The 57,028-nt window shown below is 59.4% G+C and carries 49 protein-coding genes; 22 read left to right on the top strand and 27 right to left on the bottom strand.

What is annotated here, in order from left to right; genetic code table 11:
• Together AADA04_RS06680 and AADA04_RS06675 are read left to right on the top strand one after the other, a co-directional pair.
• On the top strand, positions 1-598 hold a 598-nt coding region (locus tag AADA04_RS06680), incomplete at its 5' end, for an IMP dehydrogenase (protein ID WP_340692473.1).
• Positions 599-1,030: 432 nt separating this feature from the next.
• Positions 1,031-1,339, top strand: a complete 309-nt coding sequence (locus AADA04_RS06675) for a hypothetical protein (protein WP_340692472.1) — start codon at positions 1,031-1,033, stop codon at positions 1,337-1,339.
• On the opposite strand, the gene AADA04_RS06670 is transcribed toward AADA04_RS06675, so the two are convergent.
• Both AADA04_RS06670 and AADA04_RS06665 read right to left on the bottom strand, forming a co-directional pair.
• Entirely contained in the window at positions 1,249-1,872 is a 624-nt protein-coding gene (locus AADA04_RS06670; protein WP_340692471.1) for a GNAT family N-acetyltransferase, read from the bottom strand. The two genes, AADA04_RS06675 and AADA04_RS06670, sit on opposite strands and share 91 nt — an antisense overlap.
• Positions 1,859-2,161 (bottom strand): DUF1330 domain-containing protein, encoded by a 303-nt coding sequence (locus AADA04_RS06665; RefSeq protein ID WP_340692470.1) that lies wholly within the window; start codon positions 2,159-2,161, stop codon positions 1,859-1,861. Before AADA04_RS06665 ends, AADA04_RS06670 begins: the two co-directional genes overlap by 14 nt.
• A 120-nt stretch (positions 2,162-2,281) precedes the next feature.
• Here AADA04_RS06665 and AADA04_RS06660 point away from each other — a divergent pair, with 120 nt between their 5' ends.
• Positions 2,282-3,586, top strand: a complete 1,305-nt coding sequence (locus AADA04_RS06660; RefSeq protein WP_340692469.1) for an RsmB/NOP family class I SAM-dependent RNA methyltransferase — start codon at positions 2,282-2,284, stop codon at positions 3,584-3,586.
• Here the strand turns inward: AADA04_RS06660 and AADA04_RS06655 are convergent.
• Complete coding sequence (locus AADA04_RS06655) at positions 3,583-4,647, bottom strand: aspartyl/asparaginyl beta-hydroxylase domain-containing protein (protein ID WP_340692468.1); 1,065 nt, start codon at positions 4,645-4,647, stop codon at positions 3,583-3,585. The two genes, AADA04_RS06660 and AADA04_RS06655, sit on opposite strands and share 4 nt — an antisense overlap.
• A 92-nt stretch (positions 4,648-4,739) precedes the next feature.
• Between AADA04_RS06655 and guaA the strand changes: the two genes are divergently transcribed.
• The 4 genes from guaA (at position 4,740) to AADA04_RS06635 (ending at position 9,249) form a co-directional block, all read left to right on the top strand.
• On the top strand, positions 4,740-6,302 hold the full coding sequence (gene guaA, locus AADA04_RS06650; protein WP_340692467.1) for a glutamine-hydrolyzing GMP synthase: 1,563 nt from the start codon (positions 4,740-4,742) through the stop codon (positions 6,300-6,302).
• Positions 6,303-6,307: 5 nt separating this feature from the next.
• Positions 6,308-7,102: a TIGR03084 family metal-binding protein gene (locus tag AADA04_RS06645; protein WP_340692466.1), complete on the top strand. Its 795-nt coding sequence runs from the start codon at positions 6,308-6,310 to the stop codon at positions 7,100-7,102.
• A gap of 102 nt (positions 7,103-7,204) precedes the next feature.
• Complete coding sequence (locus tag AADA04_RS06640; protein ID WP_340692465.1) at positions 7,205-8,371, top strand: acyltransferase; 1,167 nt, start codon at positions 7,205-7,207, stop codon at positions 8,369-8,371.
• An 80-nt stretch (positions 8,372-8,451) separates the two neighbouring features.
• On the top strand, positions 8,452-9,249 hold the full coding sequence (locus tag AADA04_RS06635) for a crotonase/enoyl-CoA hydratase family protein (protein WP_340692464.1): 798 nt from the start codon (positions 8,452-8,454) through the stop codon (positions 9,247-9,249).
• Here AADA04_RS06635 and mmsB read toward each other — a convergent pair.
• Genes mmsB through AADA04_RS06620 form a run of 3 tightly spaced genes read right to left on the bottom strand, consistent with a single transcriptional unit; the run spans position 9,246 to position 12,427 of the window.
• Positions 9,246-10,136 (bottom strand): 3-hydroxyisobutyrate dehydrogenase, encoded by an 891-nt coding sequence (gene mmsB, locus AADA04_RS06630; RefSeq protein ID WP_340692463.1) that lies wholly within the window; start codon positions 10,134-10,136, stop codon positions 9,246-9,248. The two genes, AADA04_RS06635 and mmsB, sit on opposite strands and share 4 nt — an antisense overlap.
• A 9-nt stretch (positions 10,137-10,145) precedes the next feature.
• Positions 10,146-10,922 carry an enoyl-CoA hydratase-related protein gene (locus AADA04_RS06625; protein WP_340692462.1) on the bottom strand — a complete coding sequence of 259 codons (777 nt, stop codon included), beginning with the start codon at positions 10,920-10,922 and terminating at the stop codon, positions 10,146-10,148.
• Positions 10,923-10,927: 5 nt separating this feature from the next.
• A complete protein-coding gene (locus AADA04_RS06620) occupies positions 10,928-12,427 on the bottom strand; it encodes a CoA-acylating methylmalonate-semialdehyde dehydrogenase (RefSeq protein WP_340692461.1) in 1,500 nt (499 codons plus the stop codon).
• 108 nt (positions 12,428-12,535) lie between these two features.
• Here AADA04_RS06620 and AADA04_RS06615 point away from each other — a divergent pair, with 108 nt between their 5' ends.
• Complete coding sequence (locus AADA04_RS06615; protein ID WP_340692460.1) at positions 12,536-13,414, top strand: LysR family transcriptional regulator; 879 nt, start codon at positions 12,536-12,538, stop codon at positions 13,412-13,414.
• Between the two features lie 24 nt (positions 13,415-13,438).
• On the opposite strand, the gene AADA04_RS06610 is transcribed toward AADA04_RS06615, so the two are convergent.
• From AADA04_RS06610 to AADA04_RS06575, 8 genes are all read right to left on the bottom strand, one after another.
• Positions 13,439-14,638, bottom strand: a complete 1,200-nt coding sequence (locus AADA04_RS06610; RefSeq protein ID WP_340692459.1) for a CaiB/BaiF CoA-transferase family protein — start codon at positions 14,636-14,638, stop codon at positions 13,439-13,441.
• A gap of 137 nt (positions 14,639-14,775) precedes the next feature.
• Positions 14,776-15,507, bottom strand: coding sequence for a proteasome-type protease (locus AADA04_RS06605; RefSeq protein WP_340692458.1), 732 nt, complete (start codon positions 15,505-15,507; stop codon positions 14,776-14,778).
• Between the two features lie 38 nt (positions 15,508-15,545).
• The gene (locus tag AADA04_RS06600; protein WP_340692457.1) at positions 15,546-16,343 is read right to left on the bottom strand and encodes a transglutaminase family protein; all 798 of its coding nucleotides are present in this window, start codon (positions 16,341-16,343) and stop codon (positions 15,546-15,548) included.
• 3 nt (positions 16,344-16,346) lie between these two features.
• Complete coding sequence (locus AADA04_RS06595; protein WP_340692456.1) at positions 16,347-17,288, bottom strand: alpha-E domain-containing protein; 942 nt, start codon at positions 17,286-17,288, stop codon at positions 16,347-16,349.
• A 4-nt stretch (positions 17,289-17,292) separates the two neighbouring features.
• A complete protein-coding gene (locus AADA04_RS06590; RefSeq protein ID WP_340692455.1) occupies positions 17,293-18,720 on the bottom strand; it encodes a circularly permuted type 2 ATP-grasp protein in 1,428 nt (475 codons plus the stop codon).
• 224 nt (positions 18,721-18,944) lie between these two features.
• On the bottom strand, positions 18,945-19,148 hold the full coding sequence (locus AADA04_RS06585) for a DUF2892 domain-containing protein (protein ID WP_340692454.1): 204 nt from the start codon (positions 19,146-19,148) through the stop codon (positions 18,945-18,947).
• Positions 19,149-19,181: 33 nt separating this feature from the next.
• Entirely contained in the window at positions 19,182-19,637 is a 456-nt protein-coding gene (locus tag AADA04_RS06580) for a thioredoxin family protein (protein WP_340692453.1), read from the bottom strand.
• A 12-nt stretch (positions 19,638-19,649) separates the two neighbouring features.
• The gene (locus AADA04_RS06575) at positions 19,650-20,924 is read right to left on the bottom strand and encodes an FAD/NAD(P)-binding oxidoreductase (RefSeq protein WP_340692452.1); all 1,275 of its coding nucleotides are present in this window, start codon (positions 20,922-20,924) and stop codon (positions 19,650-19,652) included.
• Between the two features lie 148 nt (positions 20,925-21,072).
• Here AADA04_RS06575 and AADA04_RS06570 point away from each other — a divergent pair, with 148 nt between their 5' ends.
• The 4 genes from AADA04_RS06570 to AADA04_RS06555 are packed head-to-tail and all read left to right on the top strand — an operon-like array spanning position 21,073 to position 26,010.
• On the top strand, positions 21,073-21,432 hold the full coding sequence (locus AADA04_RS06570) for a rhodanese-like domain-containing protein (protein ID WP_340692451.1): 360 nt from the start codon (positions 21,073-21,075) through the stop codon (positions 21,430-21,432).
• Complete coding sequence (locus AADA04_RS06565; RefSeq protein ID WP_340692450.1) at positions 21,419-22,411, top strand: efflux RND transporter periplasmic adaptor subunit; 993 nt, start codon at positions 21,419-21,421, stop codon at positions 22,409-22,411. Before AADA04_RS06570 ends, AADA04_RS06565 begins: the two co-directional genes overlap by 14 nt.
• Before the next feature lie 6 nt (positions 22,412-22,417).
• Positions 22,418-25,693, top strand: coding sequence for an efflux RND transporter permease subunit (locus AADA04_RS06560; RefSeq protein WP_340692449.1), 3,276 nt, complete (start codon positions 22,418-22,420; stop codon positions 25,691-25,693).
• Positions 25,690-26,010, top strand: a complete 321-nt coding sequence (locus AADA04_RS06555) for a metalloregulator ArsR/SmtB family transcription factor (RefSeq protein ID WP_340692448.1) — start codon at positions 25,690-25,692, stop codon at positions 26,008-26,010. Before AADA04_RS06560 ends, AADA04_RS06555 begins: the two co-directional genes overlap by 4 nt.
• 104 nt (positions 26,011-26,114) lie before the next feature.
• On the opposite strand, the gene AADA04_RS06550 is transcribed toward AADA04_RS06555, so the two are convergent.
• Entirely contained in the window at positions 26,115-31,166 is a 5,052-nt protein-coding gene (locus AADA04_RS06550; RefSeq protein ID WP_340692474.1) for a VWA domain-containing protein, read from the bottom strand.
• A gap of 6 nt (positions 31,167-31,172) precedes the next feature.
• The gene (locus tag AADA04_RS06545) at positions 31,173-33,506 is read right to left on the bottom strand and encodes a hypothetical protein (RefSeq protein ID WP_340692447.1); all 2,334 of its coding nucleotides are present in this window, start codon (positions 33,504-33,506) and stop codon (positions 31,173-31,175) included.
• A gap of 273 nt (positions 33,507-33,779) precedes the next feature.
• Here AADA04_RS06545 and AADA04_RS06540 point away from each other — a divergent pair, with 273 nt between their 5' ends.
• From AADA04_RS06540 to AADA04_RS06530, 3 genes are all read left to right on the top strand, one after another.
• Positions 33,780-36,515 (top strand): hypothetical protein, encoded by a 2,736-nt coding sequence (locus AADA04_RS06540; protein ID WP_340692446.1) that lies wholly within the window; start codon positions 33,780-33,782, stop codon positions 36,513-36,515.
• A complete protein-coding gene (locus tag AADA04_RS06535) occupies positions 36,506-37,009 on the top strand; it encodes a hypothetical protein (protein ID WP_340692445.1) in 504 nt (167 codons plus the stop codon). The genes AADA04_RS06540 and AADA04_RS06535 overlap by 10 nt, the downstream gene beginning before the upstream one ends.
• A 164-nt stretch (positions 37,010-37,173) precedes the next feature.
• Positions 37,174-37,626 (top strand): hypothetical protein, encoded by a 453-nt coding sequence (locus AADA04_RS06530; protein WP_340692444.1) that lies wholly within the window; start codon positions 37,174-37,176, stop codon positions 37,624-37,626.
• Between the two features lie 98 nt (positions 37,627-37,724).
• On the opposite strand, the gene AADA04_RS06525 is transcribed toward AADA04_RS06530, so the two are convergent.
• Entirely contained in the window at positions 37,725-40,217 is a 2,493-nt protein-coding gene (locus tag AADA04_RS06525; protein ID WP_340692443.1) for a serine/threonine-protein kinase, read from the bottom strand.
• A gap of 337 nt (positions 40,218-40,554) precedes the next feature.
• On the opposite strand from AADA04_RS06525, the gene AADA04_RS06520 reads away from it, so the two are divergent.
• On the top strand, positions 40,555-41,205 hold the full coding sequence (locus AADA04_RS06520; RefSeq protein ID WP_340692442.1) for a DUF4412 domain-containing protein: 651 nt from the start codon (positions 40,555-40,557) through the stop codon (positions 41,203-41,205).
• 20 nt (positions 41,206-41,225) lie between these two features.
• Here the strand turns inward: AADA04_RS06520 and AADA04_RS06515 are convergent, their stop codons facing one another.
• Positions 41,226-41,789 (bottom strand): ECF-type sigma factor, encoded by a 564-nt coding sequence (locus AADA04_RS06515; protein ID WP_340692441.1) that lies wholly within the window; start codon positions 41,787-41,789, stop codon positions 41,226-41,228.
• 93 nt (positions 41,790-41,882) lie between these two features.
• The gene (locus tag AADA04_RS06510; protein ID WP_340692440.1) at positions 41,883-42,347 is read right to left on the bottom strand and encodes a hypothetical protein; all 465 of its coding nucleotides are present in this window, start codon (positions 42,345-42,347) and stop codon (positions 41,883-41,885) included.
• Between the two features lie 220 nt (positions 42,348-42,567).
• Here AADA04_RS06510 and AADA04_RS06505 point away from each other — a divergent pair, with 220 nt between their 5' ends.
• Both AADA04_RS06505 and AADA04_RS06500 read left to right on the top strand, forming a co-directional pair.
• Positions 42,568-43,065 carry a hypothetical protein gene (locus AADA04_RS06505; RefSeq protein WP_340692439.1) on the top strand — a complete coding sequence of 166 codons (498 nt, stop codon included), beginning with the start codon at positions 42,568-42,570 and terminating at the stop codon, positions 43,063-43,065.
• 274 nt (positions 43,066-43,339) lie between these two features.
• Entirely contained in the window at positions 43,340-44,035 is a 696-nt protein-coding gene (locus AADA04_RS06500) for a site-specific integrase (RefSeq protein ID WP_340692438.1), read from the top strand.
• 19 nt (positions 44,036-44,054) lie between these two features.
• Here AADA04_RS06500 and AADA04_RS06495 read toward each other — a convergent pair whose 3' ends face one another.
• Complete coding sequence (locus AADA04_RS06495; RefSeq protein ID WP_340692437.1) at positions 44,055-44,840, bottom strand: enoyl-CoA hydratase/isomerase family protein; 786 nt, start codon at positions 44,838-44,840, stop codon at positions 44,055-44,057.
• Between the two features lie 574 nt (positions 44,841-45,414).
• Here AADA04_RS06495 and AADA04_RS06490 point away from each other — a divergent pair.
• From AADA04_RS06490 to AADA04_RS06475, 4 genes are all read left to right on the top strand, one after another.
• Positions 45,415-46,392, top strand: a complete 978-nt coding sequence (locus AADA04_RS06490) for a helix-turn-helix domain-containing protein (RefSeq protein ID WP_340692436.1) — start codon at positions 45,415-45,417, stop codon at positions 46,390-46,392.
• Positions 46,393-46,501: 109 nt separating this feature from the next.
• Positions 46,502-48,721: a TonB-dependent receptor gene (locus AADA04_RS06485; RefSeq protein ID WP_340692435.1), complete on the top strand. Its 2,220-nt coding sequence runs from the start codon at positions 46,502-46,504 to the stop codon at positions 48,719-48,721.
• Positions 48,721-50,430 carry a tannase/feruloyl esterase family alpha/beta hydrolase gene (locus tag AADA04_RS06480; protein ID WP_340692434.1) on the top strand — a complete coding sequence of 570 codons (1,710 nt, stop codon included), beginning with the start codon at positions 48,721-48,723 and terminating at the stop codon, positions 50,428-50,430. The genes AADA04_RS06485 and AADA04_RS06480 overlap by 1 nt, the downstream gene beginning before the upstream one ends.
• 78 nt (positions 50,431-50,508) lie before the next feature.
• Complete coding sequence (locus AADA04_RS06475) at positions 50,509-51,303, top strand: enoyl-CoA hydratase/isomerase family protein (RefSeq protein ID WP_340692433.1); 795 nt, start codon at positions 50,509-50,511, stop codon at positions 51,301-51,303.
• Between the two features lie 126 nt (positions 51,304-51,429).
• Here the strand turns inward: AADA04_RS06475 and AADA04_RS06470 are convergent, their stop codons facing one another.
• From AADA04_RS06470 to AADA04_RS06440, 7 genes are all read right to left on the bottom strand, one after another.
• Entirely contained in the window at positions 51,430-52,707 is a 1,278-nt protein-coding gene (locus AADA04_RS06470; protein ID WP_340692432.1) for an alpha/beta hydrolase, read from the bottom strand.
• Positions 52,704-52,916 carry a hypothetical protein gene (locus tag AADA04_RS06465; protein WP_340692431.1) on the bottom strand — a complete coding sequence of 71 codons (213 nt, stop codon included), beginning with the start codon at positions 52,914-52,916 and terminating at the stop codon, positions 52,704-52,706. The genes AADA04_RS06470 and AADA04_RS06465 overlap by 4 nt, the downstream gene beginning before the upstream one ends.
• A 185-nt stretch (positions 52,917-53,101) precedes the next feature.
• Positions 53,102-53,773, bottom strand: coding sequence for a DUF6796 family protein (locus AADA04_RS06460; protein ID WP_340692430.1), 672 nt, complete (start codon positions 53,771-53,773; stop codon positions 53,102-53,104).
• Entirely contained in the window at positions 53,770-55,425 is a 1,656-nt protein-coding gene (locus AADA04_RS06455; RefSeq protein WP_340692429.1) for a CRTAC1 family protein, read from the bottom strand. The genes AADA04_RS06460 and AADA04_RS06455 overlap by 4 nt, the downstream gene beginning before the upstream one ends.
• Entirely contained in the window at positions 55,422-55,955 is a 534-nt protein-coding gene (locus AADA04_RS06450) for a DoxX family protein (RefSeq protein ID WP_340692428.1), read from the bottom strand. Before AADA04_RS06450 ends, AADA04_RS06455 begins: the two co-directional genes overlap by 4 nt.
• Positions 55,921-56,736 (bottom strand): DNA-binding domain-containing protein, encoded by an 816-nt coding sequence (locus AADA04_RS06445; RefSeq protein WP_340692427.1) that lies wholly within the window; start codon positions 56,734-56,736, stop codon positions 55,921-55,923. Before AADA04_RS06445 ends, AADA04_RS06450 begins: the two co-directional genes overlap by 35 nt.
• Positions 56,726-57,028: DUF692 family multinuclear iron-containing protein (locus tag AADA04_RS06440; RefSeq protein ID WP_340692426.1), on the bottom strand; the 303-nt coding region annotated here is incomplete at its 5' end. The genes AADA04_RS06440 and AADA04_RS06445, both read right to left, overlap by 11 nt.

Here is a 57,028-nt window from a genome sequence, read left to right as displayed (position 1 = left end):
TGCGGACGCCGTGAAAGTCGGGATCGGGCCAGGCTCGATCTGTACGACGCGGATCGTGGCGGGCGTCGGCGTGCCGCAGCTGACGGCGATTGAGCAGTGCGCGAATGCGGCGCAGAAATCCGGCATCCCGATCATTGCCGATGGCGGCATCAAGTTCTCGGGCGACTTTGCCAAGGCGCTGGCCGCCGGCGCAGCCACCGCGATGATGGGCAGCATGTTTGCCGGCACCGAAGAAGCGCCCGGCGAAGTGTTCCTGTACCAGGGGCGCAGCTACAAGGCGTATCGCGGCATGGGCAGCCTCGGTGCGATGGCTCGTGGCTCGGCAGACCGCTATTTCCAGAAGGATGCAGCCGCCGACAAGCTGGTGCCGGAAGGCATTGAGGGCCAGGTGCCGTTCAAGGGGCCGGTCGGTCCGATCCTGCACCAGATGGTTGGCGGCCTGCGCGCTGCGATGGGCTATGTCGGCGCCAAGGATATCGACGAGCTGCACAAGAAGGCCGAGTTCGTGCAGATCACCGGTGCGGGCCTGCAGGAAAGCCATGTGCACGACGTGATGATGACGCGCGAGTCGCCGAACTATTCGGTGAGCCGGGGGTAGTTTTCACCAAACCGAAAGCGACTGCATTTGGTTTTGTGGACCGCGTTTCGTTTGGCAGGAAAACGCGGCAATTCTGATCCACGCGCACGGACCTCGTCCTTCGACTTCGCTCAGGATGAGCTCCTTGGAGAGCGTGCCCTGTTATCGCATCATCCTCGACCAGGCGCCGGTTTGAGCCTGTGCGGCGAGTGTGTTGGCGACCTGCATTCGGGCGCGGGTCCTGGGGGCTAGTTTTGGGCTCGGTTCCTGTTTTCGGTGACGCGTGTTCTCCATATGCGCGAATTGAGGGCTGTTTGCCGTTTTTAAATCCCCTCACAGATGAAACTTACGTAAAAATACGGGGTATGGCGTCGGACTTGCGGCGGTCTGGCACGGCGTTCCATCCCGGGAATTTGATGGGTGGGCGCGTCGCGACACAAAGGAGAATATCCGATGGGCTGCCGAAGACATGAAGCGCGTGCCGCATTTGGCTACAATGCCAAGGGCGAGTTGAAGAAAGTCGTCTGGATTGACGAGACGTTCGGCATGACCGAACGGCTGGCCAAGAGCGAATGCGCCATGGCCGGGCTGAGGACAGCCATCCTGGACGAGCAGGACGCACGTGCGCTGCTCAAAAAGTATCCGGACTGGACCTGGCGCAAACGGCGCGCTCAGCGCGGTGATCGCCACATCGCTTCAAGCGCCGGAGAGTTGTCGCCGACTTCGAACAATTTCATCCGCTCGAAACCGTGGCTCACATAGAAGCCGGTATTGGCGGGATTTGAGTTCTCGAGATAGGCGGGCAGGCGGGCCTCGTCGCAAGCGGCGAGCATGGGCCGGATCAGCGCCTTGCCGACGCCCTGGCCGCGCGCCGATTTGCGTGTGCCAATCGTAAACAGATACATGTGCGGCTCATCCGGATGATTGGCGTCCATTGCCTCGCCCGCCGTGATCGCGCGTTTGACCGCGCCCTTCGTCCCCCAGCGGGCAACGCCGGCCGCCAGCGCGAGCATGGACAGGGTCGGCAGGTTGCGATTGGTCTCCGATGTGCACCACATGGCCGCGCCGCCATCGCCAGCCAGATAGCATTGCCCGCGTTTAGAATAGACGTCCCGCGCCAGTACGGTGAAAGCGGACTGGATGGCGCGCGACCTGCCGAAAATCCATTCGTTGACCGGATCTTCGAAGAAGGCTTCGGCAGTGATATCGCCGAGTTGTCGCCAGTCGGCCGGGGTTGCAGCGCGGACGCCGGTTGGCAGGTCCAGTTCCATCAGATGCCTTTCAGCGGGGGGCACCGGGGAATCCCTCGAGCAGGGCAACCTTGCTGGTCGCCCCTTTGTGACGATGGGAGGCAAGGGCCTGGTATTCGGTGCAGTGGTACCATTCCAGCGCGATCTCCTTGCTGGGAAATTCGGCGAGGACGGTACGGGTGCAGCTCCAGTCGCCTTCCAGGACATGCGCGTTTTCGTCGACGGACAGGAGGCGACCGTCATAGCGGTTGAAGACGTCCATGAAGCCCTGCTCGTATTTTCCGTAGGTTTCCCTGTCCGAAATCGTGATCTGGGCGACGATGTAGACGGCCACGACGGCTCCTCTATGCGGTAAGACCTCAGTGTAAGATTACACAATATGCAGTGTCTATTTGTTTCCTTGTTAGTGAAGCGCGCGTAAAGCGTCCAGCAGACGATGAAAAAAGGGTGACACATGCGGAATGGCGGTCGGATCAGCGCAGCAATCGAGGTTTTGACGGACGTGCTGGAGCGGCACCAGCCGGTCAAGACAGCCATGCGCGACTGGGGCAAGAGCGCGCGCTATGCGGGCAGCAAGGACCGGGCGATGGTGTCCGGCCTGGTGCTGGACGCGCTGCGCAAACGCAATTCAGTTGCCTATCGCATGGATGACACAAGCCCTCGCGCGCTGGTGCTGGGCACGCTGGGCTTTGCCTGGGGCTGGGATCTGGACCAGATCGACGCGGCAGTAGCCGATGAGCACGGCCCCGAGGCGCTGACGCCGGACGAGCGCGCGCGCCTGACTGGCGAGGCAGACCCGGCTGCGCCCCTGCATGTCCAGGGCGATTTCCCCGAATGGATGACGCCGATGATGGCGCGCGTCTTTGGCGATGATGTGGCTGCCGAGACGCAGGCCATGGCGGTGCGGGCCGATGTCGACCTGCGCGTCAATACGCTGAAAGTGGACGCCGAGAAGGCGGCCTTTCCGCTGAAGAGCGCCGATGCGGAACCGTCGCGCCTGCTGCACAATGCCTTCCATATTCCGGCGAAGGACCCGAGCGAGCGCGAAGCGAGCCTTGAGAGCATTCCGGCCTATTCCAAGGGCTGGGTGGAAGTCCAGGATGCGGGCAGCCAGATCGCGGCAGCGGCGGCGAACGCCCAGCCGGGCGAACAGGTGCTGGACTATTGTTCCGGTGGCGGCGGCAAGACGATTGCGCTGGCCTCCCAGATGAAGGGCAAGGGGCAGATCTTTGCCTATGACATTGACGGCAAGCGCCTCAGCGCGCTGATCCCGCGCCTGAAACGGTCGGGCGCGACCAATGTGCAACTGGTGCACCCGAGCGAGCCGGTGCAGCTGGAGACGCTGACCGGGCTGATGGATTGCGTGTTCGTCGACGCCCCTTGCACGGGGACCGGCACATGGCGGCGCCGGCCGGATTCGAAATGGCGGATCAAGCTGGGCCAGATGCAAAAGCGTATGGCCGAGCAGACGGATATCCTTGCCAGCGCGGCCGCCTTTGTGAAGCCGGGCGGACGGATGGTCTACGCGACCTGTTCCTTCCTGATGGAAGAGGACGAGGACCGGGTGGCGGAATTCCTGGAAGCCCATCCGGAGTTTACTGAAGAGGACGCAGCCGACGCGGCGATTGCCTCGGGCCTGCTGACGGATGAGGGCGCGAACGTGGTTCAGCGCTTCCGCATGCCGACAGGCAGCGTGCGCCTGACACCGCACCGTGCCAGCACGGACGGGTTCTTCTTTGCGGTGCTGCGCCGGGCCTAGTTGCCGCTGATGACGGCCTCTCCGGAATATTGCGCGATGGCACCGAGGAGTTTGGTGACTTCCGCGCGTTCCTGAAGCGAGAGTTCCGGACGCCAGATGTCGAAAAGGAGGACGACCCGCGTCTGGTCGGCTTCGTTCTTTGCCTCGTGTTCGATGCTGTCGTCAAAGATGACGATTTCACCTTCGGTCCAGTGATGCGTCTGGTTGCCGACACGGAGCCAGGCCGGGCCGGGCACCAGAAGGGGCAGGTGGCAGATCAGGCGTGTGTTGATGAGGCCGTGATGCGGCGGGATGGCTGCGCCGGGTTTCAGCAGCGAGAACAGTACCGACGGTGCCTGTCCGGGCAGGTAATCCAGTGGCAGGTTTTCGAACGCCGCCGCCGTCACCGGGCAGCGGGCGCAATTTTCCTCGACGCGGGCGCCGTCTTTCCAGAGGTAGAAGGCGCTCCAATCGTCATTGCCGACAAGGTCGTGGCTTTTGACGTGGGGCTTGCGTTCGTCGCGTTCGAGATAGGGCCGGAAGGCAGCATGGTCGGCGAGCACGGCACGCAATTCCTGCTGGATGGCGGGCGTTTGCGCTTCGAGGGCCGGGGCCCAGTCGAAATCGGTCCGGTCATAAAACTGGATCTGCGGGAGTTCGGGGAAATAGTATTTTGTTGGCTGCTGGAGATGAATCTGCGCCTTGCCGAGCAGGATATCGACCGACTGGTCGAACCGCGGCGAGCGGGATGCAGGCGGAATCTGCGCGGCGATGAAGGCTTCGTACCCGGCCGCATATTCGCCGAGGCGTGCGGCGGCGCGCTGGAGGCCGGGCTTGAAGGCGTCCGGTATGGGACCGCCCTGCATCTGCGCGACCTGCATGGCACCGCCATAGGCCCGGCTGGCGTCCTGTGTCTTGCCGGCGGTGTGCTGGACGTCGCCGAGGAGGAGGAGGGCGCCAAGGTCTCGCGGGGATTCCTGCAGGATGGATTGCAGCGCGGTTTCGGCTTCGACAAACTGGCCGTTGCGGGCGTGGTTGAAGGCAGCCTGCTTGCGGGCGTCGAGTGTGAGCGTGTTGGTCATGGGGCGACTTGGCCGGATGCGGGGCGCTGCGTCAATACGCAGGTGCGTACAGGGGATGTGGACGAATCCCTTCGGTTCGGCTAAGCGGCGCCATGACAGAGCAAAGACACGAACGCGCCCTTATCGTCGACTTCGGCAGCCAGGTGACGCAATTGATCGCCCGGCGCCTGCGCGAAAGCGGCGTCTATTGCGAAATCCACCCGTTCAACAAGGTCGATAAGGCCTTTCTTGAATCCTATGACCCGCAGGCGATAATCCTGTCAGGCGGACCCTCGAGTGTGTATTCGGACAATGCGCCCATGGCCGACATGGCCATCTTCGAAGCCGGTATCCCGGTGCTCGGCATCTGTTACGGCCAGCAGGTGATGATGCACCAGCTGGGCGGCAAGGTGGAGGGCGGTACCAGCCGAGAGTTTGGCCGGGCCTTCATCGAGAAGGTCGTGGACGATCCGTTCCTGGAAGGCCTGCTGGACAGCGGCGAGCATGAACAGGTCTGGATGAGCCATGGCGACCATGTCGCCGAGATGGCGCCCGGCTTTGGCGTGATCGCCAAGTCGCCGGGCGCGCCCTATGCGATCATCGCGGACCCGGAGCGAAATTTCTACGGCACGCAATTCCACCCGGAAGTCGTGCATACGACGCATGGCGCGCAGATATTGCGCAATTTCACGCATGGCGTGGCCGGCCTGAAGGGCGACTGGACAATGGCAGCTTACCGGGCCGAGGCGGTCGAGAAGATCCGGACGCAGGTCGGCAAGGGAAAGGTCATTTGCGGCCTGTCGGGCGGCGTGGATTCGTCAGTCGCGGCCGTGCTGATCCATGAGGCGATCGGCGAGCAACTGACATGCGTCTATGTCGACCACGGCCTGATGCGCGCCAATGAGAGCGAAGAGGTCGTGAGCCTGTTCCGCGAGCATTACAATATCCCGCTGGTGCATGTGGATGCGTCGGATCTTTTCCTTGGCAAGCTGGCTGGCGTGTCGGACCCTGAGCGCAAGCGCAAGATCATTGGCGGCCTGTTCATCGACGTGTTCGAGGCCGAGGCGAAGAAGATCGGCGGGGCGGATTTCCTGGCGCAGGGCACGCTGTATCCGGACGTGATCGAGAGCGTCTCGGCGCTTGGCGGACCAAGCGTGACGATCAAGAGCCACCACAATGTCGGCGGCCTGCCGGAACGCATGAACATGCAGCTGGTCGAACCGCTACGCGAATTGTTCAAGGACGAAGTGCGGGCGCTGGGCCGCGAGCTGGGGCTGCCGGAAGCCTTTGTCGGACGCCATCCGTTCCCGGGGCCGGGCCTTGCGATCCGCATTCCCGGCGAGATCACGCGCGAGAAGGCCGATACGCTGCGCAAGGCGGACCTGATCTATATCGACGAGATCAAGAAGGCCGGCCTGTACGATGAAATCTGGCAGGCGTTCAGCGTGTTGCTGCCGGTGAATACGGTTGGCGTGATGGGCGACGTGCGCACCTATGAGGCCGTGCTGGCCCTGCGTGCGGTGACGTCTACGGACGGCATGACGGCGGATTACTATCCGTTCGAACATGCTTTCCTCGGCCGGGTCGCGACGCGGATCATCAATGAGGTGAAGGGCGTCAACCGGGTCGTCTATGATGTGACCAGCAAGCCGCCCGGCACGATTGAGTGGGAGTGACCGCGATGAGCATGCCGCAGGCACAGGATTTCCTGGATGAGAGCAAGGCGCTGCACGCGCTGCTGGCACCGCTGGACGATTCCGCCTTCGGGCAGGCGACCGCGTTCAAGGCGTGGACCTTCAATGACGTGCTGCGCCACCTCCATTACTGGAACTGGATGGCGTGGCTGCAGCTGAATGACGAGTCGGTCCTGGTCGCCCAGATGGATGCGATTGCGCGCGCGGGCGGCATGCGGCCGGTCGAGGCGGCGCATGTGGACAATGCGGTCGGGCAGGCGCTGCTGGCGCTGTGGATTGCCCAAGCCGAAGCGACAGCGAAAGCCTACGAGTCGGCGGACCCCAAGGCGCGCCTGAAATGGGTCGGGCCCGACATGAGTGCGCGTTCGTCGATCACGGCGCGGCTGATGGAGACGTGGGCGCACGGGCAGGAAATCTATGACCAGCTCGGCGTCGTGCGTCAGAATGCGGACCGCATTCGCAATATCGTCGTGCTCGGGATCAATACGTTTGGCTGGACGTTCAAGAACCGCAAGCTCGACATACCGGAGCCCATGCCGCACGTTGTGCTGACGGCGCCCTCCGGCGAGGTGTGGGCCTATGGCGAAGCGGGCGGGACCAACCGCATTGAAGGCTCCGCGGAAGAGTTCTGCCAGGTCGTGACCCAGACGCGGAATGTGGCCGATACGCGCCTCGTTGTGACGGGCCCGATTGCCACGCAGTGGATGGGTTTCGCGCAATGTTTCGCCGGCAAGCCCGAGACGCCGCCTGCGCCTGGCATGCGCAAGACGCTGGATCTATAATCGGCGCGAAACAAGGCGTGAATTATCCCCCGGTGCGTGAAGAATTCGCATAATACATGCAAGTGTTGGCGCGTTCTTGAAGATTGCTGTTAAGTCATCGTCATGGATGCAGAGCGTACAGGCAAGAAACCGGTATGGGCGCGACTTGTTGCGCCTTTCAGGGATCAGACGCAGACCGTTGCCGTAACGGCGCGGGACGGTGCGCGTATTGATCAACTGACGGGCCTGCGGTTCTTTGCGGCCCTGCTCGTGTTCATGAGCCATTTCAAATGGGAAAATTCCTGGAACATCGTCGGCAAGATGGCGCAACAGGGATCAATTGGCGTCAGCTTCTTTTTCGTGCTGTCGGGATTTGTGATCAGCTATTCGTATGGCTGGCGGCTGCGGAGCGGTGACATATCAAGGGCCAAGTACTTTGCGCTGCGCTTCGCCCGGCTGTGGCCTTTGCACTTCCTGACCGGACTTCCGTTTGCCGCGTTCCTGATCTGGAAAGGCTGGCTGAACCTGCCGAATTATGGCGTGAACCTCCTGTTCCTGCAGAGCTGGGTGCCATCGACGGACTGGCACTATGCCTATAACGGCCCGTCCTGGTCGCTGTCGAACGAGATGTTCTTCTATACAGCCTTTATCGGATTGGTGATGCTCGGTTCGCGGCAGAAGCTGTGGCTGTATGGCGGGCTGGTCGCGCTGGTCGCGTCGGCGATGGTGCTTGTCTACACCTATATTCCGACCCTGAACGTTGGCGGCAACCTGCCGCTGGCGGAATGGATGTTCTACATCTTCCCGCTGTTCCGGCTCGACGAATTCCTGCTGGGCATGATCATCTTCGATCTCTGGCGTACGGGGAAGTTCCGGGCGTCAGCGCTGTCATATGTCACAATCCCGCTATTGCTGGCGGCGATGTATTTCGGCGCCCGGTACGTGGCGGAACCGCTATTGTACCATTTCTACTACACGCCTTTTGTTGCCCTGCTTCTCGTGTCGTTTCTTGACGGGTCGTCTCTTCCGATCCGATTCTTCTCGTCACGTATTGCCGTGCTGTTGGGCGAGGCATCGTTCGCATTTTACCTGATCCACAAGCCGCTGGTCGATATTGGCGAACGGGCCCGCCTCAAATTCGGGCTGTTTCCATCCGACCTGGTCTTTGTGATCGTGATGCTGGTGCTTTGTATCGCCGTGGGACTGGCGACCCATTTGCTGATCGAGAAGCCGGTCGGACGCTTCCTGCGCCAGCGTATCAACCGCATGAAATTCCTGAACAGGGCCTGATGCCCCTGAGGGAGCGGTGGACAAATCGCCTTCTGCCTGCCAGCACAGCGGGTAAAGCAACACAGTCAGGGACAAAAGACATGTCGATCCTCCTTCTCGAAAAGCGCGGCCCCATAGCGATCATGACGCTGAACCGGCCGGACATGATGAATGCGCTGGGGCAGGCAGGCGACGGGCCGGCCGTGGCGGCAGTTTGCGCCGAAGTCGTGGCTGACAAATCAATCCGATGTGCCGTGCTGACAGGGGCGGGGCGCGCCTTCTCTGCGGGCGGAGACGTCAAGGCGATGAAAGAGCGTTCCGGCGCGTTCGGCGGCAAACCGTACGACGTGCGCGGCGGATACCGCGACAATATCCACGTGATCGTGCGGTCGCTGTATAATATGGAAGTGCCGCTGATTTCGGCCATCAATGGCCCGGCCATCGGCCTTGGCTGTGATGTGGCCTGCATGGCGGACATAAGGCTGGCGGCGGACCATGCCAAACTGGGTGTGACCTTCCTGAAGCTGGGCCTGATCCCCGGCGATGGTGGCGCGTGGCTGTTGCCACGCCTGATCGGTGCGTCACGGGCAGCGCAATTGCTGTTCACCGGCGACGTGATCGATGCGGCGACGGCGAAGGAATGGGGCCTTGTGTCCGAGATCTATCCGGCGGACGAGCTGATGGGCGAAGCGATGAATCTGGCCGAACGCATCGCCGGCCAACCGCCACAGGCGCTGCGCCTCGCCAAGACGCTGATGCGTCAGGCCAATACCGCGTCCTATGACACGATCATGGAAATGTCGGCCGCTGCGCAGGCGCTGATGCACGAGACCGAGGACCATATCGAGGGCGTCAACGCGATCCTCGAGAAGCGCAAGCCCGAGTTCAAGGGCCGCTAGATTTCGCCGCGCACGTCCTTGATGACGCCGGAAAAGTCGAGGCCGCCAAAGCCTTTTTCGTCCAGCTTGGCATAGATCGCCTCGGCCATTTCGCCGAGGCGAATGTCGGCGCCTGACGCCTTGGCCGCTTCGGCGGCGAGGTGGAGGTCCTTCAGCATCATCGCAACAGCAAAGCCGGGCTGGTAGTCGCGGTTGGCAGGCGATGTGGGAACAGGGCCGGGCGCTGGGCAGTAAGAGGTCATGGACCAGCACTGGCCGGAGGCTGTCGATGCGATGTCGAAGAATGTCTGCGCGTCGAGGCCGAGTTTGTCGGCGAGGTTGAAGGCCTCGGCGGTGCCGATCATCGAGATGCCCAGCAACATGTTGTTGGCGATCTTGGCGACCTGACCGTTTCCGCTGCCACCGGCGTGGAAGACGTTCTTGCCCATTTTTTCGAGCAATGGCCTGGCGCGGGCAAAGCCGTCATCTGGCCCGCCGCACATGAAGGTGAGCGTGCCGGCCTCGGCACCTGCTGTGCCGCCGGACACGGGCGCGTCGACCATGGTGAAGCCAGCGGCCTCCGCTTGGCGTGATGCCTCACGTGCGTCTTCGACGGCGATGGTGGAGCAGTCGAGGAAAAGCGTGCCCTTGGGCGCATGCGCGGCAACGCCATCGGTGCCGAAATAGACGCTGAGGACGTGTTTGCCGGCGGGGAGCATGGAGACGACGACTTCGGCATCGCTGACCGCTTCGGCGACGCTGGCAGCGCCTTTGGCGCCGGATGCTTCCGCTTTGGCAACGGCCTCCTTGTTGAGGTCAAAGGCGCAGACCTGATGGCCTGCTTTTGCGAGATTGGCGCACATGCCGGCGCCCATGTTGCCGAGGCCAATGAAAGCGATGCGTGTCATGATGTTTTCCTAGCGGTCCTTGAAGTCTGGCGGGCGTTTCTCGGTGAAGGCAGCCATGCCTTCCTTCTGGTCTGCTGTGCCGAACAGGCCCTGAAACAGGCGGCGTTCGAAGCGGACGCCTTCTGTCGTTGGCAGTTCGAGGGCGCGTCCGACCATCTCCTTGGCGGCCATAAGCGACGGCAGGGAATAAGACGCGATTTCCTTCGCGGCTTTCATGGCTTCTTCCATCAGCGTGTCGTGCGGGACGACGCGGGAGACGAGGCCGATGCGATCCGCTTCAGTGCCATCGATCATGCGGCCAGTGAGGACCATGTCCATGGCCTTGGCCTTGCCGACGGCCTTGGTGAGGCGGATTGAGCCACCCATGCCGGGCGTGACGCCGAGCTTGATCTCGGGTTGGCCGAATTTGGCCTTGTCGGACGCGATGATCAGGTCGCACATCAGCGCGAGCTCGCAACCGCCGCCGAGGGCGAAGCCGTTGACCGCCGCGATGACCGGCTTGCGACTGGCAGCGAACCGGTCCCAGCCGGCGAAATAGTCTTCCATATACATGTCGGAGAAACCCTGCGGCTGCATCTCCTTGATGTCGGCGCCAGCGGCGAAGGCACGGCCTTCACCGGTGAGGACGGTGACAGCGATCTCCGGGTTGCGGTCGATTTCAGCAAACAGGGCGGCGATCTCGGCCATCGTCTCGGCATTGAGCGCGTTGAGGCTTTCAGGCCGGTTCAGGGTCACGAGCGCGACGCGATTTCCATGCTCGAAAGTGATCGTGTTGTAGTTCGCCATATTGCTTAACCCATGGTTGGAATGATGAAGGCCTGGTCGCCGATGTCGTCGCCTTCGGGCCAGCGCTGGGTGACCGTTTTGATCTTCGTCCAGAATCGCACGCCTTCGGGGCCGTGCTGGTTGGTATCGCCAAATGCCGACCGCTTCCAGCCGCCGAACGTGTGGTAGGAGACCGGCACCGGGATCGGCACGTTGACGCCGACCATGCCGACATTGACCTGAGCGGCGAACTCGCGCGCGGCCCGGCCGTTTGAGGTGAAGATGGCGCAGCCATTGCCATATTGGTGGTCGGATGCGAGTCCGGCGGCTTCTTCCAGCGTTTCGGCCCGCACGACCTGCAACACGGGACCGAAGATCTCTTCCTTGTAGGACTGCATGTGTGGTTTCACATTGTCGAACAGGCTTGGGCCGACAAAGAAGCCGTTCTCGTGTCCCTGCAGCGTGTGGCCGCGGCCATCCATCAACAGGTCAGCGCCTTCGTCGATACCCATCTGGATGTAGGACTCAATCTTGGCCTTGTGGGCGGCGGAGACGACGGGGCCGTAATGGGCGTCCGTGCCTGTCGAGATTCCAACTGTGAGACCGCGTGCGGCTTCCAGCATGCGCTCAACGAATTCGTCGCCGGTCTTCTTGCCGACTGTGACGGCCACCGGCAGGGCCATGCAGCGCTCACCAGCTGAGCCATAGGCCGCGCCGACAATGTCTTTCACGGCCTGTTCCATGTTGCAGTCCGGCATGATGATGCCGTGGTTCTTGGCGCCGCCCATGGCCTGGACGCGCTTGCCGTGGGCCGTGCCGGTTGAATAGACGTATTGGGCGATATCGGAGGAACCAACGAAGCTGACAGCCTTGATATCGGGATGCGTGAGGATGGCGTCGACCGAGACCTTGTCGCCATGGACGCAGTTGAGGACGCCTGCCGGGGCGCCGGCCTCGAGGAACAGCTCGGCGAGGCGCAGCGGGACCGACGGGTCTTTCTCGGACGGCTTGAGGATGAAGGTGTTGCCGCAGGCGATGGCGACAGCCGACATCCAGCAGGGGATCATGGCGGGAAAGTTGAATGGCGTGATGCCGGCGACGACGCCGAGCGGCTGGCGCATGGAATAGACGTCGATGCCGGGACCGGCGCCTTCGGTATACTCGCCCTTCTGCAGGTGGGGGATACCGCAGGCAAACTCGACGACGTCGATGCCGCGCTGAACGTCGCCCTTGGAGTCGGCGACGACCTTGCCATGCTCGGAGGAGAGCAGCTCGGCGAGATCGTTGATATTGGCTTCAAGCAGGCGCTTGAACTCGAACATGACGCGGGCGCGGCGCTGGGGGTTCATCATCGACCAGGCCGGGAAGGCGGCCTTGGCGCTGGCGACGGCGGCGCCGAGTTCGGCCTCGGTCGCAAGCTGGACCCGCGCCTGCACTTCGCCAGTGTTGGGATTGTAGATGTCGCCGAAGCGGCCGGACTTGCCGACGACCTGTTTGCCATCGATGAAATGATGAACGTCACGCATGGGCAGGGATCCCTTTGATTGCCATTTTCCACCAGTTTAAGACCAGTGTTTCTTCTGGTAAATGAAGATAAATGCAGCTTATACCTGTGTTTTTGCAGGTAACGTAAAATGAATTGGGACGACCTGAAGCTATTCCTCGTGGTGAGCCGCCAGCAGAAGCTCGATCTGGCGGGCGCTGTGCTGCATCAGGATCCGACCACGCTCAGCCGGCGTCTGCGGCGGCTGGAATCCGATGTCGGCCAGACATTGTTCGAGCGGACGCGGCGCGGGCATGTCCTGACGCCGGAAGGCGAAGCGCTGGCCCAACGGGCCGAAGCCATTGAGGCGATCACGCTGGGCATTGGTGACACCGGAGACGGCGAACGATCTCTGGTGGGGAAGGTGCGGCTGGGCGTGACGGAAGGATTCGGCACGGCCTTCATCGCGCCGGCGCTGTCGGAATTCGTCAATGAGTGGCCGGGGATCGAGATTGACCTGATCTCGCTGTCGGGCCTGGTGAGCGTGCCGAAGCGCGAGGCCGATATGTCGGTGCTGCTGACGCGCCCGAAAGCCGGCCGTATGAAGGTGCGCAAGCTGACCGACTATGCGCTGCAGCTTTATGCGAGCAAGGACTATCTCGCGGCGCGCGGACCGATTGCAACAGTTGACGCGCTGAGTGATCACAAGCTGATTGGCTATGTCGACGACCTCATCTATTCGCCGCAGTTGCGCTATTTCGATGATGTGCTGCCGGGCCTGCATCCCGGATTGTCGAGCCCGAGCATCATCGCGCAGATGGAAATGACCCGGGCAGGATCGGGGCTGTGCATCCTGCCGAAGTTCATTGCGAACCGTCACGCCGATCTCGTCCCGATCCTGCAGGCCGAGATCGATGTGAAGCGGTCGTTCTGGCTGGCGATCCATGAGGACGTCGCCGGACTGGCGCGTATCAAGGTGCTTTCAGACTATCTCGCAAGGCTCGTCAAAATGCGGCAGGCCGAGTTTTGATGAGCCGTTTGATGCGAAACGAGATCAGGCAACAACCGAAGCGTCGTACATGGCCTTGATCTCCGCCTCGGAGATTCCGAGTGATGCGAGTACCTCTTTCGTGTGTTCGCCCATTTTTGGCGACGGTCCCTTGGGGCCATCGTCGGCGCCGGGGAACCTGACGGGTGAGGCCGGGGCAGGGTAGGTTGATCCGTCGCCCTTGGCGCTCGGTGTCTGGACGATCGCACCGGAGGCGAATGCCTGCGGATCCTGCGCCACGTCGGCCAGTGTCTGGACCGGAGCCCAGGCAATCGCATTGGCATCGAGGCGTGCGGAAATTTCCTCGCGCGTATATTTGGCAAAGCCTTCGTCGATGAGCGCGACGACGTCTTCCATATGCTGGCGACGCCCTTTTGCTGTGACGTAGCGCGGATCTTCGGCGAGGTCCTCGCGATCGATCACCTTGCACATGGGAACCCAGTCGACATCGCCCTGACGGGCCACGATGCAGATCCAGTGATCGTCGCTTGTCTTGTAGAAATTCGAAATCGGGACAATCTGTTCGGTCCGTCCCTTGGTCGACGCGATGCGTCCGAAGAAGAGCTGGATCGCGAAATCGGAGCCCATCGCATAGAGGCCGGTGCGAAACAGGGAGGCTTCGACGAGGCGGCCCTTGCCGGTGCGCTGGGCTTCGACGAGCGCAGCGCAGATGCCAGCCGCTGCCGACATGGATGTCGTGTGGTCACCAAACGCCGTGCGAAGCGCGAAAGGGTCCTGGCCTTTGGGAATGGTCAGCCGGGCGACGCCTGTACGGCTCCAGAAACTGGCAATGTCGAAACCGGGGCGGTCAGCATCCGGGCCTTCGAGGCCATAGCCGGTCAGCGAACAATAGACGAGTTTCGGGTTGAGGCTGCGTAGGCTCTCATGGTCCATGCCGGACCGGGTGAGGCCACCGGGGCGGACATTGGTGAGGAAGACGTCGGCGTCGGCTGCAAGCTTGCGGACGATTTCCTGGCCTTCCGGCGTGGTCGTGTCGACGACTATGGATTTCTTGCCGCGATTGTCGAAGTCAAAGACCGGATTGTCCTGGTAGTCCGTGCCGATGGTGCGGAAGAAGTTGCGGATCGGATCGCCGCCCGGGGGTTCGATCTTGATCACATCAGCGCCCCAGTCAGAGAGGATGCACCCGGCACCCGGCGCTGCCATATAGGTGGCGTATTCAATGACTTTCAGACCTTCGAGCATTCCTGGACCTCTGACCTTGTTCCTAATATTCTTGGACGAGGTTTGGACGCTGGACGCTCAAAAGGGAAGGGGAGGGGCGATCGCACGGCCCTGTTGACCTCGCGACAAGCGCCGGAATTCCATCCGGGTCAATGCATTCAGAAGGTGAAGTCGGGCAATTTGTCGATGGCCTGTTTGAGCGCATTGCCCCAGTCCGATGAGATCGCGTGAAAGTAGGGATCGTCGGACGGTATCCGGCGCTGGATGCCGGTCTCGAAGGTGTCGATCCTGTAGGCGTGCAGGTCGAGCGGCATGCCGACAGCCAGATTGGCCTTCAGGGTCGAGTCGAACGAGACGTAGAGCAGCTTGATTGCGTCCTCGAAGCTCATGGCCGTATCGAAGGCGCGCAGGATGATGGGGCGACCGTACTTGGTTTCTCCGGCCTGGAAGAAGGGAGTCTCGTCGCTGGCCTCGATGAAATTGCCTTCGGGATAGACCAGGAAGAGGCGGGGCTCCATGCCCCGGATCTGGCCCCCGACGATCATTGTCGCGCCGAACGTGCTTTCGGCGGTCTGGCCTTCTTCGGCCTGGGTGTGGATTACTTCCTTCAGCGTATCCCCCACGAGCCGGGCGACCTGGAACATGGTCGGCGCCGCCAGCAGGGTCTGCTTGCGGTCGGCTGGAATGACGGAGCGTTCATTGAGCAAGCTGACCACGGCCTGTGTCGTGGCGAGATTGCCGGCCGTCATGATGGTGATGACCCGGTCACCCTCGACCGACCATGTGAACATCTTCCGGAATGTCGATATATTGTCGACGCCGGCATTTGTCCGGGTATCCGACATGAAGAGAAGGCCCTGATCGAGGCGAAGCGCGACGCAGTAGGTCATGCAAATCTTGTCCTGGTTTTCGGCGATTTCATCCAGCGTTACTGCTGGACCTGCAAGGAGACAAGCAGCGATTCAGCGGCGCCACCAAACACGATTCCGGAAATCGGCGCGGCTTCGTCATAGTCTAGCCCCGTGGCAACCCGGACATAGCGTTCATCGGGCGAAATGACGTTCGACACATCAAAGCCGATCCAGCCGACATCTGCCACATAGGCTTCGGCCCAGGCATGGCTTGCCTCCTGCTGAATGCGGTCGTCCATCATCAGGTATCCGCTGACATAGCGCGCCGGGATGTCGAGCAGCCGTGCGGCGCTGACAAAGGTGTGGGCATGGTCCTGGCAGACGCCATGGCCAACCTTGAGGGCCTCTTCGGCCGTCGTTCCGGAATCCGTGCGGTCGGTTTCATAGGCGATGGCTTCACGGATGGTGGCCGACAGGTCGTGCAGGCGCCGTATCTGGTCCGGGTTATCGGGCATATCGGCCGCGAGCTTGCGGATCAGCTTGCCCGGCTGAGTAAGCGGCGTATGGCGCTTGTAGTACCAGAGGGGCGCGAAACCCGAATGCGGTCCGACAACGCCGTTCGTGGGTAACGTGTCGACGGTGCCGGAACAGGTGATGGATATTTCCTGCTGGCCGGCATCGAGCCCGATTAGTTGCACCCGGTTTCCGTGCTGGTCGTCAAAGGCGCATTCTTCGCGACCACCTTCGATTTCGATTGTCCAGCTTTCGATCGATTGCATGGCACAGGATTTCGGAGTCAGCCGGATCTGCTGCAGTCCGTAAGGCACGGGCTGGTCATAGGAATAGTGCGTCTTGTGGCTGATAAGCAGTCGCATGGATTATTCGTAAAACCTGTAATCTGTTTCGATCTGGGAGGCGAGCGCCGCATTGTCCCGCAAGAACTCGCGAATGAATTCGTGGAGGCCGGATTCAATGATGTCGTCGATCGATCGCCCGGTGAGGCCTGCTTCAAGCGCGGATGCCAGGTCGTGGCTGGGACGGCGGTCGCCATAGTCGTTTTCGAGGTTGGCGAGGCAGGCAATCAGCTCATCATAGCAGAACGCCAGCGAGCGGGGCATGCGGGCGTCGAGGATGAGGAATTCCGCGATCGTTTTCGGGTTTGCGTTGCCGGGGTTGAGCCAGTGGAACGAACGGTCGGCGGAGGCTGACCGGAGGATCATTTCCCATTGGACATTGTCGAGTGAGGAGCCCACCGGCGCGCCGGTCGGGAGGAGGACATAGTATTTTACGTCGAGGATGCGCGCTGTATTGTCAGCCCGTTCGATCAACGCCCCGATCCGGGAGAAACTGAAAATGTCATTACGAAGCATCGTACCCTGCAGTGCGCCGCGCACGAGCGCGCTTTGCTGGCGGATGCTGGACAGCACAGCTGGAAGTTCGCTTTGGGACACTGGCCGCTTCAGCATGTCCTGCGACAGCATCCAGCCATCATTGACGGCTTCCCAGACTTCCCGCGTCAGCGCCGTGCGTGTGGCCCGGGCATTGTCGCGCGCCATCTGCATGACCGAGTAGACGCTCATCGGGTTGGTCTTGTCACGCAGCAGGTAATCGACCGCATTGTTCGGCGTGACGGTTTCGTGCCTGGCGAGATAGGCATCGCGGCACCCGACGGTGGTGAGGACCGACGCCCATTCGTCTTCGCCTGACGCCGCCCGCGTCAGCGCCATGCGAAAGCCCGCTTCGACGAGGCGCGCGGTGTTTTCGCTGCGCTCGAGAAAACGCGATAGCCAGAATAGTCCGCCTGCGGTCTTGCCTAGCATCGGGTCATTCCTCCAGCACCCAAGTGTCCTTGGTCCCGCCGCCCTGGCTGGAATTGACCACGAGCGAACCGGCCTTCATGGCGACGCGCGTCAGGCCGCCCGGCGTGATGTCGATACTGTCAGGCGAGACGAGCACGTATGGCCGGAGGTCGACGTGGCGCGGCGCAAGGCCCGCGCGGGTCAGGACGGGGACTGTCGAAAGAGCGAGTGTCGGTTGGGCAATATAATTGGACGGGTTCGCCTCAAGCTTGGCACGGAAGGCGGCCAATTCGCGCTTGCTCGCGGCAGGGCCCACCAGCATGCCATAGCCGCCGGAGCCGTGCACTTCCTTGACGACGAGTTCGTCGAGATGCTCGAGCACGTATTTGAGCGTGTCCGGTTCGGAGCAGCGATGTGTCGGGACGTTCTTCAGAATCGCCGCTTGGCCTGTGTAGAACTCGACGATTTCCGGCATGTAGGAATAGATCGCCTTGTCGTCGGCAATCCCTGTGCCGGGCGCGTTGGCGAGGGTGATGCCGCCTGATCGGTAGACATCCATGATGCCGGGTACGCCGAGCAGGGAGTCGCGATTGAAATTCAGCGGATCGATATAGTCGTCATCGATGCGGCGGTAGAGCACGTCGACTGGCTGGTAGCCTTGCGTCGTCCGCATCGAAACGCGGCCATCGACAACGCGCAGATCGTGACCTTCGACGAGTTCCGCGCCCATCTGGTCTGCCAGGAAAGCGTGTTCGAAATAGGCTGAATTGTGCAGCCCGGGTGTGAGTACCGCGACCGTTGGGCGACCGGAACACTTGGTCGGTGCGCACTTGCTGAGCGAGCGGCGAAGCTGTGTCGGATAGTTTCCGACCGGCTGGACCTTGATGCGCGAGAAGAGTTCCGGGAACATCTTCAGCATGGTCTCGCGATTTTCGAGCATGTACGACACGCCGGACGGCGTTCGGGCATTGTCTTCGAGGACGAAAAAATCGTCTGCGCCTGTACGCACCAGATCGGTGCCGACGATGTGGGTGTAGACGCCTCCGGGAGGCGTGACACCGATCATCTGGGGCAGGAAGGCGGCGTTTTGCGAAATCAGGTGTTCAGGGATGCGTCCAGCCTTGAGGATTTCCTGACGGTGATAGATGTCATGGAGAAAGGCGTTGATCGCTTTCACGCGCTGTTCGATGCCGCGCGCCAGAAGGCGCCATTCCTTGCCATCTATGATGCGGGGGACAAGGTCGAACGGGATGAGCCGTTCGTCGGCTTCCTTGCCGCCATAGACGTTGAAAGTGATGCCCGTTCGCCGAAAAAACTTCTCGGCTTCGCGGGACTTCTTGTGGAGGTCGCTGGTTTTAACCGAGTTCAGCCACTCGCAGTATTGAGCATAGGGTTGACGTGCGGATCCGTCCGGATGACGCATTTCGTCAAAGAAATCAGGTTTTTCGCCCATGAATACAGAACGCACCACTTTGTGAGCACTTGCAAGGGTCGCCATGCTGTTGCGGACGACGTGGCAACCGTTGAATGCGTTTTCAGCAAACTCCGAAATGCCTGCTCACAAAGCGACCAATTTGCTTGGTCAGGGCGTCAAAACGGCGCTCGACGCGCCAAGCCTGCGGCGCGTCGCAATCAGCCTGACTGCGCTTTGGCCGCCCCGAGAGGGCTGCCTTCAGCTTACTTGAAGGCGCATCCGGACTTCAGTCCAACCGCCTTGAAGACGAGAGCCGCCGGGCAAAATCCCGTGAATGATGCCTGGAACAAGTTGAGGCCTGCGAAAGCGACCAGCAGGAACCACCATGGCGAAACCCAATAGCCAAGACCGAGTCCGGCGAGGATGACGATGCCGGCGAAGGCAAAAACAGCGCGATCAATATTCATAAGAACTATCCTTCTTGATTACTTGAATTGTGTTTAGGCGGTCGACAGGGCGGCCTCGATCCAGCGGGTGAGACCAGGTCCTGTTTGCGCGCCGGATTGATGAGCAGCCTGACGGCCGTCATGATAGGCGATCAACGTCGGCACGCCGCGTATCCCAAGGCTTGCGGCGGCGGGCTGATTGTCGTCCGAGTTCAGCTTGAACAGGCGGACGCGGTCAGCAAAGGCGCTCGCCGCCTGATCATAAGCAGGTGCCATCATTTTGCAGGGCCCGCACCAAGGCGCCCAGACATCGACAATGAAGGCGCCCGTGTCATGGGCTTGCAGGCGCGCGAGCCTTGCACCATCAATTTCAACCGGGTGAGGCGTTGCGAGCGATGCTGCGCATCTTCCGCATTTTCCAGCGGATAGTGGCCGTCCACGCGGCGCGCGGTTCAGGGTGCCGCACTGGTGGCAGACAAGGGTCGTGGACGGATCAAGGGAGGTTGTCATCGTACCAGGCTTTCAGTGTTTGATCTTGTGGGTCTTCAACAGGCTGAGCGCCACGTTTTCATAGAATGTTTCGGCGTGTCCCGTGCGAACCTTGCGCAGGAAATACTTCTCGAACGCGACCTTGGCGGTGTGGACCCAGCCGCCCGACGCAGACCAGTTGACGTTGCGCGGCGGAATCTGCGGTTGGGCAATGAAGGCCACGCCGCCATCGCCGAAATCAGCAATACATATGGCGTTCCACGTCGCTTCATGGGTTGGCTCCTTGCCTTTGCGCAGGGCCCCAAGGTTTTCCGCAACAGCGTTCACCATCGACTCAATCATGAACCCGGTCTTCGGCACACCGACGGGTACAGCTGTCTTCCCGACGGGCGGTATGGCAATGCAGACACCTATGCCGAAAATTTCCGGGTATTTCGGGTTACGCTGGTGTTTGTCGGTGATGATGAAGCCCTTGGGGTTCACGAGGCCTTCAATGTCTCTTACGGCCGCAACGCCGCGAAAGGCCGGAAGCATCATCGAGAATTTCATCGGCAGGTCGTGCTCGGTCTTCACGCTACCGTCTTCATTGAGCTCTTCAACCAGCATGCGGGTGGCTTCAATTTTCTTGACCCGCGCATTGGTGATCCACTTGATGTGGCGGTCACGCATCTCGCTTTCGAGCAGGCCTTTCGTGTCGCCGACACCGTCGAGACCCAAGTGACCGATATAGGGTTCGGACGTCACGAACGTCATCGGCACCCGGTCGCGAATCTTGCGCTTACGCAGTTCGGTTTCGATGATCATCGCCGTTTCATAGGCCGGCCCGAAGCACGACGCGCCCTGCACGGCACCGACGATCACTGGGCCAGGTTCATCACAAAGCGCCTCAAACGCGGCGTGACCGGACTGGGCGTGGTCAATATGGCAGACGGACTGGGTGAAGCCGACCCCGGGGCCAAAGCCCTCAATATCGTCGAATGCCAGTTCAGGGCCGGTGGCGATGACGAGATAGTCGTAGGGGACGCTGGACCCATCTGACATCAGAACCGCCCTAGCTTCCGGATCGACCTTTTTTGCTTCACCAACAATAAGCTGGACGTGGCGCTTCTTCATCGGCTTCGCCAAGTCGACCAGAATGTCTTCGCGCTCCCGCCAGCCGACGAGGACCCAAGGATTGGACGGAACGAACTGGTAGAAGCTGTTCTCGTTAATAACGATGACTTCGTCCTGCTTGGGGACTTCCTTGCGGATATTGTAGGCGGCGATGACGCCACCCAGACCCGCGCCGAGAACAACCACTCTTGCCATTGACGTCTCCTTTATCTTGCAGCAAAGGTCTCTTAGTTTAGAAGATCATAAAATACGCAATAATACGGATAGGGGCCAGATAACGATGACACTATCCTTCCCAATGTTGCGCAGCTTGCGCGAAATCATGTCAGGAAAAGGGGCAAACATGAGTGACGCAAAAGATCTTGCGCCAAACGCCATATGCGACGGCCTGAAGGCGGGTCGCATCCTTTTGGTGGACGTCCGTGAGCCGGCGGAATTTGCGAACCAGCGAATCCATGGTGCCTTACTGATGCCACTGTCCACATTCGAGCCGAAGGGGCTGCCGACAGATGGCGCGCGCCAGGTCGTGTTCCAGTGCGGGTCGGGCATACGTTCGCGCAAAGCGCTGGACGCGTTCGTGGCTGCGACTGGCGCGGAGGCTGCCCACATGGCGGGTGGAATCGCAGCATGGAAACAGCTGGGACTGCCGTGTACCCAGATAGACCCGGCAACAGGGCAAGTGGTCGATCATGGTCATTACTAGCATGTTCTACCTTCTGCGTGTGACGGTCGCGAGTATCGCATTCTCGGTTCAGGCCTCGGCCCAGGTCATGACGGTGGAAGAGTCCGTGATCGTAGATTACCGGCCCGTCGTCGCCCGCGTCGAAGCCGGTGACACGGCGACCGCCCGCTCGCGCCTGCAAGGCGTTGTCAGCAAGCTGCTGATCGACGAGGGGAGTGTGGTGAAGGCAGGGGATTTGGTGGCTCTTGTCACTGATGCCACGCTGGATCCTCAATTGGCGGCGCTGGATTCGGGGATTGCCGGTATGAAATCCCAGGTAAAGCAGAGCGAAGATGATATCGCCCGGGCAGAAGCCCTGGCAAAACAGGGTTTCTACCCGAAAGCGCGTCTTGAGAGCGAGCAGACCGCACTGGATGTGCTGAGGCGCAGCCTTGCGTCGTCCCAAGCCCAGCGCCGGGCGCTTGCTGCCCAGAAAGCCGAAGGACGCATTCTTGCGCCGGTCGATGCGAAAGTCACTTCGGTGAAGGTCGTGGTCGGGTCGGTCGTTTCGACAGGTGACGTCATTGCGAGTTTCGCGACACTTGAAGGCGTTGTCCGCCTCTCGCTGCCTGAGCGCCACGTGGCTGAAATGGCGGAAGGCGAGACTGTTGCACTTCGCCTGCCGACGCGCGGCGGCGAAGTACGAACCGCGACGATCATCAAGGTCTATCCCGAACTTCGCGATGGCGCCGTGATTGCCGATGCGACAGTGCAGGGCGGACTGGAGGCTTTGGTCGGCGAACGCGTGGACGTGCTTGCCCCGGTGGGCGAGCGCCGGGCCATGCTGGTGCCTGCAGATTTCGTATCGACACGCTACGGCGTGGATTTCATCCGCGTGAAAGTCGGCGACCGGTTTGTCGATGCGCCTGTGGCCCTGTCAGCGCCGTTGCCCAATGATGCCGGCCAATATGAAGTCCTGTCCGGATTGAAAAGTGGCGACCAGATCGAAAAGCCGGAGTAGGCGCCCATGAGACCCGACCTTTCCGGCTCGATTACGCGCGCAACGATCCGCTCGCCGCTGACGCCGCTGTTCTTGCTGACAGCCCTGGCCGTGGGCCTGATCGCGCTGATGACCATTCCACGCGAAGAAGAACCTCAGATATCAGTGCCTATGGTCGACATGATCATTTCCGCCCCAGGGCTGCGCGCACCCGATGTGGTCGAACAGGTGACCGAGCCGCTTGAGGAAATAATCAAGGCGATTCCGGACGTCGAACACGTCTATTCGCAGAGCCGGGATGACGGAGCCTTGGTCACCGCGCGGTTTATTGTCGGCACCGATGCCGACGACGCCATCCTGCGTGTGCACGAGAAGATCAGGGCGAACCTGGACCGGATTCCGACCGGCGTGCCAATGCCGCACGTCGTCGGGCGCGGAATCAATGATGTGCCGATCGTCACGCTGACGCTGTCGCCTGAGCCGTGGACAGGAGATGTGTGGAACGACACATCCTTGCGGATGCTGGCAGAAGAGCTGCAGAAGGAATTGATCAAGGTCGATGATGTCGGATTGACGAGCGTTGTTGGCGGACGGGCGCTGGAGATGCGGGTTGAGCCGGACATCCATGCGCTGGCAGCCTATGGCGTCCCGTTGCAGACATTGGTCGAGACGGTTAGTCAGGCATCCAATGTCAGTCCCGTCGGTATTGCGCGCCGGGACGGGGAATCCTTGCTTGTCCAGGCTGGAGACCGGGTCAACGCCTTGAGCGAACTGGAACGGCTGGAGCTGCGCGGCGCTGATGGGCGCACAGTCTATCTGTCGGATGTTGCGACCATTCGGGTGACAGGTGCCGAAACGGAATCGCGCGTCTGGACGCTGGACCGAAACGAAGACGGCGACGGCTTCCGCGCGGCACCTGCGGTGACCGTGGCGCTGGCCAAACGGCCCGGCGCGAATGCAGTGAAGGTCGCCGAAGCGATCCTCGCACGGGCGGAACATCTCGAAGGCGATCTGATCCCGGAAGGCGTACGCCTCGAGGTGACGCGCGATTATGGCGAGACGGCCAACCACAAGGCTAATGAACTGCTCTATCATCTCGGCTTGGCCACCGTGTCGATTGTGATCCTGATCGCATTCGCAATTGGCTGGCGCGAGGCACTGGTGACCCTGATCGTCATCCCGACGACGATATTGCTGACGCTATTTGCGTCAATGATGATGGGGTACACGATCAACCGGGTCAGCCTGTTTGCCCTGATATTCTCGATTGGTATCCTCGTCGATGATGCCATCGTCATGATCGAGAACATAGCCCGACACTGGGCGATGAATGATGGACGCACCAAGGTCGAGGCCGCGATCAATGCGGTGTCGGAAGTGGGCAACCCGACTGTGATTGCGACACTGACGGTGATCGCCGCGCTGCTGGCGATGATGTTCGTATCGGGCCTGATGGGTCCGTATATGGCGCCCATTCCAGCGAACGCGTCCGCAGCCATGCTGTTTTCGTTCTTTGTCGCCGTTGGCATCGCCCCCTGGTTGCTGATGCGTATTGCAGGCGGCGTGAAGGTTGCGGCTCATGCTGGCGGGCATGACGGTGCGGACAACCGGATCGGGCGATTTTACCGGCGCGTGGCCGGCCCGATTGTTGCGTCGCGGCGTAATTCCTGGATTTTCCTCATCACCGTCGGCGTGGCAACGCTCCTGTCGGTCAGCTTGTTCGCGACCAAGGCGGTTTCGGTGAAACTGCTGCCGTTCGACAACAAGTCCGAAATCCAGGTCGTTCTGGACCTGCCGGAGGGGGCATCGGTCGAAGATACGGAGCGGGCACTGTTTGCGATGGCGGACCTCATCCGCGATGTCCCGGAGGTCGAAACGATACAGGCCTATGCGGGCACCGCCGCACCGTTCAATTTCAACGGGCTTGTGCGGCACTACTTCTTGCGCAACGCGCCCGAACTCGGTGACCTGCAAGTAAACCTTTCGGAAAAATCGGAGCGCAAGCGCGCGAGCCATGAGATTGCGCTCGATATGCGTGATCGGCTGGGCGCCTTGGCGTTGCCACCGGGCGGAAGCGCAAAGGTGGTCGAAGTGCCGCCCGGGCCGCCGGTGATTGCGACATTGATGGCTGAGATCTATGGCCCGACGCCTGAAGTCCGCCGCCAGACGGCTGGCGTCGTACGGAAACTGTTCGAAGAGACTGACTTCATTGTCGACGTCGATGATTCCATCGGCGATCCGCAGCCACGCCTGACAATCGCGATCGATGAGCCGCAGGCAGCCGACTATGGTGTGATGCAGCAGGATATTCTCGATACGATTGCGCTGGCCTTTGCCGGCCAGACTGTGGGCGTTAGCCCGCGCAGCGAGGGGCGCAACCCGCTCGACATCCGGATCCGCCTGCCGAAATCCGAACGCATCTGGTCACAGGAAACGGCGTCCATTCCCGTCCCGCGCCGACTGGCAGATGCCGGTGCCCTGCCGGTGGAACTCGGCGCACTTGTCAATGTGTCGGAAGAGGAAGGCTCGCCTGTTGTGTTCCGGCGCGACGGCCATTTCACGGACATGGTGATGGGCGAACTTGCCGGGCGGTACGAAGCGCCGATCTATGGCATGTTCGAGATTCAGGACCGTATCAAAGCCTTTGATTGGGCGGGTGCCGGTCTTATCGAACCCGCCATCCGCATGTATGGCCAACCCGAGGATGAGACGCGCCCGACGTTGCTGTGGGACGGCGAATGGGAAATCACCTATGTCACGTTCCGCGACATGGGGCTGGCCTTTGGCGTGGCCCTGATCGGCATTTATATTCTGGTCGTCGCGCAATTCGGCACGTTCCGTGTCCCGCTGATCATCCTGACACCGGTGCCGCTGACGCTGATTGGCATCATGATCGGCCACTGGATATTCGGCGCCGCCTTTACCGCGACGTCGATGATTGGGTTCATTGCACTCGCGGGCATCATCGTGCGCAATTCGATCCTGCTGGTCGATTTTGTCCGGCACAGGACGGATGCCGACACGCCGCTGAAGGATGTCTTGCTCGATGCGGGCGCGATCCGGTTCAAACCCATCCTGTTGACGGCGCTCGCTGCGATGATCGGCGCCTCCGTCATCCTGTCGGATCCGATCTTCCAGGGGCTCGCGATTTCACTGCTGTTCGGTCTGGCATCATCTACGGCGCTGACTGTTCTGGTCATACCCGCGATCTATATCGCACTGCGCGGACCTGATTGGACACCACCGATGCCAAATCCCTCCAGCACATCCGATATAACGCCCCTGACGGAAGCTGTGACATGATGGCAAAGCCGAAGCCCGCCAGTCCTGAAGCCTTCCTGCTCGTGTCAGAACGCGTTGCTGAAGCTGCCGATGTGTTGAAGGCGATGGCCAGCGATACGCGCCTGAAGATCCTTTGCGCGCTGAATGAGAACGAGATGTCGGTTACGCGGTTGGCGGAACTGACTAATCAATCGTCATCGGCCGTGTCTCAGCATCTTTCCAAACTGCGCGCCGCTGGACTGGTCGAGTCGCGGCGCGACGCCCAGACGATCTATTACCGCTGCAGCGGCGGCATCGGCAGCGCCGTGGTCAACACGCTTTGCGATTTCTACAAGTAAATCCCGGGATTTGATCGCGACGCGTCGAGCTTTGCATTGGTCGCAAAGTTTTCACCACCACCAAGGCGGCGTACCGCCTTGGCAAACGGGACATCCCCACTGATTCAGTTTCTGACTATCCGGGTTGTTTTTGAAGGCGTGATGGAAAATCTCTGACTCTCGAGGCCTTCGAATTGCAGATCATAAGTGCCTGCTTCGAGTTCAATTGCGCTTTCTCCGGACGTGCCCGTTGCAACAATTTCGTCGTTTTTGAAGACGCTGAAACGCGCTCGCGACGTCTTCACAAGAGCAGCCTGAAGATCTTCGCCGGTCGCCGCATCGACATAGATTCCGCCACCAGCCTTCGCCCAGGATTCAAATGGGCTCCTGTCGATTTCCGGTTCGAGCGCGTAGCTGACAACGTCGATGCGTGCACCGATTCCGAGATTCCGGAGGTGCTGGATCGCAAGGGCGGGGTTGCCCCCACACGTTTCTTCTCCGTCGGTGATCAGGAGGATGGAAGCTGAAGACGACGTTTTCTCGAAATCTTTCGCGGCCGCAAGCAAGGCGGCTCCGATCGGGGTCTTCGCGTTATTCTGAGGGCGAACGGAACTGACTGCGGACATCAGTGCGGCGTTGTTGAATGCAGACACCGGTTGGACAAGGTCCGTGTCACACGAATTTGGCTTGCCGCCAAAAATACGCAATCCGGTTTCCAGCTTTTCCCCTGCCTGGCTGCGCGCGAATTGCGAACTGAGATAGTCGTTCAGCGCTGCCTTGGCGATGTCGATTCGGCGTTTGTCACCCAGCCGTTTCAGCATGCTGCCAGACGCGTCCAGAATGATGAGTTGGCTGTCGACCGTCTCCCCGGGGAGTTGGCTGGTCCCAGCATCGACCTGAAGGAAGCCGGGTTCCAGAACGACCGCCTCAGCCTGAGCGCTCACGGAATAGGGCTTGGGACCGAGTAGTCGCGCGGCGACCCGTGCATAGGCGACTGATATATCCTCGCTTTGCAGCACGAGTGATACTTCGCCGCCAGTTTGGCCTGCCCAGAGCAGTGCGAGTGGCTGTGAAACGGATGGATCCTGAAAAGTGGAATTCGAAGGTGCCTTGATGACAAAGACCCTGGCCCGGGCCTCATGTAGCGCTTCGACAAGACCCTGCTTCGTATCGACATCGCCATCGGTAATAACCACGATTGCGCGCGCCCCGTCCCGATCCGTCAGGAGTTTGGCTGCATCGAACAGGGACGATTCGGCGGCACTATTGCTCCCGCCCTTATAGTTCGCCAATAGCGGTCGCAGCGCTTCGGGATCGGTGATCCAGTCATCGCGCGCCCAGTCGCCTCCGAACGACTTGAATTGGACGGCGTCGCGCCCGACCACCATGTCATCGGCGAAATCGACAATTGCGCGTCGAATTTGAGGGATTTGACTCGCTATGGACGCGCTTTGATCGATCAGGAACACCACGGAACGCTGGGGTTCGGATACTTCGACATCAAGATAACTGCCCGGGTCGACATCAAAGGTATAGGTGACTTCGGGGCGCAGTTGCGAGCGGATGATTTCGACAGGCTCTAACTTGTCTCCCGAAGCGTTGCGCGCGGAGATTGCCGGATCAAAGCCGGCACTGCCGCGTGTTGTGATCTTGAGCCTGTTTGTCTGGCCTTCCGCCGGTACGCGCCAAGTTTCGGTACGTACGCCAAATTCGACAGAGCCTGGCGAGAAGGGCGAACCTGGAATTAGCGCGCTATGGACTGGTTCACCGCCTAATGCGGACGCCGTACTCTTACGCTCGATGCCGAAGAAAGCACCAACAAAGGAATCCAGCCATTCGCGGACAGAGACGAGTGCGTGCTTCATCGCAGCGAAATCGAGTGGGTCTTGCTTGGCCGCGCCTTTGGCTGTCGCGAATTCGCCCCATGTACCAAGAACGGACCGGTAGGTATCATCCTCAGGCCGTTCAATGAGCTTCATGATCATCGGAGCGAGGAAGTAGCCGCCTTCAGGGTGCTCGTATTCAATTTTCACGGCGCGCGCAGAAGACCATTCAGGTAGGTCGTACCGGACGGTCTGGTTGGGCTGTGGTTGCGCCGGCAAGTCAAATCGTCCGATTTCATGAAATGGGCCTATGGGACCATAGGCCGACGCATAGACAATGGCCGCACTTGCAAATGGCCACCTATTGTCGGGGAAGCTCGACGGATATACCGCCTCTACGGCTTCGATGTCGGCTTCCAACTGGTTGCGGAACGTGATCGCATTGTTGAAGTCTGTGGGGCTTTCCACCCGACCCGGGAATCTCGTGACGTTGGCTTCGGACGCGTCAATCTGGAGATGCCGGTTGGCTTGCATGTTGCGGTTGCCTGATACAACCGCGCCGAGGTCCTTGTCGGCAATATTCAGGTTCTTGAGACCGGAATAGCCTGGCTGAGCGATCACCTCTAACCCACTGAGCGACACCCGGCTGCTGTCTCCACCACGCCGATTGGTGGCGCGCAATCTGATCTTCAGGGCGTCAATTGGGCCACCCGGGAACTCATAATATGCTGTCTGGCCCCATTCCTCGTGGGTGCCGACCAAGACCTCGCGCCATTTCTTTCCGTCGCTTGAGACATCTATTGCAAACCCCAGAATGCCTTGAGGCGCATCCAGACGTGTATTGATCCCGATTCCGGCAACCGGGATCGGCTTGTCGCCGGGCAGGTCGAGTATCGGGCTCAGGATGTGCTTGACGCCATTAGAGAGGAATCCCTCATGATCGGTTCCCTGAGTAATATATCCGTCGATCAAATTCGGAAGATTACGTGCGCCTGCGGGATTGTGGCGGGCGTAGTCGCCATCTTCACCAACGCCGATGCCGTCACTTTCCAGCCATTTCGCGCCCAGGCTCGTCCGCGCCACATTGATGCCGCCAGCCAGGTCCGGTGGAACCCGGCGCGCGGGCAATGCGCCGACCGGCGCCGTACGGGAGTCCACTTTCAGATGGTGGCCGGTGCTGGCGATGATCGCGCCCTTGTTCGTGCGGACAGCAACAAAAAAGGGAAGGTCGCCATCGTAGAGATCATCTGGAAGCAGGAAGCTGACAAATTTCGTGGTGGTTTCACCGGCAGCGAGCGACACGCTGTAGGGGATGACTTCGATACCGGAACGGGCGAACCAGAAGTCGAGCGTGCCGGAGACTGGTTCCTGAGACGTGTTGGTGATGTTCAGAACCGCAGTCGCCCGTTGCCTGAAGACGGAATAGGCGCTTACTTCGGCGACGCGGGTCACTGCCAGCTTCAGTGCAGACGAAGTGGTGACAGGGAAGGGGTTGGCATAGCGGGCCGACAGTTTGTATTCCGCGGGACTTCCCGTGCGTGGGCTGAATCTCAGTTCGTGTTCGCCAGCTGGAATTGAAACCGTCCTTTTCCAACCGCCAGGCGTGATGATTTGGCGATCGAGGCTGGTGGACGCGTCTTCCGACGCTACTGAAAACGTCGTGTAATATTCAGATCCGGGTGGCACATCAATCGACATTTCCACCAGTGCATTGCGTGGCAAATACATGGAGAAGCGATCATCATCGCCCTCTTGGGAATCGCCGATAATCGGTTGGCCGAGGGAAAGACGGCGGGGCACGTATTCATTCGGTTCGCGCTCGGAATCGGTTCGTGGGCGGCCCAGCGGCTTGGCAATGACCTTGTAGTCGCCCGCCGTGCCGTAGATGCTGATATAGACCGGCCCCGGTTCGAGATAGACGTCCGGCGTAACCAGGCGGCGTGAATTTCCGCCGTGCCTGCGGATATCGGCAATCTTTCCCCTGACATTGCTCAATTCAATTTGTCCGACAGATTCGCCGAGCACCATGATGCGCCAGAGTTGGCCGGTATCACCCGCATCAAACCCGATCGTATCGGTGTCGTCATTTGCGGAAAGAGTCCCTTGAATTCGGAACGGCCCATCAATCAGCGGAACGAATTGAGCCGAGGCGTTGGGTTCGAAAACTGTGTCCCGCGGGTCTGCCTGCAAGCGCTCAAGGCTTAAGTCGTAAAGTCCGCCGAAATCTGAATAATTCACGATGGTCAAGACAGTGTCTTTGCTTATTCGGAATGGCGAAAAACGAATATCCCTGCCGTCAAGGCATTCGATGACCTTGCTTGTCTCTCTCAAGCAGAGTCTCATTTTTACGGCGCTGATAACGTGTACGCTCGCCGCGCCAACCCCCGCGAGATTTGCTAGGCTGAATCTATCTTCGTCCCTGGCGTCAAGTGGCATTGTATAAGTCTGTCCGATCGACAGGCTTGGCTCGGTAGAATAATTGAGGTCTGAATTGGGTTCGATCGGCCCGTCGGCATACTGGCTGGGCTCTGCCACGAGACGCCAGCTGCCTGTTTCCTCACCGTCCCGAGATTTGACGCAAACGGCGCTGTCTTTCAGCCGAATGCCCGAGATCGCCAGAGAGCCTTTTCCGGATCGCGCCTCGGCGCGATTAGCCTTGGCCGCGTATACGAGCATTTCAACCGAACTTGTTGGTGAGCTGACAAGGGCCAGGTCGACAACTTTGTTGGCCGAGAGAAGGGCCGGCACCATACAATGCATCTCACCATTTGCTGGCCCGCTCACATCATTTCCGACGGGGAGGGCCTTGCCTGGGGCATTGGGAAGCGAAGCGGGAGATTGCACCGGTACAATCCGCTCGACCCTGAGCGTGACGTCCACGGGGTTGAGTGGCGCGAGCCCCAGATAGATGCGACCGGGCTGGAAGGTCGTGGCGGGCAATCTTGCCGTCCGGTCGCCAAACCCGCGCGCGGAATCACTCAGCAGTTGTGAGCGGGCGGTCGGCTGATTGCGCTCATTAAGCTCGATCGTGTTGGCTTCCAGAACGATGCTTACGGGCTCGGCGGCCTCAGCGGAAATCTTGTAGATGTCGTCGGTATCCATGACGTCAAAGCTATAGACTGTGCTCTCAACGAGCGTGAGTTTGGCTTCGGCCAGCCCGTCCACAAATTCGAGCGGCGTGCTCTTGAGGGCTGGAACTTCTGATGTTCCGCCGAGCTTGGACAGGTCGGGGAGCTGGCTCCATGCTACGCAGCAGGTGAAGACAAAAGACAAGGTCGCAATTACGAGCGTCGGAGCCACGTGCCGACTCGACCGCCCGGGTGTATGCGGCTTTCCGTTGTGGCTTTGCGACATGCCCACTTACTCCCACATACCTCTGCACACGGAGTCGATTCGTTTGCTCGTCATTCCGGAAATTGGAAGGGTGACAACCTCAAAGGTCAGTTGGAAAAATATGTAGCCCGCCGCCGCTTCCAAACCGGCAGCCACAGGTTTCACGAGGCCGGTAACCGGCGCCAATAACCCAGCCGAGCCTGCAGAAACCAGAGCGTTCCCTACAACGCAACATTTTCGCATCGCTTCATTATTTCGATAGATGTCGTTACAGTCCAAGGCGCTGATTACGAATCCTGCCAATGCAAATACGGCTGAAACAACCCCGTATTCTACGGTGACTTCTCCTCCGTGCGCCCCCATGCCCAGTGTTTGACCAGTCGCAACGTCGATGCGCCACCAGACGGGATCATCAGAGCGGTCAAGCATCACGACTATCGTGCCGTTATCGAGATCGGCGTTCAGCCGATCGCGCACCAAGGGGCTCGCGCCCGCTCGGTCGCTCCACGTAGCGACCGAAGCGCGGTCGGTTAGGACCGAACTCGTTCCGAGTCGCCTCCAGTCGGTGGACGCCGAACCTGCGCCGAGAGCATGCTCCGCAAGCGTTGCGCGTATGCCTTGTTCATAGTTGTCGGAGGGACTCACCGATACAGCACCAGCAGCATAAGTGATAGAACGGGTCTGATCAGTGAGGATGTCCACCGTTTGGCGCACAATGCCTTTAGCGCTGCGAGTATTATGCATGCGTCTCATCGATACCATGGGGCCGATTCGAACGAGTTTTGTTTGCTCGCTAGCATCCTGGTTGAATGCGTTGCCGGCGGAGAGCATTTCCGACCAAGCAGGCCGTATTTGATCAGGTGCAAACGCGGGATGGGAAATCGCTTCTTCAGTCGTCATCGTCCCGTCAAAAATCGCCCTGTAATAGGGTGCGACCCTGGCGAAATTTGCTGCGGATTCCAGCGCATCCTTCATGGCGCGCGCGCCATTTTCGGGCCCTACATTCACATCGACTATGCCTTGAAAGCTAACCAGCCGGCTCGGTTTTTCGGGCAACTTCTGTCGGAAATCCGTCAGACGGCGCTCCACGCTGGTGGATTTCCCGCCTGGCGATATGTGGACCACGGTCAGGATGACACCGCTCAGTCGGGGGGCGCTATCAGTCTTGCCATTCGTCTCGTTCAACGCGCCCAATGCCCCGGCGTATTTCGACCCGACCGTCGCAAAGATCTCAGGACCCGCGACGACATCCTCGGCCGGCGCGGTCAGTCCCTGCAGCGTAAATGCCTGCGCGCGTTCGGCGGGCTTCTGGTTCACGATCGGGACAAAGTAGCCGGCCTCGCCGTCATCACGGATCGTGTTCGGGGCGATGCCGATAGTGATCTGGGTCAAGGCAAGGTTGGCAGCGGGGCGAACGTATGGCGACATGATGCTGACGCGGTCAAATTTGTCACCGGTCTTGCGCTCCATTTCGAGCCGGAATTCAATCTTGTGAAGCCTGTCTTCTGGCACAGTTCCGGAGAAAAACGTCTCTGGCTCAACTTTCGGTGCCGCAGCCCCCTGAAAAGCAGGGTGCGCGTCGATCCACGGGTCGTTGGGGGTGTCGCGGTAGCGAACCCATACATATTCTTCCGCCACCTGATCGAGCAGCTTGCTTGTCAGGACTTTATCAGTCTTCGCGATTGAAACACCGGACGCTTTGAGGCTCGTGGAAATTCGTTTTGCGAGCTCAGACACGTCTTTTTCTGCAAGCGCCACATTTTGATCGACGTGGTCCTCAAGTTCGAGTGCCTCGGCGGTCACCGATGACAAGCGATCGATGGGCACAAACTCCTTGAACATATCTGTAACATCATCAACCGAGATTCCGGATGAAAGAGGTATCCGTTTGCTGAAACTTCCAATTAAAAGGCGTTCTGCATCTTTCTTTTCAAGTGTGCCCTTAACGATCATGGCCTCGCCCGCCATGCTGTTGATAAGGGCAGCCAGAAGAACGGCCTGGTCCCAGCTCGAGCCCGCCGACGCTGAAATCGTGCCTTCAGGACCCCGCATCACGCCGAGATACGGATCGTAAGCAATATTATCCCGAACGAAATCTGCTGCCGCTGCAACGTCATAATCCAGGCTCTCTGCCAAGCCATCAACATCATAAAGTTCCAGTGGGATCTTCGCTGACAAGGCTCTGTAGGCGCTCGCGATCGCGCGTGTGGCATCGCGTTCTGCGGCTGGCGCGATATAGGTGCGCGGCGCAGCGGTCGCGCTGAAGCAGGACGAAAGGGCAAAGGCCGCAGCGAGCACTTTCAGTTTAAGAGACAAGGGCGTCTTCTCCTTTTTGAGACGAATTTTGGTGCGGGAATCCAAACCTCACCGTAGGGCCGTGTCTCAATCGCGCAGGACATTATCGTCCATGCCCGCGAAAGCCGACGGCTCTATAACCCTAATACGCAGTGCTGCGATGAAACCCGCCAAGGATGTTCGCGATCGCCCTGCAACAGCGATCGAGTGCGGAGACCGGATAGTGTTCGCTTGAAAGCCTCCCCAAATATTGTCCGGGGAATGGGCGGATAATGATGGCGCTTTGCGTTAATTCAATTGGGTGACATGTTCGCCCATCGACGCTGCAGGAGAGCCACCTTGAACCCGTTTTCGATACGCTTAGCGACAGTATGCATTTTCTTGCTCGGCATCAGCCTTCCTGCGATCGCCGATCCTGAGCCGACAAAAGTGTATGAAGCCTGGCGTCAAGACGAACGCGTTCCCAATTTCAAGGTACGCGAGGGATACGACGAGGCTGATCTTGGATTGCTGGACTATAATCCAGTCGACGAGGAGGCCTGGGCCGTGTTCGAGAGCGCTCTGAACGAGGCCGCTTCCCGCCTTGCCACAGGCGGCTTCTTGTCCGGAGAAAAATTGAACAGCGCGTCTATTCCGATCCAACCCATTTCGCCATCAGCGGACGGGCCATTTTCTGCGATAATTCTCAGCTTCGGCTTTATCGTCCCGCCCGATGAAATTGCCATGGTTGCAACCGTGCCCGTCGCTGATGTCGACTGGGTTCGAAATCTGACTTCGCGACACGAGCCGCCGAAAGACAAGACCAATTCCTACAACGATCCTATCACGTTTTCTGCTAGTGCGGTGGCCGGTCAGGCCATGTCCCGCATGGCAATCAATGGTCAAAATATGCCCGACAATATTGTGGACTTCGATGTTCCTGCCGGGCACACCGATCCTGTCGGACGTGCCATCATGGCGAGTGGTGTGGTTTCGCTAACTGCTTTTGCGACCGACGGCATGGTGGATGTGAATTATAAGGACGGTCAGGCCCGGCTTGGCTTCCTGCATTATGCCCGGCAGTACGACCGGGCTTATGTCGGCGGCGAGCAAGGCGCTAACGCCGTAAAACTACTTGGCATTGGCGGTTCGTGGCAGGCTCGCTGGGCTGGTCTCGATATCGATGATTCCTTCACTGCCGGCGCATCGCGTACCGCCATGTCTGGCATGTTGAACGCCGTAGCGGCCAATGGTGGCCCAGCTGCAATGAAGGCGGTATTCGAGCGCAAATGGCCGAAGGCGGGAGACGGCTATCCGACGGTCACTGCATGGATCGGTTGGCTTGATGAAGGCATCAAGAAATCCGGCAATAAACCGGGGGCCTGGCGCGGGCAGACTCCGTTTGTCGCTGAGCGCGGTTTGGCCGGGGCATACGTGACGTCGCTTACCGATATCCTCGCCATGCCTGCACGGTTCCAGCGTGAGGCACCCGGCGAGCCTCTGCCGGAAGGCTTTGCGACGCGCTATCACATTGAATCTTTGTTCAGTAAGCCGTCTTGCGACACTATTGATTTCAGCCTCAAAAACGGCGTGACCGACATCGATGTCAGGCTGGATGAAATGACAGCCCACTGCGTTCGTGTGCGGTGGACCGGGCCTGAATTCGGTCGCGATCGTGCGCGTCCGCCCATCGCCATTTCGGCATATGGTGATGGTCTCGACTACACCGATCTGGATGGGCTGCTTCTTGCGAGTTCTGGCGGCGAGCGGGTGGGCCTGTCGGTAAGCGATAGTGAGAGCGGCAAAACCGTTAAGACGTGGATGATCGACTACATGCCGGACTTCGATGGTGACGACGCCATGACGCTTGCCTTCGCGAACGTTGCCCCTGATGCGGCGTCGACCCGGCCACTGTCCATTCGTCTGACCGTCGGCACCGGCATTACGGCTGGCCAAGGCAACCTCGTCGCACAAGTGAACACTGCTCCGCCGAACGAAACCTGCAGCCCGGATGCTGTCCCCATGCCGTCCCTGGCTGACAGCGTGCCTTATCCCGCCATTGCTTCCTTGTTGCTTGGGCTTGAGTCGGGTTCTGGTCCAGTCGGTGATTTCGGAGGGCTTGTCGGCCTGGCATTACGGTCCGCTTCCGCAGAGCAGTCTGGCGAGTTGCCGATGCGGTTCTGCAGCGCGACTCTGCGGTGGAATATTTTGAAGGACGGTCTTTCAGCCCTGTTCAATGGGCGGGGAGGGCCCGGCTCGGCTTGCCTGCCGAGTTACTCTGACGCGGCACGTGAATATTCAAGTCGAAAGAAGATTCCGCACTACCTCCACTTTGCCTTGAATCCTGCGGAAGGTGCTGACATGTCCGCCGATGTTATTCCCCTTATAGCCAGTGTCAGTTGGATAGATCCGTCTCTTCCTGTTTATCCCATGGCCCGCGCGATGGGGCCGGATGACCGCACAGACGACCCGCACGCCGAGATGGAAGGTTTCCTGACATTCCAGATCCGCACCGAGACACGTCTGCGCGGGCGCATTGATTTGGTTGTTCCGCCTCCAGAAAGCACCGACCAATCGAGGTGCGGAGCAACCGCCCAAGGCGCCATCACGACAATGTTTGATGTGGTTGCCGCATTGCCGGATGCTCGTCATTCCCGATTGATCGGCCCGGACCCGCTCGCGATGATTTCGCCAGATGTCTGGGCAAGCATGCCTGTGGCTGTGCGCGAAGCGAATGTCGCCCGGGCGAACCGTGAGCGCAGAGCGGCGCCGAGCATTGATCAAAGCACGTCGACAGTGGCCGACGCTGAAGTCTGTCTATGCACTTGTGCGCAATATTCAGATCCCGCTGCAACAGACCTCTGCCCACCGGCATGCGCCAAAAAGTTCGAAGAATTTTGCAGAGCGGACCCGCTCTCGGACGCCGAGAAAGCCTGTTACGTTCGGATGAGTACGGTCCAGATGCCCGTCGTCATACGCACGCGCGCGGCGCAGGAGTTGCGGAACTCGCTTGATGGCGTGGACCCTGAGGTTCTGAAAGGCATGATCCGAAGTCAGATCGAAGAGATGAAAGCGGAGGGTGGCACATGCGATTGATATTCTTGCTGTTGCTGATCATCGGCGCAGGCGTTGCAAGCGCGCAGGGCATTCGCTTGAATCCTGATGATTTTGGTCCTGCCCCTGTGTTCAACTGGACCGAGGCGCCACCTTCTCCGGAAGGCATGATGCCTGCGCCACCCCAACTGACCGCGTGCATTTCCAATGACGAGCGCAATCGTGCCCTTCGAACGGTCAAATCTGACTGCAGCTGCTCGGCCTATGCCGAGGCGCTGGAACAGAAGCCATGGGATCGAGCACGAGACCTGGTTTGCGGATTTGACTGGTATGCCTGCTGGGCGCCTGTGCGAAGTGACCAGGCCGTGCGAGAACGCTTCCTGTCTGGTTTTGCGGCCTATTCGCCTGAAGATATGGCGCTGATGAAGGACGCCCTTCTCGAACAAGTGTCTGACGCTGGCGCGCTCAATGAGATCCGCAAAGGCCAGGTCATGGAAGATGCCCTTGCCTGGGACACGGCGCGCGTCTGTGACTGATCAAATTGGCAGGGGACGCAAGTTTCGGTCTTCGCCGATGAATCGGATGCGCCACCGGGCTGGGGATGGGTTCAGATGACAGATCCGTCGTGCGTCGAAAAATGGCGGATTTCGCCGCGAACCGGCGTTCAAGAAAGAGAGGACGACTTCCGATGGAGCGAGACATGCGATTTTCACCAATAGGGCACGACCGCGTTCGGGCCTTTACTGCCGGGGTTTTCATGATGGCCGCCGCTGCTTGTGGTCAGACCAGCGCCGAGCCGTCACCAACACCGGCAAGTCCTGAGGCATCATCGAGTGCGGCCGGGTGTGCAATAGCGCTTCCAGAAGGGCTTCCCGTCCCGCCAAATCTTGACATCGAGACCTGCCAACAATCTGAGAAAATGACGACGTTTCGAGGAAAGGCGCAAACGCGCCAGCAGGTCGATACCGTTTTTGCCGATCTCAAGTCCACATACGAAACGGCGGGTTTCACGCTTTATGACAATTCGGCCGGTAGCATCCGCAGCGTCATCTTTGGTGGAGCAGGGCATCGAAAAGGGGAGATCCAGTTGAACCCCAAGAGCGGATTTCTTGCTGTATCGATCAATCTCTATCCCGAAGATATGCAGCAATAGGACCCGATAAGCGGATTGTTCGTTATCGTCGCGGCCAGCGCCGACAATGAGCGCGCCGAGGTACGGCAGGATTGCGGTATGTCACCGAGCTTGGTTCCTCAGGGCTGAGTTCCCAAATTGAGTTGGCTTGCCGCAGCCCTGCATTTCGCCACATAGGTGGACGGCGCCGAAGGTTGTGATTCCAGTGCCAGCAGTGCCACGTCGAGATAGGCGCGCGCGCCATTTGGGTCGCCAAGGCCGAGACGGGCCATGCCGATACGGCAGCGTGCCACTTCAGTCGCGAAATGCCCTGTAGGAAGCGATAGCGACAGCGCATCAAAAGCGGAACGGGCATTCTTTTCCGCTTCGCTATAGCGGTTCAGGTCAAGCAAGATGGCTGAGCGTGTCAGGGCAGGGAATGCGCGCCTTGGGTTGCCGGCAGGCAATTTGTCATCGAATATGGCCTCCGCCTTTGACAGGTTTGTGAGTGCCTCGTGAGGCAGGCCTGCGAGAGCCTGCGTGGATGCCAGGTTCTGGTATACGTCCCCAACCTCAAGTCCATCCTCACCTGAGAGCTGCATTCGTGACGCCAAAATCGTGTCGTACAGCGTGATCGCATCGTCGTATGATCTGGCGTTGGACAAGGCGTTCGCCAGATTGTTCTGATGGGAAAGCGTCGACGAATTGAGTGGCCCAAAAGCGTCAACCGACAAGGCCAGAGCGCGGCGGTGCGTCGCTATGGCGACATCGTTCTGGTCGAGATCAGTCAGTATCCGTCCGAGATCCGACAAGGGCAGAGCAAGTCGAGGGTGATCTGGCCCGTAGACGGATTCCGTCAATGCGACGGCTTTCCGGATCTGTACTTCGGCATCTGCAAGTTCACCCAGTTCGGCAAGCGCGCGTCCCAGTCCCGCCCGCACCTCGATCTGTCCATTAATGGATCCGGATGCCAGTGCCCGGGGAAGTGTCTCCTCAAACAGCGCGCGTTGCTTGACCCACTCACCGTCGTGGGACCATGCAGCAACAAGGAACGTATCGAGCGCATCCGTATCGCTTCGTGGCATCGCGCGGGCAATGGACAACGCCTCCTCGATTTGCGCTGCGCTTTGGTCACCATCGCCCAGCTGAATATCCAGCCAGGCACGGTAAGCCAAGGCTGCTGCATATTGACCGGAATGCGGTGCACCCGAAGCGTCGAGAAGCGCGACAGCCTCGTCGGCGAGCGTCTTTGCTTCTGTAAGGTTGTCTGAGCGATCCTTTGCCCGAGCGACCCAGCCTATGAGCTCGGCCTGCAGTTCAGGATCATCCGCCAGGGTTTCTCGTACGTCATCAAGCGTTGGCTCAAGGATGGACGACGAACTGGCGATATTCGACTTCACGCCGTCCAGTTCCAATGGATCGATCCTGCGAAACAAGTCCAGCAGCACGCGCTTGCCGCGATCGGCCCGATCCGCTTCTGCGACGGCGATGGCGCGCTCATGGTTCAATTCGCGGCCGTGTGCCGACAGCATCATGCCCCAGCTAAAGCCACCAAGGATCAGGAGTGCCGCAAGTGCCGACGCAACCCGGTTGTGGCGGACAAAACGGTATCCAGCCTCAAGCCGTGTGTCTGGCCGGGCCGCGGGCGCTTGTCCACCCAGCAAAGAGCGAAGGTCATTGGCAAAGCTTGCGGCCGAGGGATACCTGTCGTCGGGGTCCTGCGCCATCGCCTTTCGGATGACTGCCTGCGTGCCGGCAGGCACAGGTAAACCCGCGCAGAGTTCCGAGAGGACATGGCCCAGTTGGTAGATGTCGCTGGCCGTCGTGACTGGCTCCAGTCGCAACTGCTCCGGTGAGGCATAGTCGGGCGTCATGGCGGTCGTTCCATCAGGATCGCTGAGGCCGCCGGCGAGGCTGGATATGCCGAAGTCGAGCAACCGTGCCCGGCCATCATCCGACACGATGATATTGTCCGGCTTGATGTCGCGGTGGACCACCAATTTGGAATGCGCTGACTGCGTTGCATCGCAAACGTCGGCGACAAGGCCAAGACGGTCATGCAGGTCTAGCCCAGCCTCACGGCAATATGCCGTTATGGGGCGTCCCGGTGCCAGATCCATGACGAGCCATGGCGCGCCCGTCGCGGTTTCGCCACCATCAAGGATGCGCACGATTCCTGGATGATCGAGCGTTGATAGAATGCGGCGTTCGCGCAGGAAATGGCGGACCGCGTCGCCATTCTGCTTGTCGGCGCGCATGATTTTCAGGGCGACAGTCTGTTCATAGCGTCCATCGTCCCGATTGGCTTCATAAACGACGGACAGCCCACCGGCAGCAATTCGACGAAGGATACGCCACGGACCATACCTTGCTCCGATCCGGGGGTCGTCCGTAAAGCCGGTCATTCCGGCCGATACGTCGTCAAGCATTGCCAGCCGAAGGGTTTGCAGGTCTTCAAACCGCGAGCGGCTATCGCGTTCGCGACCGAGCAGTGTTGTCGCGCGCCTGAGCAGGTCAGGTGTGTCGGCCAGTTCCTGGCGCAACCACGCGTGGCGTGCGTCCTCGGGAAGCTCCAGGGCCGCCGAGAATGCCGCGTCGAGGCGATTCCAATGAGAGTTGTCTGCGGTGCCCAAGCCGTGCCTTTCTGATCCGCCGTAAGTGTCCCGCTCACGGCGTCGGATATCAAGTCGTCTATGTGCCAGCGTGGCCTGCGTGCATCCCCGCTCCCACATCCTTTACGCAACGACTCCGGAAAGTCCGCCACGCAAGAACATGTGGCGGATCACGGCACGAAGATGCGTTTTACTCAATAGGACGCACAACAAACTTGAAGGGAATTACACCATGGTTCGATCCGCAATAGCGATGTCTGCAATATCTTTATGTCTCTTTGTGGCGGCACCTGGACCGGCCGACGCCCAGGAGATCGCCGTCTTTGGACCGCCCACAGTCTCATATCAGGGGCAGCGCGTGATCGTCACCAACGAAGCAAGCCTGAGCCAGACGGTCTACTCCAAGCCCGGTAAGAACCGCACTGAAATGGTCATGGAAGGCCAGACCTTGGTTCAGATCTGGCGCGATGATCTCCAGACCATGTGGTCCATATCGCCGGACCAGGGCTTTGCCATGGAAATCCCCTTTGGAGCCGAACAAGCAAAATCACCTCTCGATGGCCTGGACGAGCAAACCGCGATACTCGAAAAGCGCTATATTGGAAAAGAAACGGTGAATGGCGTGATGACCGATCATCACTTCCTTCGGTCGAGTGTGTCTGGCGGCGGGACGACAAGCGGCGATGTTTGGACAACCCCGGAAAATATCACGGTACGCATGCGGATGATGCAGGTTGAGCCGGGTCAGGCCGCCGAGAATATCAGCTACGACCTCACCGGTCTTCAACGCTCCTTTCAGCCAGACGCGCTTTTTGAAGTACCGGCCGGATACCAGGTTATGTCCATGGGGGCAGGCGGCATGCCAGGCGTGTTGGGCGCGGCAGGAACCTATGCTGGGGACGTGGCCGGTGATGCCACCGACTCAGCAAAAAATGAAGCTGACCGCCAGGTGCGCGGGAAAGTGCGAAACGAAGCCGCAAAGGCGGTCCGGAAGATATTCAAGTGGTAGATTGCCGGGAACGCCGGAAATCAGGATGAGGAATCGAGGAAATCGGCGAGGTACGCGCGCGCCCGGGCCCAATCTCGCTCGACTGTCCTGACGGATCGACCGAGTGCGTGCGCGGTTTCCTCGACCGTGAGGCCGGCAAAGAACCGGCACTCCACAATACGTTCGAGATCCGGCGCGTTTTTGGCAAGTGCGGCGAGGGCGTCATCTATGTCGAGAATCTGGGTTTCGGTCGTTTTCGCCGGTATCTGGTAATCGTCGATGTTGACGTGCTCGGCGCCAGAGCCACGCTTCTCAGCGAGTTTGCGCCGGGCATGATCAACGAGCACCTGACGCATGGCACGTGAAGCGGTCGCCAGGTAATGGTTCTGGTCGACAAAGCGCCGGCTGTTGTCATTGGACAGCTTGAACCATGCCTCATGGACAATCATTGTTGTATTCAGGGTTGCACTGGGGCGTTGTCGCCCGAGTTGACGGGAAGCGATGCGCCGAAGAACGTCATACGTCTCCGCTAGCAACTCTTCGGACAGGCCGAGCGCTTGGCCGGTGGGCTCTTTTGGAGCGTTACTATCTGGCGTGGTCGTCAAACACCGATCCCCGTAGAATTACCCCAGACAAGGCCGGCGCAATTCTACGGATATGCAAGAAGCATAAGCAATGCAATCACAAGTTCAGAATGGCTATTGCGGCTCCGCGTCCATGATCAGGGACACCGAGAACGTTGCGGTGCCATCTCCGTACATGTCCATGACCATGATGCTGGCATCATCCAGTCCGATCGTGTCGAACCGGATCAGCGTTGCATTACCTTTTTCGATCTCAAGGATTTCATATCCGTTCGTCTCGATCATTGCCGTGAAGAAGGCGACGACTGAGTCGACAGTATTGCTGACTTGCCCGTTAACTTGGTAGTTCCGGCTGGCGTATTCCGGTGGCTGTCCGCCCGACGCGCTGACAATGCTGCTGCCAACCGGGAAGGTGATCGTCTCGGGAAACCCCTCTGGTAGTGAGACGCTCTCCTGCTCCGCGGACACGTCAACAGGAGGGGCGCCGTCAGCAACAGCCATACATGCTGGCAAGCTGCTCAGGCCGCCAATTACCAAGGCCGTGAGCCATAAGCGGCGATCGAATGCTGATTTCTTCATGATGATTTCCTCTTCTACAAGCCGCAGACGGGCCCATAGGCTAAAACGCATTTTGCGCGGCATTTCCGCCATTGGGCCGGACAGCAGAAGTGAGCCGGTGTCCGTCGATAAAACGGTGCCTCCCGCATCTTCGGTATTCGCCGTGGCGGAGACAGGCCAGCGTTTGCGTTTCTAATAGTGAACCGTGCGTTGAGCGCGTCTGACCATACAAGGATTCCACATGATGCATTTGTCTTCGAAAGTGATCACAGCTGTGCTGCTGGGCAGCGTCATCATGACTGCGGCCTGTTCCGGAAGCGCTTCGCCAGATGTAAAAGATCCCGCATCAAACCACAGCGATCTCTCATCAGAGAAAAGGGTCCCAAACGCGGAAGCTGATCGCCTGCTTGGCAGTGTAGACTTACCGGCGCCTGACTGGTTGCCGGAGCATTTTCCGCTGCCTGACGACAGTCATATATATAGCAAGACCGAAGTTGGGTCGGTTCCACCGGCTCACCAGCTGCAGGCCCGAACGATGGATCCGCTGGATGATATCCGGGATGCCATTGTGCAGTGGGGGCTGGATTCGAGTATCAAGGTTCAAGTAGGTCGTGCAGGTCCCGAAATGGAGGTGATGGGAATTTCCGGAGGGGGATTTGGTGGCGCGAGTTCGATCCAGATCATCGAAGAACCACGCGGGAATCGACGCATTATACTGACGCTCCAGGATGAGTCCTGACGCCCCAGACGTTCACGGCGACTACTTGAGCGCTTTGTCTGGGCGAACGAACTTGACGTGACAAATCCTGGCAGTCAGTCCCGGAACAAGCGCAAGAGCCTGTTTCAACGTTCGGCAACTTCATCTCGACTCACAAGCACGGCGTCGGAGGTCGGTCCCCGCGTGGCTCTTTGTGTATCGTTGGGGCGACTAGGGTCCCGAGTTTGGCTTGGGGGCTTACCCAGCAGTGGGCCTTGCTTCGGCGCGGGAAAAGGCGATCCAGGCACGCGTATGGTTGAGCGAGACGTCAAAGCGAGATCCCCGGACTGAGTTGGGCCGTCTGGCCCAACAAGTGGCGAACCAGGGCCTCACCACGTTGGGGGCTTTCGCGCACTATTACCTGGCAAGCATCGAAGGCGGCTTTCGCAAGCTCAAGCATCGCCATCAATGGCGCAACAAACTCAAGACATATGCAGCGCCTAACTTGACCCTGCCGCTTGACGCAATAACAACCGATCATGTCATGGAATGCCTGTCGCCGATCTGGGCGACAAAGCCAGAGACGGCTCGACGTTTGCGTGGCCGCATTGAGCGCGTCCTTGATGCAGCAACGGTCCGAAAATTGCGGGCAGGGGACAACCCCGCGCGTTGGGGAGGGCATCTCAAAACGGTGTTCCCGAACAAGCGCCCAAAGGCGCAGCACTTTCGGGCAATGGACTATGCCGCGGTGCCGGCATTCATGCGGTGTCTTAAGGCGCTGGAAAGCGTCAGCGCCCTCTGCCTGCGGATCGCGATCCTTACAGGCTTGCGATCAGGCGAAGTCCGAAAGGCGACGTGGGACGAAGTTGATATGGCGAATGCTCTTTGGACGCAGCCAGAGAACCGCACCAAGACTGTGATTGAGCGTCGCGTGCCGCTGTCGGATAACACGATGGAAATCGTGCATCGTATGAGTAAGGCGCAATCGCATTCGGCTATAACGCGCCAATAGCGGACATTAGCGATCCGCCTCATGGGCGTAGCGTTTTGATATAGCGGTCCACGGTTTCCTTGTATTCTTCTTCGGTCAATGCCCATTGCTGCAGGTCTGCATCGGCCCAGCCGAGCTGCATGCCAGAGTTGGCGCGCCCCAAAGCAGATGTCATGCTCCTGGTCATTGCCAGAGCCGCCGGAGGCACCGCGAGCAGTTCATCTATCAGTTCTGTGGTGATGTCTGTAAGCGCGTTAGGTGCGGCCAGACGCTGCGCCCATCCCGATTGCATCAACTCATCGGCAAACACTTTGCGGGTCGTCATCACCCAGTCGCGGGCTCTTGGGAGGCCGACTTCCCGGGCCAGCAGGGGCGTTCCGTTCCAGACGTTGGGGATGCCGAGCGCGAGTTCCGGAATACGCAGGACCACGTCCTGACTGATCACTCTGAAGTCACACGCTGTCGCGAGCAAGGCTCCGCCGCCGACAACATGACCTTGCATGCTGGCAATCGTCACCTGCGGAATACGATCGAGTTGCTCAAGAACGCGTTGCCACGTCGATGTCCGGTTGCGCCGGGTCGACCAGCTTCCTTCCACTTTTGGGTAGGAGGTCGTTTTCAAGTCTGCACCGGAGCAGAACGATTTTCCTTCTCCCGAGATGACCAAAAGTCGAATGTCCGGGCGCTCTATCAGGTCATTCAATACCGAGGCGATCGTCGTGCGAATGTTCTCGTTCAAGGCATTGAGTTGTTTCGGGCGATTCAGTTTCAGGCGAACGAGATCAGCCTCATAGGTAACAACGATTTCTGCGTGTTCGGGCATCATGTGAGCCTTCTTTGATTTTAACATCGACACGGTCGGTCGCACAATCGGCGTACGAGTGGACGTAAGTCGCTTCACGCCTCGCAGCTTGGATTATTCGGCTGTCTTTGCAAAGGCGAGTGATCATTATTTGGAAAAATCGTCAGAAGAGACAAAATCCCGACGCCTGCAATTGCGCTCACTGCGGACGCCAGATTCGCACGAGTATGCAGGCCGTGCGGTCCAGCGGAGAACGATCCTTGCACTTAAACCTTGGTCACCGTGACCTTAGGAGAACCAGCGAGACAGGCCCTGAACCAATTGACGGCCTGCCTCAGTGCCTCGACCTTCTCGTCAGCGAAACGCGGAAGCGGGTTCACATCAGATTGTTCGCACGACGCTGACTACACCCCTGCTCGTACAACGACGATCTTGTTGATCTTCAATCGCCGATTTGTCGTTCCCGCGCCACATCATCTAAACGGGCCGGAGCGTTGGACTCGAAACATAGTTTCGCCCTTGTCGCAAGGAAATCGGAAGGGGCTTGTGATTTCAAATGCGCCAGCTAGTCTGGCTGTCGACAAATGAGATTGCACATATGACCACCATTGAGCGACCTTCGGCAAGGCTCAGTCTTGGCCTTGACGGCGCGACGTCCCGTCTGTCGCCAGCCGAAGGCATGATGCTGCTTGCTAACAATGCTGTTAATACGAATGATGAAACGCACGCACTCGGCCTCAATCCTTTGCCAAGAGGATACGCATCCATTGGCGCGCGCGTGATGTTCAGTTGCCCGACACTGGGGAGCGCGCTGAATGCCACGTCAAACTACTTCAATTCCGCCTACGGCGTTTTCGCCCTGGATCTGGCAGAGACAGGGACTGACGCGCGCCTGACGCTCAGGGCTCAGGCGCCCGATGGCAGGAACAGGGCCAATCTTGAGGCAATCTGGATCAGTCTGGTGACCGTCATTGCCAGCCGGTATCTTGGTCATGACCTGCCCGTACGGAAAGCCGGCCTTCATCCCCTGGCTGATGTCACCACGCGCCTGTCGCATTCGCTCGAAGGTGTGCCTGTCGACCGTTCGACCGACACCTATATCGAGTTTGCGGCCGACTTGCTGGACACGCCGGGTTCGATTCGCAATACACGCACCCCGCTGCTCGACTCATTGATTTTTGCAATATGCCCGCCCACGCCTTCGATCGAAGCGCAAAATGAATTGGTGTTTCCGGCAACACTAGAGGCCTATGAGGACGAACATGTTTCGTCTGATATGAGCAATCGCCAAAAGCGGCGCATCATCCGTCAGGTCCATGGCGATGGATTCAGGTCACTCGCCCTGAAAGCCCGCGCCGAACAAGCTGTCGCCCTGTTGACCCAAACCGGGACCAGTATCGGCGATGTCGCTGAAATGATGGGCTATGCCGACGAGCGCAGCTTTCGCCGCTTCATTCTCAACCAGACCGGACGGTCGCCTTCCGAGATTCGCCGGATCGACAGCCAGGAGCAGAGCGAATCCCTCTCCCGGCTGAGATCCCAGCTCGAGAATGTCACCCGAATGCTGGAGATCTGACCGGTCCCCGATCGCCTTGATGGCCGGATATGTCCGGTAGGCTGTCCGGACCGGTCCTTGGCGCGGGCGCCGTTCTGGGGTCGCTGCCCTCTCAGACAGGGAGGAAAAAATGAAAATAACAATCCATACGACCGGTGCGCGCCAGAAGCTCAGAACGAGCCTGCTTTGCTCGGCAGTGTCCATTCTGGCCTTTCCGGCTTTCGGACAGGCCGCGAGTGCGCCATCAAAATCTTCGGACAATCAGATCGACCATCAAGGGCGTCTGGGAACAATTACCGTTACGGCACAGAGAAAATCTGAATCTGACCAGGACGTGCCCGTGTCGATTACAGCGCTCGACAAGAAATTGCTCGATTCGCGCGGCATATCCGACATGGATGCGCTCCAGTTCGCTGTTCCCAGCGTATCGATTGGCCAGAGCCTCGGCGCAACATTCGTGACGGTCAGGGGCGTCGGGCGCAGCGTTGGCGACCCCGGCGTGGCGATCAATGTTGACGGGGTCTACCAGCCACGCAATTTCCCGATGGTCGTCGCCCAGACAGACCTTGAACGTGTCGAGGTCCTGCGGGGCCCCCAAGGCACGCTCTATGGCAGGAATGCGAATGGGGGTGCGGTGAATTTCATTTCGGCTGCACCATCAGACACGCCCGAAGGCTATATCAAGGCCTCATATGCCACCTTCAATGAAAAGACCCTCGAGGTCGTGAACAATCTGCCGATCGGCGATGCCGTCCGGACGCGCCTGGCCTTGAACTACTCGGACCGCGAAGAGGGGTTCATCGAAAACACGGCTGGCGGTGAGGATCTCGGAACTCAGGAGATGCTGTCGGGGCGGTTCAGGCTTGCAGCCGATATCACGCCAAACCTTTCGCTTGACCTTAATCTCAGCGCCTACGGCTCCGATGGACGTACCGACTATTATGTCCCGACGGATGAACCGAATGCCCGGGGCCTCGCCTTGAATCCGTATTTGACAGGGGTCGTGATCGCGCCGGATTATTATACAACGACTGCGCTCGGTCCGACGTCCAGCGATCGTTCAATGCAGTCAGCGAGCGTTACGCTGGACTGGTTGCTCGGCCCGGTGTCTCTCAAGTCGATCTCGGCCTATCAGCGTGTCGATGCAGCCTGGGTCATGGACAGGGATGGTACCAACCTGGCCATCGTGGATGCGATCCAGGACGAGCATTCCGAAACATTCTCCCAGGAACTCAATGTGTCGGGCGACACAGGCCCGCTCGACTGGGTCGGCGGTGTGTACGTGTATGACGATACCTATCGTCAGAGCGCCAATTTCGATTTCGCCCTTGGTTTCAGTCCGCTGCCACCACAATCGACATTGGCGTACAATACGTTGCCCATCGATACCGATGCGCGCGCAATTTTCGGGGATGTCACCTATGGCGTCACTGACAGGTTCCGCCTGATCGGTGGGGTCAGGTACTCCGAAGAAGAACAACACGCCTTTCAGGACCATTTTGTTGGGTCAATGACAGAAGGGAGCCCCACGGTATCGATCTGCAACGATCTCGATACCAGAGTCGAGGATGAATCGACCACGTACAGGCTGGGGGCGCAATATGATGTGACGGATGACAGCCAAGTCTATGTCATGAACTCGACTGGCTGGAAGGCCGGCGGGATCAACTATTCCTCCTGCGGCGACACGTTCGACGCGGAAACCATCACGGCCTATGAGGCCGGGCTTAAAGGATTGTTCTTTGGAGGGAATGTGCGATTCAATGCAGCAGCATTCTATTATGACTATGAAGATTTCCAGCTACGCGAGGTGGTTGGCTTTGCGTCATCGGTAACGAATGCCGGCAGCGCAACGGTTAAGGGCGTGGAGTTTGAAGCTGACTGGGCACCGGATGACCACTGGATCCTGAATGGCAGCCTGTCCCTGCTCGACGCGACCTATGGCGACTTCAGCAATACCGACTCGCTCAATCCGGACCTCGGGGTTCAGAACCTGGAAGGACGCTACCTGTCGAGTGCGCCCGAAGTGTCGGGCAATCTGGGCATCGCCTATCGCACCACGCCGACCTCGAGAGGCCACGTCACCGCCCGCGCTGATCTGAGCTATCGCTCTGAAGTGTTTTTCCGGGAGTTCAACACCGAGCAGGCGTCACAGGACGGCTACGCCATCGTCAATGCCAACCTGATCTGGGAGAGCCCGGACAGTGCCTATACGGTCCGCCTCTTCGCCGATAATCTTTTCGACAAGGGTTACTGGACTGCGATGCTCGCAATTGACGGATTTGGCGGTCTTGCCGGCACTTATGGGACGCCTCGCCAGGTCGGTGTCGAACTCAAGGCGGCGTTCTGATGGCAGGCACCACACAAGAAGGGGCCCGGCGCAACCGCCGGGCCCTCGCGTCTGTCCTGCTTGGAACACTTGTCCTGGCAGGCTGCAACTCCGCGCTCGACCCGCAAAGCGCAGCGCCGGGAAACGAGGCAGCCTGCGTACAGCTTGAGACGTTCACGCTTGCATCCCGATCCCTCTCGCTACCGTCCAACGGCGTCCGCATCATCACTGCGCACTTCATACCCGAAGGCTCGAGCGGTAACACAGGCAGGGATTTTGCCTGGCCAGACCATTGCCGGGTCATCGGCCAAGTCGAGCCGGTCGACAGCACTGCGCCGCCGATACGGTTCGAAATGGCCTTGCCGCTCACCTGGAATGAAAAAGCCCTGATGCTGGCAGGCGGCGGATTTGACGGAATCATTCCTCCGGTCGACCAGCCGCTGTATTCGCAGCCAGGTCGTCTGGTGTCCTCTCCCCTTGAACGCGGCTATGTCACGTTTGGAAGTGATAGCGGACACGAGGGGACCACGGATGAAGTGCTCACGCCGCTTGTCGATGGGGCATTTGCCCGCAATGACGAGGCCTTCCAGAATTATGCCGGCGACGCGCTGAAAAAGACGCGTGACGCTGCGGGTGCGATCATTGATGCCTATTATGGTCGACCCGCGCGGTTGACCTATATTGCGGGTGGTTCCAATGGCGGGCGCGAGGCATTGCTGGCCATCAGCCAATGGCCGGGCGCATTCGACGGCGCGCTGGTCGCCTATCCCTTCTGGAATCATGGGACGACAACGCTCGCCTTCGGCGCTGTCTGGCGCCGCTTCGCGGATCCGGACGCCTACCTCTGGCCTGCCCAGCAGGCGCTTCTCTATGATTTCGTCATGGCCTCATGCGACGAACTTGACGGCATAGGCGACGGCCTCGTGGCGCATCCCTCAGCTTGCCGTCCGGATATCGAGCACCTGGCATGTCGCGATGATAATTCCTCGAAAGCCTGCCTGTCGCCTGCGCAGCTCGCAGCCATCCGGAACTTCGACAGTCCAATCGACCTGTCCTGGAGGAAAAGCGGAGAAACACACCATCCCGGCTTCCCGGTTCTCGAAGGCGCCGATTTGCGGGGGCCGCAACAGATGGGTGATGCCGTTCCCGGCCATCCCATAAAACCCGACATGCCCATGACGGCGCAATTCTACGACCAGTTTATTCGCCATGCTGCATTGCGCGATGAAGCGATCGATCCCTGGGCGATCGACCCGGAAGCGCCGGGTCCCTGGGCCGACAAAATTGGCGACACCGTCGACCGGCTCGATGTCCAGCCGACCTCGCTGCAGGCGTTCCGTGACCGGGGTGGGAAGCTGATACTGTTCCAAGGGCTGGCTGATCCGATAGTCAGTCCACGATCAACCGATGAATACTGGCATCGCCTGGAAGGCATGATCGGGGAACCGGACCTGAAGGCCTTTGCCCGCTATTATGTCATTCCCGGATTTGGCCATGGCGCAGGTGCATCAAATGCCTTCCAACCCGCCTGGGACCAGCTGCAGGACCTTGATGACTGGGTCGAACACGGCACGGCCCCGACGGCACGCCAGATCACCGACGTGACGGATCATGGCCATGGCCGGACCCGGCCCCTTTGCGAATTCGGGGAGTGGACGAAGTATGAGAGCGGTGACCCAGATAGCGCCGACAGTTATCGCTGTGTTGCAGACGTTGGCCAGCCGGAGTGACGATGTGCATGCATGCCCTCCCGCTCGCGCTTTGGGGGGGAAGGCGTCTGCCGGGGAGAAGAGACAGAGGAGGGGCGCATGACACGCAGCTATGACTACCTGACCTATGAGGTGGATAGCGGGGTCGCCGAAATTTCACTGAACCGCCCGCCCGTAAATGCGTTCAGCCTCGATCTGTTGAACGAGATCCTTGATGTGCTGGCCTATGCGCGCAGTGATACCAAAGCGCGAGCGGTTATCCTGCGCAGCGACTTGCCCAAAGTGTTCTGTGCCGGGCTGGACCTGGATATCCTGTTCGGCAAACCGATGAGTGAAATTCGCCTGTTTCTCGAAAAACTCTATATCGGCCTTTGGGATGCCCAGTACGGATTGGGCAAGCCGAGCCTTGCTGCGGTCAACGGCGCCGCGCGTGGCGGCGGCATGACCCTGGCGATTTCCTGCGACATGCTGATCGCATCGGAAAAGGCCAGCTTTGGCTATCCCGAGCTGGACCTCGGCCTGCTTCCCGCGATCCACTTCACCCATCTGCCGCGAATTGTCGGGCGCCACCGGGCCTTCGACCTTCTGTTCACGGGCCGCAGCTTTGCAGCTGAGGAGGCGGAAAGGATCGGGCTCGTCTCCGAAGTGGTCGAGCCCGGCGATTTACGCACGCGCAGCCATGAAATTGCGGCAGGCTTTGCCGCGCGCGCGCCAAATTCACTGCGTCAGGCACGCGCGGCCTTCCACCGGGCGAACGACCTGGACTATCGGCGCGGTGTCGCCGTCGCGGTCGAGGATTTCTGCAACACCGCCATAACCGACGACGCACAGGAGGGGGTGCGCGCCTTCATCGAGAAGCGCGCGCCAAATTGGCCGGACCCGGAATCCGCATAGTCGATATTCGTACGTGTTCGTGGATATCCATTAATACATTGGTATTATATGATAAATAGACGATGTTTGTCCGGGAGTGTTCGCTCCGTTACGCTCCAAACCGCGATCTATGGAGCGGCGTCTTGTCTATTGGGCTCCAGTAACGCGCTCGGAGGAATGTCGCAGCGTTGGTTGGTAAGATTTGTCGATCTCCCAGAAATTGAGATCCAGATGCTTGAGTGGCCGCTCCGGGTCCGCGGGCCGAGCGCCCGTACGGATGGTGATCGCAATATCCGATAGGACACCAGGGTGACGCCGGAAATAATTGTGCCTATCAAACTGATTGGCATCCTGGACCATGATAAAATGAACGGATTTTACGCCCTGAAGCACAGCCCGGGATTCAGGCGATAATTGATCGGGCCGCGCTGCACCAAATCGCGGCGATCCGAATATCCAGCCCGCAAGGCCAAGGGCGTTGTCGCCGGGATTGAGATAAACATTAATCTGGCCAAATCCTATGCCGAAGGCTTCAGCGACAAGACGTTGTTCCATCACGCCCAAATCGATATCTGGCGCCGCCATGATCAAGGTGTCGATCCGATACGTGTCACGCATTGAGAGTCCGGCGCCGCGGGATTCGATCAGTAATTCGCGAAGGGCGGATGTGACAATTGATGCGCCATGGCTGTGCGTGACGACAACAACCTCGTCGACGGCAGATGTTGCCGCGATAAGTCGTAGCGTTTCTTTCAGGTGGTAGACCGAAAAGTCGCCGCTTTCCGTGTCACTGAAATAGCCTAGCGCTTTATGTCCGCCCGTCGGCCAGCTGAACAGTAAAGGGACGCCGGACCTACCTGAAGCCGACCAGAGTTCTAACAGGTTGAAGGCACCGTCATCGAACGTATTGTTGAAGCCGTGAACATAGAGAATGACTTTTCCGGTGCTGTTGTCTTCCAGTTCCTGTGTGAGAGCAGCCTGAAATTGTGCGCCTGCACTCTGATAGGCTGCGATGGCGTTTCTGTCTCGGCTCAGCACGCCGTTCTCGATCGCAAAGGGAAGGGGGGTTCCGGGAAACGGATAGATTCCATCTGTCAGCGTCGCGACGTAGCGCGGTTGCTTGCCGCTGATAGCGTGTCCTGACATGTAGGCGTCAAATTCACGTTTCCCCATATTGGTGGTGTGAATCCGGACATGGCCAAAAGCCATCGCGGTTGACCGGTCGACGCCAAAGCCCTGTTCGGTCTCGAGTATATTGCGGTCTGTGACATACAGCATCTGCGAGGTGCCTTGTGGTGCGCCGTTTGTCGATTGCGGCGACGCTGCACCAGACGTCTGCCAAGGCGTCGGCGAGACGGCTGCAGGGTAGCCGCTGACGCAACCGGCCAGCAGCACACAGAAGGCTAGCAAGCAAAGGCGTTTCATCTTCTTGACCTCTCGAAATCCAGGACTTTGCGGTGGCGCAAAATTCCGGTCATCCAGACTGCGCCGATGAGTATGGACAGAAACAGGGAAAGGAAACACTGGGGCAGGAAGCCAAATGCACGCGGACAGACGTGCCCGCTATCGATCTCGAGAATAGTCGCGAGAAGTGCAAGCATCGTGACCGGCAGCCAGCCTACGAGGAACGCCATGTGTCGCTTCCATCCCCCTGCCATCACGGAGTAGAAGATGAGACCATATCCTGCAAAGACGAGAAAGCAGGCAGGTAGAGGTCCGATCAATGGACAAGCTGTACCCGTCGAGAAATGTTCACCCGTCAATCGCGCTGCTGGAATGAGCCCAAGCATGGCCAAAACGGCCAGAAGCAACCGCGATGTCATTGTCCCTTAACCTGGCTTGTCGTGAGGAGGGACAATGTGAAGAGGATCACGTGGGCCGTGTTCATGGCGGTCGGCAATACCAGCCAGCCGATCTCGGGTGCGGCGGCGTATAGGCCGAAAATCAGAGCGAGCAACAGAGCCGGACTGAACAAGGCCATCCAGCGCGGGTAGCGTGACTTGCCGGTGAAGATGCGCAGTGTCCAGATGAATGAAAATGCCACCATGACGAACCGAAGTGCGTTCACCAAGGGTTCGTGGAGGATCGTCTGGCGAACCAGGAGATCCCTGCTGGCTCCGTCCATGCTGAGGCTTTGCACGGTTTCAGCAATCAGGGCGCGTTGCCCGATCCAGACTGTTGCGAGAATGAATGCCCAGGCGCAGAAAGCGAAAACCACAAAACGCCATCTGGGGGCTTGCGGCAAGAGATTGCCTGTGAGGTGCCAGTAGCCGGCAAGATAGAGCGGGGCTGCCGAGACGCTGAGGTAATGCCCAAGCATTAGTCTTGCCTGAGTGATGTCCAGAAAATATCCATAGTCCGGATCTGTGAAATTTCCCCCCGGGACAAGCTGCAATAGCCCCTCTCCGATCCCGGTCAGCAGGGCGCCAACAAGGCCGGCTATTCCGAACCAGACAAGGTTTTGACGAGGATTGGCGCCAGCATTTGTCATGACGCGTCGATCCGCCAGTCAATGACGGTGCCAGCCGCCACTTGTTCAGCTGAGCGTACCTGCCCATCCGGAAAGCGGACAGTGATGCTCTCGGCATTAACGGCATCGCCCAGCCCGATGAAGATATCCGCCGAACTGTCGGAACCCAGTCCTTGGGCTGGCACCACCTGGCGGACAAGTGTTCGACCATCAACAAGAGCTTCAATATGGGCCGAATAGGCCGAAACCGAGTCGTCGAGCCGAATGCGTATACTATGCCGGTCAGGCGTTGCGTTTAGAAATGCAGTGGCTTGTCCCTTGAGGTTGGCCCAAACGAGATCGGGCAGGCCGTCGCCGTTAAAGTCGCCGGCCAGTGGGGAAATGGCGAACAGCCGATTGGTGGCGCCTGCGCGCTTCTCTACAGGGTCGAATTTGCGTCCCTGGGAATTCTGAAGAATCTTTCCTGCATAACGGTGGATGAGCGCGGGTTGTCCGAACTTGGCGTAATTCTGGGCGATGGCAATGTCTTCCCAGCCATCGAGATTGAAATCAGCGGCAACCACACCCCAACCGAAACCAATGCGTGCTGCGTTCATTTCAGCTGCATTGTCGGTGAAGGTGCCTTGTCCGTCTCCTGCAAAGAGCATGTAGTCGGAATTGAATGGCGTCGATTTCGGTAGATCGCCGCGCAGCAGCGCGGATGGCAGCGTGTTCCCGACATTCGAAAAATAGAAATCGAGTGCGCCGTCACCGGTAAAGTCTCCTGCCGCAATTCCCATGGGGTAGGAATTGACCGACGGGTTTTCGAGCCGCTCGAAAGGTGGCGCACCATTGTTTCTCCAAGTTTCAACCTGCCCTGTGTCTTGTGCAACGACCAGGTCTGCGTCTCCGTCATCATCGAAATCAGCGAAGACGGCGGTGAATGTGTTGTGCTGGCGGCGTAGGCCCCACACGTCCGTTGCGTCAGTGAAATTACCTGCCGAATTTCCGAGCAACAGGTAGCTGTAGCCTCCGTATGGGCGGGTAAATATGGTTTGCCCCTCGACGCGGTCATTGCTGATATAGCCTGACACGTAGAGATCGGCGAGACCATCGGCATTGACGTCTCCTGGCGCCACCGAAAGTGCGGTGGTGCCGGCTTCCGGCTTGAAAATGATCTTTCCATCACCGAGTGTGCCGCCAGAATTGCGATACAGCCAGACGCCGCTTTCGCGGGCCACGATCAAGTCGGTCCATCCGTCCTTGTCCACGTCGACGGAGACGCCACCCATGGTTGCATCACCTTCAGGTTTTGCGAGATCATGATCGGTGCTGTCATTTACGAACTTCCCGAGCAGGGAGCTGTAGCTGAAGAGTGCATCGGGTTGATCGCGGCCGCCCCCCAGGAACACCTCGTCGTAAAGGTCACGTTCAGTATTGATGACGACGCCCGCCATGAAGGGCAGGGAGCCCGATTTCTCCCGGATGTCTGATTGGTTTTCGAACGGCAGATCAACAGACACGAATCTGAGGTCTGTATTGCCTTGAGGTTTCCATTCAAGCTGTACCAGGCGAAAACCAAGCCAGCCGGAGCTGAGGATGAAGAGTAGGATTGTCCCGACCCCCAATGCCCCGCACCCAAACCAGAACCATTTTCGGATGAACCTGATCATTCCTGGCACCTGAACCTTCACGACTTCGAGGCTTCCAGCTTGAACAGCCGATCAAGGGAGAATTTCCCGGGACCATGAGCGACGATTACAAACAGGATGGTTGCCCACCAGACATGACTACCCCACCAGCTACCGGCATCCGGGAAGACCAGGCGTTCGATGACCAGGGTCATCATCAGCAGCCCGGCTGCAGCCAGTCGTGACGTCAGTCCAAAAACAATAAGAATGGGCAAGAGGATCTCCATGACACCCGCCATATTGGCGAAGCGCTCAACAATCCACTGCGTCGTTGGCGCGTATGTGCCAGCAGCCTGATCTGTGCATAGCACGAGAGCTCCAGCGCGTTTGTCTTCCGGACAGAAGAACTCAAACAGGAAGAGATCATATTTGTCAGGGTTGAATGACAGGAAGCCATTCCACTTTGTAAGCCCCGACATGAAAAATACCCGGGCCACGGCCAAGCGGGCCAAGAGTAGCGCGAACGGTTCCAGCATGTTTGCCTTGCTGGTTAACCAGCTATAGCCGGCCTTTAGCCTCTGAATGAGTATCATGATTAGCTCCCCCTTGTTGAGCGATAGTGATGAAAAATCCGGATGAGACTGCGCCGGCAATGAGATGTGAAAGATCAATCGACGGCTCCGCAGCCATGGCCGCTTCACATGCGGCCCCGAGTGGTAACTGAGACATTGCCGAACTGAGGAATGCGTGCTCTCCGGGACTGAGTGAGCGCATCCCGACCTCACCTCCCGGGCGCCAGAAAAGAACGTGCTCGGATCGGTGCGGCAGGGCCATCTGGCGACTCGGTAGCTTTCCAGCCTTGAGGTCGATCCAAAGAGAGGCCGTAGTCCATTCTGTGTCGACGAGTTGGGCGCTTGGGTGAACTCCCAGAATGCATGTCATTAATGTCGAGCTATCGACTTCTGCCAGCGCGCCCGGGATCAGCGGGGCTGCGTCAGGCGCGAGATGAGCGTCAAGCCAGCCTCGGTCTAACTGGGCGATGTCAGCTAGCCAGGGAATCCCGTGCTCAGCTTCCGCGCCAGCAACAAATTGAGCGAGCGAAGCACCGTATCCGACGAGACTCCTGCTCGTGGGCGGTTCTGCATCAGCATAGGCTCGCGCCAGGGCACCAAAAAAGTCGTCTCCCATGACCGTCGCAAGACGCAAATAATTGGATCTGAGGGCTTCAACGCAGGCGAGGCTACCGGAATTGCGATAGACTTGCGCGCGCCGCCCCGGATGCGCCGCGCCTGCCATCATGGGAATCAGCGCCGTTGCGCTGGCGCGGCCTGCCGCAAATGCCGACATGGCTTCGATATGCTGTTCAAGCCGCATGGTGCACGGCCTCATGCGACGCTGCCAGTATCCGCGAGGCGCGGTCAAATTCTGTCAGCAAGTCGTCAAACGATGGAATATTGCCATCACGTTCAACGAGAACCGGCTTTGTCCCCCATGCCTGAAGCGCAACCGCCAAAAGATGCCACACGCCTTCGCTGACGGGCGCATCATGACTGTCGATGAGAAATTTGGCGCCAAGCGCAGGGTCTTCGGTGTGTCCGGCGACGTGAATCTCGCCGACAAGTTCACCAGGTATTGCGCGGACATAGGCGTATGGGTCCACACCAAC

Source organism: Hyphomonas sp. (assembly GCF_037969335.1).
GTDB lineage: Bacteria > Pseudomonadota > Alphaproteobacteria > Caulobacterales > Hyphomonadaceae > Hyphomonas.
This window is presented reverse-complemented; position numbering and strand designations above follow the sequence as displayed.

What these genes read in the sequence shown, in the direction of transcription:
- AADA04_RS06675 (WP_340692472.1), top strand. Translation starts at nt 1,031, where the DNA reads ATGGGCTGCCGAAGACATGAAGCGCGTGCCGCATTTGGCTACAATGCC.
- AADA04_RS06660 (WP_340692469.1), top strand. Translation starts at nt 2,282, where the DNA reads ATGCGGAATGGCGGTCGGATCAGCGCAGCAATCGAGGTTTTGACGGAC.
- AADA04_RS06655 (WP_340692468.1), bottom strand. Translation starts at nt 4,647, where the DNA reads ATGACCAACACGCTCACACTCGACGCCCGCAAGCAGGCTGCCTTCAAC.
- guaA (WP_340692467.1), top strand. Translation starts at nt 4,740, where the DNA reads ATGACAGAGCAAAGACACGAACGCGCCCTTATCGTCGACTTCGGCAGC.
- AADA04_RS06645 (WP_340692466.1), top strand. Translation starts at nt 6,308, where the DNA reads ATGAGCATGCCGCAGGCACAGGATTTCCTGGATGAGAGCAAGGCGCTG.
- AADA04_RS06640 (WP_340692465.1), top strand. Translation starts at nt 7,205, where the DNA reads ATGGATGCAGAGCGTACAGGCAAGAAACCGGTATGGGCGCGACTTGTT.
- AADA04_RS06635 (WP_340692464.1), top strand. Translation starts at nt 8,452, where the DNA reads ATGTCGATCCTCCTTCTCGAAAAGCGCGGCCCCATAGCGATCATGACG.
- mmsB (WP_340692463.1), bottom strand. Translation starts at nt 10,136, where the DNA reads ATGACACGCATCGCTTTCATTGGCCTCGGCAACATGGGCGCCGGCATG.
- AADA04_RS06625 (WP_340692462.1), bottom strand. Translation starts at nt 10,922, where the DNA reads ATGGCGAACTACAACACGATCACTTTCGAGCATGGAAATCGCGTCGCG.
- AADA04_RS06620 (WP_340692461.1), bottom strand. Translation starts at nt 12,427, where the DNA reads ATGCGTGACGTTCATCATTTCATCGATGGCAAACAGGTCGTCGGCAAG.
- AADA04_RS06615 (WP_340692460.1), top strand. Translation starts at nt 12,536, where the DNA reads ATGAATTGGGACGACCTGAAGCTATTCCTCGTGGTGAGCCGCCAGCAG.
- AADA04_RS06610 (WP_340692459.1), bottom strand. Translation starts at nt 14,638, where the DNA reads ATGCTCGAAGGTCTGAAAGTCATTGAATACGCCACCTATATGGCAGCG.
- AADA04_RS06605 (WP_340692458.1), bottom strand. Translation starts at nt 15,507, where the DNA reads ATGACCTACTGCGTCGCGCTTCGCCTCGATCAGGGCCTTCTCTTCATG.
- AADA04_RS06600 (WP_340692457.1), bottom strand. Translation starts at nt 16,343, where the DNA reads ATGCGACTGCTTATCAGCCACAAGACGCACTATTCCTATGACCAGCCC.
- AADA04_RS06595 (WP_340692456.1), bottom strand. Translation starts at nt 17,288, where the DNA reads ATGCTAGGCAAGACCGCAGGCGGACTATTCTGGCTATCGCGTTTTCTC.
- AADA04_RS06590 (WP_340692455.1), bottom strand. Translation starts at nt 18,720, where the DNA reads ATGGGCGAAAAACCTGATTTCTTTGACGAAATGCGTCATCCGGACGGA.
- AADA04_RS06585 (WP_340692454.1), bottom strand. Translation starts at nt 19,148, where the DNA reads ATGAATATTGATCGCGCTGTTTTTGCCTTCGCCGGCATCGTCATCCTC.
- AADA04_RS06580 (WP_340692453.1), bottom strand. Translation starts at nt 19,637, where the DNA reads ATGACAACCTCCCTTGATCCGTCCACGACCCTTGTCTGCCACCAGTGC.
- AADA04_RS06575 (WP_340692452.1), bottom strand. Translation starts at nt 20,924, where the DNA reads ATGGCAAGAGTGGTTGTTCTCGGCGCGGGTCTGGGTGGCGTCATCGCC.
- AADA04_RS06570 (WP_340692451.1), top strand. Translation starts at nt 21,073, where the DNA reads ATGAGTGACGCAAAAGATCTTGCGCCAAACGCCATATGCGACGGCCTG.
- AADA04_RS06565 (WP_340692450.1), top strand. Translation starts at nt 21,419, where the DNA reads ATGGTCATTACTAGCATGTTCTACCTTCTGCGTGTGACGGTCGCGAGT.
- AADA04_RS06560 (WP_340692449.1), top strand. Translation starts at nt 22,418, where the DNA reads ATGAGACCCGACCTTTCCGGCTCGATTACGCGCGCAACGATCCGCTCG.
- AADA04_RS06555 (WP_340692448.1), top strand. Translation starts at nt 25,690, where the DNA reads ATGATGGCAAAGCCGAAGCCCGCCAGTCCTGAAGCCTTCCTGCTCGTG.
- AADA04_RS06550 (WP_340692474.1), bottom strand. Translation starts at nt 31,166, where the DNA reads ATGTCGCAAAGCCACAACGGAAAGCCGCATACACCCGGGCGGTCGAGT.
- AADA04_RS06535 (WP_340692445.1), top strand. Translation starts at nt 36,506, where the DNA reads ATGCGATTGATATTCTTGCTGTTGCTGATCATCGGCGCAGGCGTTGCA.
- AADA04_RS06530 (WP_340692444.1), top strand. Translation starts at nt 37,174, where the DNA reads ATGCGATTTTCACCAATAGGGCACGACCGCGTTCGGGCCTTTACTGCC.
- AADA04_RS06510 (WP_340692440.1), bottom strand. Translation starts at nt 42,347, where the DNA reads ATGAAGAAATCAGCATTCGATCGCCGCTTATGGCTCACGGCCTTGGTA.
- AADA04_RS06505 (WP_340692439.1), top strand. Translation starts at nt 42,568, where the DNA reads ATGATGCATTTGTCTTCGAAAGTGATCACAGCTGTGCTGCTGGGCAGC.
- AADA04_RS06495 (WP_340692437.1), bottom strand. Translation starts at nt 44,840, where the DNA reads ATGATGCCCGAACACGCAGAAATCGTTGTTACCTATGAGGCTGATCTC.
- AADA04_RS06490 (WP_340692436.1), top strand. Translation starts at nt 45,415, where the DNA reads ATGACCACCATTGAGCGACCTTCGGCAAGGCTCAGTCTTGGCCTTGAC.
- AADA04_RS06485 (WP_340692435.1), top strand. Translation starts at nt 46,502, where the DNA reads ATGAAAATAACAATCCATACGACCGGTGCGCGCCAGAAGCTCAGAACG.
- AADA04_RS06480 (WP_340692434.1), top strand. Translation starts at nt 48,721, where the DNA reads ATGGCAGGCACCACACAAGAAGGGGCCCGGCGCAACCGCCGGGCCCTC.
- AADA04_RS06475 (WP_340692433.1), top strand. Translation starts at nt 50,509, where the DNA reads ATGACACGCAGCTATGACTACCTGACCTATGAGGTGGATAGCGGGGTC.
- AADA04_RS06470 (WP_340692432.1), bottom strand. Translation starts at nt 52,707, where the DNA reads ATGAAACGCCTTTGCTTGCTAGCCTTCTGTGTGCTGCTGGCCGGTTGC.
- AADA04_RS06465 (WP_340692431.1), bottom strand. Translation starts at nt 52,916, where the DNA reads ATGGCGTTCCTCGTAGGCTGGCTGCCGGTCACGATGCTTGCACTTCTC.
- AADA04_RS06460 (WP_340692430.1), bottom strand. Translation starts at nt 53,773, where the DNA reads ATGACAAATGCTGGCGCCAATCCTCGTCAAAACCTTGTCTGGTTCGGA.
- AADA04_RS06450 (WP_340692428.1), bottom strand. Translation starts at nt 55,955, where the DNA reads ATGATACTCATTCAGAGGCTAAAGGCCGGCTATAGCTGGTTAACCAGC.
- AADA04_RS06445 (WP_340692427.1), bottom strand. Translation starts at nt 56,736, where the DNA reads ATGCGGCTTGAACAGCATATCGAAGCCATGTCGGCATTTGCGGCAGGC.